Source organism: Escherichia sp. MOD1-EC6842, from assembly GCF_002965705.1.
GTDB classification, from domain to species: Bacteria; Pseudomonadota; Gammaproteobacteria; order Enterobacterales; family Enterobacteriaceae; genus Escherichia; species Escherichia ruysiae.
In genome coordinates this window covers 57,672-115,342 of the sequence record NZ_PTRF01000014.1, presented here as the reverse complement: position 1 = coordinate 115,342, position 57,671 = coordinate 57,672, and the positions used below count along the sequence as shown (strand labels likewise).

Annotated in this window: 58 protein-coding genes, 1 tRNA gene and 1 pseudogene (2 of these 60 cut by a window edge); 22 read left to right on the top strand and 38 right to left on the bottom strand. The window is 50.3% G+C overall.

The annotated features are described in order from the left end of the window. Positions 1-788: the 3' portion of a gluconate permease GntP gene (gntP, locus tag A7Z29_RS16985; RefSeq protein WP_105290506.1), read on the top strand. Its footprint begins 556 nt before the window's first position; the window shows 788 of its 1,344 coding nt (coding positions 557-1,344); its start codon lies beyond the left edge, outside the window; its stop codon occupies positions 786-788. 253 nt (positions 789-1,041) lie between these two features. On the opposite strand, the gene fimH is transcribed toward gntP, so the two are convergent. From fimH to fimB, 9 genes are all read right to left on the bottom strand, one after another. Beyond that, on the bottom strand, positions 1,042-1,944 hold the full coding sequence (gene fimH, locus A7Z29_RS16975) for a type 1 fimbria D-mannose specific adhesin FimH (RefSeq protein ID WP_105290505.1): 903 nt from the start codon (positions 1,942-1,944) through the stop codon (positions 1,042-1,044). A 19-nt stretch (positions 1,945-1,963) separates the two neighbouring features. Further along, the gene (gene fimG / locus A7Z29_RS16970) at positions 1,964-2,407 is read right to left on the bottom strand and encodes a type 1 fimbrial minor subunit FimG (protein ID WP_435625882.1); all 444 of its coding nucleotides are present in this window, start codon (positions 2,405-2,407) and stop codon (positions 1,964-1,966) included. A 72-nt stretch (positions 2,408-2,479) separates the two neighbouring features. Then, complete coding sequence (gene fimF / locus A7Z29_RS16965; protein WP_010346660.1) at positions 2,480-3,010, bottom strand: type 1 fimbrial adaptor subunit FimF; 531 nt, start codon at positions 3,008-3,010, stop codon at positions 2,480-2,482. Between the two features lie 9 nt (positions 3,011-3,019). Further along, positions 3,020-5,656, bottom strand: a complete 2,637-nt coding sequence (fimD, locus tag A7Z29_RS16960; protein WP_105290504.1) for a fimbrial usher FimD — start codon at positions 5,654-5,656, stop codon at positions 3,020-3,022. A gap of 65 nt (positions 5,657-5,721) precedes the next feature. Then, the gene (fimC, locus tag A7Z29_RS16955) at positions 5,722-6,447 is read right to left on the bottom strand and encodes a type 1 fimbria chaperone FimC (protein ID WP_000066542.1); all 726 of its coding nucleotides are present in this window, start codon (positions 6,445-6,447) and stop codon (positions 5,722-5,724) included. A 36-nt stretch (positions 6,448-6,483) separates the two neighbouring features. Beyond that, positions 6,484-7,023, bottom strand: coding sequence for a type 1 fimbrial minor subunit FimI (fimI, locus tag A7Z29_RS16950; RefSeq protein ID WP_105290511.1), 540 nt, complete (start codon positions 7,021-7,023; stop codon positions 6,484-6,486). A 65-nt stretch (positions 7,024-7,088) separates the two neighbouring features. Then, positions 7,089-7,637: a type 1 fimbrial major subunit FimA gene (gene fimA / locus A7Z29_RS16945; protein ID WP_000695568.1), complete on the bottom strand. Its 549-nt coding sequence runs from the start codon at positions 7,635-7,637 to the stop codon at positions 7,089-7,091. A gap of 479 nt (positions 7,638-8,116) precedes the next feature. Next, on the bottom strand, positions 8,117-8,713 hold the full coding sequence (fimE, locus tag A7Z29_RS16940; RefSeq protein WP_000044716.1) for a type 1 fimbria switch DNA invertase FimE: 597 nt from the start codon (positions 8,711-8,713) through the stop codon (positions 8,117-8,119). A gap of 477 nt (positions 8,714-9,190) precedes the next feature. Further along, on the bottom strand, positions 9,191-9,793 hold the full coding sequence (gene fimB, locus A7Z29_RS16935; RefSeq protein ID WP_000790591.1) for a type 1 fimbria switch DNA invertase FimB: 603 nt from the start codon (positions 9,791-9,793) through the stop codon (positions 9,191-9,193). Positions 9,794-11,276: 1,483 nt separating this feature from the next. Between fimB and nanC the strand changes: the two genes are divergently transcribed. From nanC to A7Z29_RS24085, 3 genes and pseudogenes are all read left to right on the top strand, one after another. After that, positions 11,277-11,993 carry an N-acetylneuraminic acid outer membrane channel NanC gene (nanC, locus tag A7Z29_RS16925; RefSeq protein ID WP_016159471.1) on the top strand — a complete coding sequence of 239 codons (717 nt, stop codon included), beginning with the start codon at positions 11,277-11,279 and terminating at the stop codon, positions 11,991-11,993. A gap of 19 nt (positions 11,994-12,012) precedes the next feature. Beyond that, positions 12,013-13,119 (top strand): N-acetylneuraminate epimerase, encoded by a 1,107-nt coding sequence (gene nanM, locus A7Z29_RS16920; RefSeq protein WP_024212370.1) that lies wholly within the window; start codon positions 12,013-12,015, stop codon positions 13,117-13,119. A 35-nt stretch (positions 13,120-13,154) separates the two neighbouring features. Next, positions 13,155-13,763, top strand: a pseudogene (locus A7Z29_RS24085) (sialate O-acetylesterase); the annotation flags it as partial. 335 nt (positions 13,764-14,098) lie between these two features. On the opposite strand, the gene A7Z29_RS24080 reads toward A7Z29_RS24085, so the two are convergent. The 7 genes from A7Z29_RS24080 to rlmE all read right to left on the bottom strand — a co-directional run bounded on the left by A7Z29_RS24080 (position 14,099) and on the right by rlmE (position 19,996). Continuing rightward, a complete protein-coding gene (locus A7Z29_RS24080; protein ID WP_432758338.1) occupies positions 14,099-14,197 on the bottom strand; it encodes a hypothetical protein in 99 nt (32 codons plus the stop codon). Positions 14,198-14,404: 207 nt separating this feature from the next. Next, positions 14,405-14,491: transfer RNA gene (locus tag A7Z29_RS16910), tRNA-Leu, on the bottom strand. Positions 14,492-14,504: 13 nt separating this feature from the next. Beyond that, positions 14,505-14,837 carry a preprotein translocase subunit SecG gene (gene secG, locus A7Z29_RS16905; protein ID WP_001517162.1) on the bottom strand — a complete coding sequence of 111 codons (333 nt, stop codon included), beginning with the start codon at positions 14,835-14,837 and terminating at the stop codon, positions 14,505-14,507. A 227-nt stretch (positions 14,838-15,064) separates the two neighbouring features. After that, on the bottom strand, positions 15,065-16,402 hold the full coding sequence (gene glmM / locus A7Z29_RS16900) for a phosphoglucosamine mutase (RefSeq protein WP_000071137.1): 1,338 nt from the start codon (positions 16,400-16,402) through the stop codon (positions 15,065-15,067). Beyond that, a complete protein-coding gene (gene folP, locus A7Z29_RS16895) occupies positions 16,395-17,243 on the bottom strand; it encodes a dihydropteroate synthase (RefSeq protein WP_000764735.1) in 849 nt (282 codons plus the stop codon). Before folP ends, glmM begins: the two co-directional genes overlap by 8 nt. An 89-nt stretch (positions 17,244-17,332) precedes the next feature. Next, positions 17,333-19,267, bottom strand: a complete 1,935-nt coding sequence (ftsH, locus tag A7Z29_RS16890) for an ATP-dependent zinc metalloprotease FtsH (RefSeq protein ID WP_001107477.1) — start codon at positions 19,265-19,267, stop codon at positions 17,333-17,335. 99 nt (positions 19,268-19,366) lie between these two features. Continuing rightward, complete coding sequence (gene rlmE / locus A7Z29_RS16885) at positions 19,367-19,996, bottom strand: 23S rRNA (uridine(2552)-2'-O)-methyltransferase RlmE (RefSeq protein WP_000145975.1); 630 nt, start codon at positions 19,994-19,996, stop codon at positions 19,367-19,369. 126 nt (positions 19,997-20,122) lie between these two features. Here rlmE and yhbY point away from each other — a divergent pair, with 126 nt between their 5' ends. Beyond that, positions 20,123-20,416: a ribosome assembly RNA-binding protein YhbY gene (gene yhbY, locus A7Z29_RS16880; protein WP_001054420.1), complete on the top strand. Its 294-nt coding sequence runs from the start codon at positions 20,123-20,125 to the stop codon at positions 20,414-20,416. Positions 20,417-20,571: 155 nt separating this feature from the next. On the opposite strand, the gene greA is transcribed toward yhbY, so the two are convergent. Continuing rightward, complete coding sequence (gene greA / locus A7Z29_RS16875) at positions 20,572-21,048, bottom strand: transcription elongation factor GreA (RefSeq protein ID WP_001148001.1); 477 nt, start codon at positions 21,046-21,048, stop codon at positions 20,572-20,574. Positions 21,049-21,294: 246 nt separating this feature from the next. Here greA and dacB point away from each other — a divergent pair, with 246 nt between their 5' ends. Further along, positions 21,295-22,728 (top strand): serine-type D-Ala-D-Ala carboxypeptidase, encoded by a 1,434-nt coding sequence (dacB, locus tag A7Z29_RS16870; RefSeq protein ID WP_001212643.1) that lies wholly within the window; start codon positions 21,295-21,297, stop codon positions 22,726-22,728. A 111-nt stretch (positions 22,729-22,839) separates the two neighbouring features. On the opposite strand, the gene cgtA is transcribed toward dacB, so the two are convergent. The 4 genes from cgtA to rplU form a co-directional block, all read right to left on the bottom strand. Further along, positions 22,840-24,012, bottom strand: coding sequence for an Obg family GTPase CgtA (gene cgtA, locus A7Z29_RS16865; protein ID WP_000673562.1), 1,173 nt, complete (start codon positions 24,010-24,012; stop codon positions 22,840-22,842). 15 nt (positions 24,013-24,027) lie between these two features. Beyond that, complete coding sequence (locus tag A7Z29_RS16860) at positions 24,028-24,993, bottom strand: DMT family transporter (RefSeq protein ID WP_000813014.1); 966 nt, start codon at positions 24,991-24,993, stop codon at positions 24,028-24,030. Positions 24,994-25,119: 126 nt separating this feature from the next. Further along, the gene (rpmA, locus tag A7Z29_RS16855; protein ID WP_000940596.1) at positions 25,120-25,377 is read right to left on the bottom strand and encodes a 50S ribosomal protein L27; all 258 of its coding nucleotides are present in this window, start codon (positions 25,375-25,377) and stop codon (positions 25,120-25,122) included. A gap of 20 nt (positions 25,378-25,397) precedes the next feature. Then, the gene (gene rplU / locus A7Z29_RS16850) at positions 25,398-25,709 is read right to left on the bottom strand and encodes a 50S ribosomal protein L21 (RefSeq protein WP_000271401.1); all 312 of its coding nucleotides are present in this window, start codon (positions 25,707-25,709) and stop codon (positions 25,398-25,400) included. A 258-nt stretch (positions 25,710-25,967) separates the two neighbouring features. On the opposite strand from rplU, the gene ispB reads away from it, so the two are divergent. Beyond that, positions 25,968-26,939, top strand: coding sequence for an octaprenyl diphosphate synthase (gene ispB, locus A7Z29_RS16845; RefSeq protein ID WP_010346507.1), 972 nt, complete (start codon positions 25,968-25,970; stop codon positions 26,937-26,939). Between the two features lie 226 nt (positions 26,940-27,165). Then, complete coding sequence (sfsB, locus tag A7Z29_RS16840; protein WP_000445413.1) at positions 27,166-27,444, top strand: DNA-binding transcriptional regulator SfsB; 279 nt, start codon at positions 27,166-27,168, stop codon at positions 27,442-27,444. Between the two features lie 47 nt (positions 27,445-27,491). Here the strand turns inward: sfsB and murA are convergent, their stop codons facing one another. The 7 genes from murA to mlaF form a co-directional block, all read right to left on the bottom strand. Beyond that, complete coding sequence (gene murA, locus A7Z29_RS16835) at positions 27,492-28,751, bottom strand: UDP-N-acetylglucosamine 1-carboxyvinyltransferase (RefSeq protein WP_000357262.1); 1,260 nt, start codon at positions 28,749-28,751, stop codon at positions 27,492-27,494. A 54-nt stretch (positions 28,752-28,805) separates the two neighbouring features. Beyond that, positions 28,806-29,060, bottom strand: coding sequence for a BolA family iron metabolism protein IbaG (gene ibaG / locus A7Z29_RS16830; protein ID WP_010346509.1), 255 nt, complete (start codon positions 29,058-29,060; stop codon positions 28,806-28,808). A gap of 159 nt (positions 29,061-29,219) precedes the next feature. Beyond that, positions 29,220-29,513: a lipid asymmetry maintenance protein MlaB gene (gene mlaB / locus A7Z29_RS16825; protein WP_105281058.1), complete on the bottom strand. Its 294-nt coding sequence runs from the start codon at positions 29,511-29,513 to the stop codon at positions 29,220-29,222. Then, complete coding sequence (mlaC, locus tag A7Z29_RS16820) at positions 29,513-30,148, bottom strand: phospholipid-binding protein MlaC (protein WP_000476484.1); 636 nt, start codon at positions 30,146-30,148, stop codon at positions 29,513-29,515. Before mlaC ends, mlaB begins: the two co-directional genes overlap by 1 nt. 18 nt (positions 30,149-30,166) lie before the next feature. Continuing rightward, positions 30,167-30,718, bottom strand: coding sequence for an outer membrane lipid asymmetry maintenance protein MlaD (gene mlaD / locus A7Z29_RS16815; protein ID WP_016159478.1), 552 nt, complete (start codon positions 30,716-30,718; stop codon positions 30,167-30,169). A gap of 4 nt (positions 30,719-30,722) precedes the next feature. Beyond that, complete coding sequence (gene mlaE / locus A7Z29_RS16810; protein ID WP_000925792.1) at positions 30,723-31,505, bottom strand: lipid asymmetry maintenance ABC transporter permease subunit MlaE; 783 nt, start codon at positions 31,503-31,505, stop codon at positions 30,723-30,725. 7 nt (positions 31,506-31,512) lie between these two features. Beyond that, positions 31,513-32,322: a phospholipid ABC transporter ATP-binding protein MlaF gene (mlaF, locus tag A7Z29_RS16805; RefSeq protein WP_000438245.1), complete on the bottom strand. Its 810-nt coding sequence runs from the start codon at positions 32,320-32,322 to the stop codon at positions 31,513-31,515. Positions 32,323-32,530: 208 nt separating this feature from the next. Between mlaF and A7Z29_RS16800 the strand changes: the two genes are divergently transcribed. From A7Z29_RS16800 to yrbL, 12 genes are all read left to right on the top strand, one after another. After that, complete coding sequence (locus A7Z29_RS16800; protein WP_000922894.1) at positions 32,531-33,508, top strand: calcium/sodium antiporter; 978 nt, start codon at positions 32,531-32,533, stop codon at positions 33,506-33,508. Between the two features lie 13 nt (positions 33,509-33,521). Further along, positions 33,522-34,508, top strand: a complete 987-nt coding sequence (gene kdsD / locus A7Z29_RS16795) for an arabinose-5-phosphate isomerase KdsD (RefSeq protein ID WP_010346512.1) — start codon at positions 33,522-33,524, stop codon at positions 34,506-34,508. Positions 34,509-34,528: 20 nt separating this feature from the next. Further along, positions 34,529-35,095, top strand: a complete 567-nt coding sequence (kdsC, locus tag A7Z29_RS16790) for a 3-deoxy-manno-octulosonate-8-phosphatase KdsC (RefSeq protein WP_001030165.1) — start codon at positions 34,529-34,531, stop codon at positions 35,093-35,095. Beyond that, positions 35,092-35,667 carry an LPS export ABC transporter periplasmic protein LptC gene (gene lptC, locus A7Z29_RS16785; protein WP_000030542.1) on the top strand — a complete coding sequence of 192 codons (576 nt, stop codon included), beginning with the start codon at positions 35,092-35,094 and terminating at the stop codon, positions 35,665-35,667. The genes kdsC and lptC overlap by 4 nt, the downstream gene beginning before the upstream one ends. Beyond that, positions 35,636-36,193, top strand: coding sequence for a lipopolysaccharide ABC transporter substrate-binding protein LptA (gene lptA, locus A7Z29_RS16780; RefSeq protein ID WP_000669785.1), 558 nt, complete (start codon positions 35,636-35,638; stop codon positions 36,191-36,193). The genes lptC and lptA overlap by 32 nt, the downstream gene beginning before the upstream one ends. Before the next feature lie 6 nt (positions 36,194-36,199). Then, on the top strand, positions 36,200-36,925 hold the full coding sequence (lptB, locus tag A7Z29_RS16775) for an LPS export ABC transporter ATP-binding protein (RefSeq protein WP_000224099.1): 726 nt from the start codon (positions 36,200-36,202) through the stop codon (positions 36,923-36,925). Between the two features lie 47 nt (positions 36,926-36,972). After that, positions 36,973-38,406: an RNA polymerase factor sigma-54 gene (gene rpoN / locus A7Z29_RS16770; RefSeq protein WP_000809026.1), complete on the top strand. Its 1,434-nt coding sequence runs from the start codon at positions 36,973-36,975 to the stop codon at positions 38,404-38,406. Positions 38,407-38,428: 22 nt separating this feature from the next. Then, positions 38,429-38,716, top strand: coding sequence for a ribosome hibernation promoting factor (gene hpf / locus A7Z29_RS16765; protein ID WP_001176602.1), 288 nt, complete (start codon positions 38,429-38,431; stop codon positions 38,714-38,716). Positions 38,717-38,833: 117 nt separating this feature from the next. Next, entirely contained in the window at positions 38,834-39,325 is a 492-nt protein-coding gene (gene ptsN, locus A7Z29_RS16760) for a PTS IIA-like nitrogen regulatory protein PtsN (RefSeq protein WP_000183676.1), read from the top strand. Positions 39,326-39,370: 45 nt separating this feature from the next. Beyond that, a complete protein-coding gene (gene rapZ, locus A7Z29_RS16755) occupies positions 39,371-40,225 on the top strand; it encodes an RNase adapter RapZ (RefSeq protein WP_000243741.1) in 855 nt (284 codons plus the stop codon). After that, positions 40,222-40,494 carry a PTS phosphocarrier protein NPr gene (gene npr, locus A7Z29_RS16750; protein WP_000216792.1) on the top strand — a complete coding sequence of 91 codons (273 nt, stop codon included), beginning with the start codon at positions 40,222-40,224 and terminating at the stop codon, positions 40,492-40,494. Before rapZ ends, npr begins: the two co-directional genes overlap by 4 nt. Positions 40,495-40,709: 215 nt before the next feature. Next, on the top strand, positions 40,710-41,342 hold the full coding sequence (yrbL, locus tag A7Z29_RS16745; RefSeq protein WP_000620414.1) for a PhoP regulatory network protein YrbL: 633 nt from the start codon (positions 40,710-40,712) through the stop codon (positions 41,340-41,342). Here yrbL and mtgA read toward each other — a convergent pair. The 4 genes from mtgA to A7Z29_RS16725 all read right to left on the bottom strand — a co-directional run bounded on the left by mtgA (position 41,339) and on the right by A7Z29_RS16725 (position 46,308). Continuing rightward, positions 41,339-42,067, bottom strand: coding sequence for a monofunctional biosynthetic peptidoglycan transglycosylase (gene mtgA, locus A7Z29_RS16740; RefSeq protein ID WP_105290502.1), 729 nt, complete (start codon positions 42,065-42,067; stop codon positions 41,339-41,341). The two genes, yrbL and mtgA, sit on opposite strands and share 4 nt — an antisense overlap. After that, positions 42,064-42,717, bottom strand: a complete 654-nt coding sequence (gene elbB, locus A7Z29_RS16735; protein ID WP_105290501.1) for an isoprenoid biosynthesis glyoxalase ElbB — start codon at positions 42,715-42,717, stop codon at positions 42,064-42,066. The genes mtgA and elbB overlap by 4 nt, the downstream gene beginning before the upstream one ends. A gap of 229 nt (positions 42,718-42,946) precedes the next feature. Beyond that, a complete protein-coding gene (gene arcB / locus A7Z29_RS16730) occupies positions 42,947-45,283 on the bottom strand; it encodes an aerobic respiration two-component sensor histidine kinase ArcB (RefSeq protein WP_000809801.1) in 2,337 nt (778 codons plus the stop codon). Positions 45,284-45,378: 95 nt separating this feature from the next. Next, a complete protein-coding gene (locus tag A7Z29_RS16725) occupies positions 45,379-46,308 on the bottom strand; it encodes a TIGR01212 family radical SAM protein (protein ID WP_024165162.1) in 930 nt (309 codons plus the stop codon). Between the two features lie 675 nt (positions 46,309-46,983). Between A7Z29_RS16725 and gltB the strand changes: the two genes are divergently transcribed. Beyond that, a complete protein-coding gene (gene gltB, locus A7Z29_RS16715) occupies positions 46,984-51,444 on the top strand; it encodes a glutamate synthase large subunit (RefSeq protein WP_032226595.1) in 4,461 nt (1,486 codons plus the stop codon). Between the two features lie 12 nt (positions 51,445-51,456). After that, positions 51,457-52,875, top strand: a complete 1,419-nt coding sequence (gene gltD / locus A7Z29_RS16710) for a glutamate synthase subunit GltD (protein ID WP_000081675.1) — start codon at positions 51,457-51,459, stop codon at positions 52,873-52,875. A 67-nt stretch (positions 52,876-52,942) separates the two neighbouring features. Here gltD and nanQ read toward each other — a convergent pair whose 3' ends face one another. The 6 genes from nanQ to nanR all read right to left on the bottom strand — a co-directional run. Further along, positions 52,943-53,407 (bottom strand): N-acetylneuraminate anomerase, encoded by a 465-nt coding sequence (gene nanQ, locus A7Z29_RS16705; RefSeq protein WP_105290500.1) that lies wholly within the window; start codon positions 53,405-53,407, stop codon positions 52,943-52,945. Continuing rightward, complete coding sequence (nanK, locus tag A7Z29_RS16700) at positions 53,404-54,279, bottom strand: N-acetylmannosamine kinase (RefSeq protein ID WP_105290499.1); 876 nt, start codon at positions 54,277-54,279, stop codon at positions 53,404-53,406. The genes nanQ and nanK overlap by 4 nt, the downstream gene beginning before the upstream one ends. Further along, positions 54,276-54,965, bottom strand: coding sequence for an N-acetylmannosamine-6-phosphate 2-epimerase (locus tag A7Z29_RS16695; protein WP_000054234.1), 690 nt, complete (start codon positions 54,963-54,965; stop codon positions 54,276-54,278). The genes nanK and A7Z29_RS16695 overlap by 4 nt, the downstream gene beginning before the upstream one ends. 47 nt (positions 54,966-55,012) lie before the next feature. Continuing rightward, positions 55,013-56,503, bottom strand: a complete 1,491-nt coding sequence (gene nanT, locus A7Z29_RS16690) for a sialic acid transporter NanT (RefSeq protein WP_105290498.1) — start codon at positions 56,501-56,503, stop codon at positions 55,013-55,015. A gap of 107 nt (positions 56,504-56,610) precedes the next feature. Further along, a complete protein-coding gene (gene nanA, locus A7Z29_RS16685; RefSeq protein ID WP_000224714.1) occupies positions 56,611-57,504 on the bottom strand; it encodes an N-acetylneuraminate lyase in 894 nt (297 codons plus the stop codon). Between the two features lie 123 nt (positions 57,505-57,627). After that, positions 57,628-57,671 carry the 3' portion of a transcriptional regulator NanR gene (gene nanR / locus A7Z29_RS16680; protein ID WP_000990910.1) on the bottom strand. Its footprint extends 739 nt past the window's final position, so the window shows 44 of its 783 coding nt (coding positions 740-783); its start codon lies off the right edge, out of view; it ends in the stop codon at positions 57,628-57,630.

Below are 57,671 nucleotides of genomic sequence, written 5' to 3'. Positions count from 1 at the left end.
TCCCAAGCGTAATCTGCGCTGGCCTGATCCTGCCAAAGTTCCTCGGTAATCTTGAGCGACCGACACCGTCATTCCTGAAAGCAGATCAACCGGTAGATATGAACAATCTGCCTTCTTTCGGCGTTTCGATTCTGGTGCCGCTGATCCCGGCGATCATTATGATCTCCACCACCATCGCCAATATCTGGCTGGTAAAAGATACCCCTGCCTGGGAAGTGGTTAACTTTATTGGTTCCTCGCCGATTGCGATGTTTATTGCGATGGTTGTTGCGTTCGTACTCTTTGGCACCGCGCGCGGGCACGATATGCAGTGGGTGATGAACGCTTTTGAAAGCGCGGTGAAGAGTATTGCAATGGTGATTCTGATCATCGGTGCTGGCGGCGTACTGAAGCAGACCATCATCGACACCGGCATTGGTGACACCATCGGCATGTTGATGTCGCATGGTAATATTTCACCGTACATCATGGCGTGGCTGATCACCGTACTGATTCGTCTGGCGACCGGTCAGGGTGTGGTTTCGGCGATGACCGCCGCCGGGATTATCAGTGCTGCAATCCTTGATCCGGCAACCGGTCAACTGGTTGGCGTGAATCCGGCGCTGCTGGTGCTGGCGACGGCTGCGGGTTCCAACACCCTCACCCACATTAACGATGCATCTTTCTGGTTGTTTAAGGGTTATTTTGACCTGTCGGTAAAAGACACGTTAAAAACCTGGGGTCTGCTGGAACTGGTCAACTCCGTGGTTGGGCTGATTATTGTGTTGATTATCAGCATGGTAGCGTAAAGGAACACCAGAGCCTGCCAATGGCAGGCTCTGACTGATGACAAAGTCTAAAAATGTGCCCAGACAGTCCCCTCGCCCCTCCGGGGAGAGGGTTAGGGTGAGGGGAACAGACCAGCAAAGTGCGCTTTGTGTATGCCTGATGCGACGCTGGCGCGTCTTATCTGGCCTACAAAGGGCTAACATGCAGGTTTTGCAGGTAGCCTGGCGCATCACGTAATATTACGTACCAGCATTAGCAAGCCCTGTGATTTCTTTATTGATAAACAAAAGTCACGCCAATAATCGATTGCACATTACCTGCAGTCACCTGCCCTCCAGTACGTGCGTAATTTGCCGTTAATCCCAGACTTACCGCCGAAGTCCCTACTGCCCCTAATGACACAGTGCTATTCGCTGGAATAATCGTTCCGTTGCGCGTCAACTGTACGCCGACTCCCTGTGCTGGCGAAAACGACGCGGTATTGGTGAAAATCGAGTTGCCCGCATCTGCGGTTGTGCCTGAAAGGTAATACCCCAGGTATTGGCTTTTCGCACAATAAACGGTAAGAGGAATCGGCACCGAACCGGGATAGTCCGGCAGTGTAACGGTGACATCACGAGCGGAAACATCACAGCCGCCAGTGGGCACCACCACATCATTATTGGCGTAAATATTCCAGACGAACTGGAAATCATCGCTGTTATAGTTGTTGGTCTGTCGCAAAATAAGCACGGCAATTAATGAGCCTGCCTTAATCGCAACGCCACCCGCACTGCTGACAGGCGTCAGATAAAGCGCCACCGGCCAGGGCTTATCCGTTCTCGAATTATAAACAATGCGCGGCGTTTCGCTGGTGGTCGGGAAAGGATAGCTACTGCCATTATATTTTACGGTTCCGGAAAAATTAGATAACACACCGCCATAAGCTGAACCTCGTTGCAGTGTGACATAGTCTGTAATGGTTTCCGGGTAATCGTTATGGCAAAAGATCTGCGTCGAAAGATCCACGACCAGGTTTTGCCCCACATTCACGGCGGGCGCAAGGCTGACATAGACATTGGCGCTGCCACCGCCAATTGGGATAGCTGTGCCATTGGCGGTTTTACAGGCGAATGACCAGGCATTTACCGACCAGCCCATCAGCAGTACAGCAAACAAGGTAATAACTCGTTTCATTACAATCATCTCTTCGGGTTCAGCTGTAGGTATAGGTGATGCTAATCACTGCCTGAATGGTTCCCTGAGTGGCACCGCCATTTACCGTCAATGCTCTGACTTGTAACGGGAAGTGCGCTGATTGTGAGGAATCATCCACATGAACAGTTTTGGTTGCGCCGGTGTTCAATGTGTTGCCGCTGTCATCCTGTAGCTCTAACTGGATATTTTGCGCGGTTCCCTGGTTTTTATAATATCCGGTGCTGTCGGCTGCCCCGCTGAAGCTGGCGGTGACCCTGGACGTTCCCACCGGACAATTAGTCAACTCAAGCGCAACATCATGCCAGGCCGATGCCGCTCCGGCAGATATCAGGCTAAAAGAATAAAGATCGCCGAGATCTACCGTGGCATTGGTGGTGGAAACTGTGCACGGTTTGGCGACGACCTTACCGTTCACCGTGATGGTGACATCGGCTGCCTGTATCGTCGCACTTGCGAGCGCCAACATTGCCGCCAATAAATACCCACGTTTGCGCCATTTCATGAGCATCTCCAGTTACTGATATTCAAGAGTAAAGGTTGCCGTGGCATTGATATGCCCCGCAGTGACAGGCACCTGTGTCGCCATTAGCCGGGCGTAAAAATTCAGCGTATTTGGTTTACCCGGCGTCAGGGTCGTCCACGAAATCGCGGACGATGGGGCATTAAGGGGTATCTGATTTTGTTGCTCATTCAGAAGCTGTATTCCCAGCCCTGCGGCCGCTGACACCGTATTTTCAAGTGCAAGCAGGTTGGCATTGTGGCTATCTGAAACACCGGTAAACCCAACCTTTACGGCGGAAACGGCATTACCACAGGGTGACAGCAAAATACGAAAAGGAACGGCTGGAGTCGTCGCCCCAATGTTGCTAAATTGCTTCGCCGCGTTTTCCATCAGATCAACGGTAAAATTGGTTGATTCAGCTGCCACACTACAGCCGTTATCCCTGACATAGCCGCGAATAGTAATTGTGCTATCTGCGGCTCTGGCGTGACTGACAACCAGCGACAAAAAAACGCAGAGAAGATAAAAAGGTTTGCTTTTCATCACGCCCCCTTAACGACATTCAGCTGATAGCTGAGTTAATAACTGCTGCTGACTCTCTGGTGGCAGTTGATAATTGGCGACACAGTGAGCATTCTTCCCTTCTCCCCATTTCACCTGAACTTTTCCCGCTAAAGGCATTCCGCTGAGATAAACCTGGCCATTATCCGCAACAATGCCGCTACTCTGGCTGCTCTCTGATGTGACCATCGCCCCAAACGGCAGCGGCTTATTATTGTGGGTTAGCGTCATGAGCAGTTTTATTCCAACGCGCGCTTTAAACTCTGCTCGCACAATTGCCCCACGGGTGGGAACAACGTTAGCGACCGCGTTATCTAAATCGACGTTATCAGCCAGGGTATTGGTATCCAGCGCCACTCTATTTTCGCGATATTCAGTGGCATAAGGCAGCACGGCATAACCGCGCCAGTCGGTACGCACCCCCGTCTGGTTTTCGACTTTTGCATCTTTTGCGCCAGGCGCTTTAACAAGCACCACCGTATCGTTTAACGGCTGCCCCAGCGTTATGCCATTGGCATGAGCCAATACCCCACCGCTGACTCCGTAATAGAACTGCTTAATATCATCGTTATGGCTGTAACCGATGTTGGCATTGCCGTAGCCACCGCGATAATTCAGCGTGGCGTAGCCTGTACTTCCGCTATTACCATCGCCTCCCCCGGCATAGCCGGTTTGCACGCTATAGCTGAGGTTGTTGTCTTCCAGCAACGTACCGTATACACCAGCCAGATTGGTCATCCGACCGTTGAGATCGTGCGACATGCTGTAGCTGGCACTGGCATATCGCCACTGAGATTTACTGTCAGAACGCAGCCAGTGGCTGAAAGGAATGTTGACGTTAAGAGCTAACATCTGATCCCGTCCTTTTTGCCAGGCGTTTTTCGTCAGGCTATAGCTGAGCGTCCAGTTAATATCTTCGAACGCAGTATTTAATCCAGCCTGGAATTGCTCATCGACATTACTTGTTCCCCAATAAGTTTGATGGCTACCACTCAAATACAGTGTTGATGTGCGCCCGAGTTGCTGAGTAACAGTGAGCTGTAATTTCCCGCGTTTGTTATAAGCGAGGTTGTAATAGTCGGTGAATTTCGGCTTAACCTGAATAACACCATCCTGCGTTTCAATGTTGTAGCCATTCATTCGGCTGTATGTTGTATCAGCGAAATTAAAATATCCGCTGGTCGAATAGCGGTAACCCACTAACTGAATATTCGTGCCTGACTCATTGAGCGATTTGTTATAGAGAAAACGCACCGATTGTCCGTCATGCTGACTTTCATCGGGAAGTGTGGCATTAGCCTGCGTCATATCCACCGACAGAGCGCCCAGTGCCCCCATGTTTTTCCCGATACCGAAATTAAAAGCACGATAACGATCCGCCAGTTGCGTTCCACCATATATTGTCCAGCCAGCCGGAAGGCCGTGGAGTAATGTACTCTGGAAAAAGCGGGGTTTTTCCTGTTGCGCATTTCCACTACGGTATTCTCCTGCCGTAATGGAATAACGTGTATGCCCTTCACGTTGCAAAAGCGGGACTGACGAATAGGGTACGGTAAAGATCTGCGTGCTACCGTCAGCCTCTTTAATCGTTACCTGCAAGTCACCACTATTACCTGCGGCATAGATATCGTTGATGGTAAAAGGCCCCGGTGGCACCGTACTATTATAAATGTCATACCCATTTTGTTTAATAGTGACCTGTGCAGTACCACGCGCAATACCGTGGATCACCGGGGCAAATCCTCTTTGGCTATCGGGTAACATATTGTCATCTGAGGCCAATTGTGCGCCGCGAAAGTTAATACCATCGAAAATATCGCCCTGGGTATAACCATCGCCCAGCGTCAGTCGGGAACGTAACGGAATGATGTCTCGCTCAAGCCAGGTATTGATATGCTGCCATTTATTTTTGCTACCTGATGAACTGTCGCTACTGTTATAACTCCAGGTGGTATTGTCGCGTAAACGCCATGCACCAATATTTACCCCACTCTGTAGGTTTAAATATGCATAATGGCTGTTACCCCCAATCCGATTCTGCACACTATTTCCGCTGAAATTATAATTGAGCAATCCGGCATTAATACCGGGATCCCATAACTCAGGAGGAATATAACCACGCGCGCGATTACTCATAAATGCCTGAGGGATCGTCAGGTTGAGTCGCTGCTGACCAACATCTAAATGCGCAGTAGCGTCATGGATCATTGTGGTTAATGGCACGCAGGCATCATCCGCCAGCAGGTTCATACCGGAGACAGAAGCTGTATTCAGCCCCATACTGGCGAGTTGAGCGCGAGTCAGGCAAGGGACAATCCCTTGTTCACTGTCACCCGTATTAAACGTGACGTCACGCGTCGCCATATAACCATTATTCAAATAGATATCGACGCGATACGTCCCCGGCGGTAATTCTTGCCCATTTTCAAAACGCGATAAATCAGCCACAGCCTGGGGATCATCCGCTAAAAAACGCGGATTAAAATAGAGTTCGGCAGATGACAAAGGTGCCTGTGCGACAAAAGCACAGGCAACAGAGAGTCGGACAAAAAAACCAGCCAGACGAGGCTTACGAATATGTAAGCATTGTGTGTTCCGCTGGTAAAGTCTTAAATTCAGATATGACATTATTCCTCCGGTTAAAATTACCCGGCAGTCAATTCTTTTTATTCAGGCGAAAAATTCCCCCTGCGTTACTCCATTACGCCCGTCATTTTTGGGGTAAGTGCGCCATAATCATTTATTGTTCGGTAAGTAATATTGCTTCCTGCATCAGGAGGCAATTTAACCGTGCTTTCGCCCATTGGAGGCACCAAGGCATTTTCAAGAATCCGTGTTCCGGCATTTAACTCTGTTACCGTCAGGTAATAGGGTGTCGGGTTAATCAACGTCAGAGAATTTGCGCCGCGACGGAATCTTAATTTTTCTGCGGCCTGATCGGGTGGCAATGCTAATTTAACCGGGCGATAGTACAGTTTAATGCGGCTGATAATCGCGAGCTGTAGCGTATTCTCGGTCAATTTTGATTTATCCATTGACGGAATCGCTTTGACATTCATCCAGAACAAACTTTCCCGATCCTGCGGCAATTGGTTATTTGTGGCATCAAGAATACGCAAGGTATTCTCTTTTTTTCCCTTCATCGCAAACAGAGGTGGCGTCACGATAAAACGACCATCCTTTACACCATCGGCATTTTCTACCCATGATTGAATTAAATAGGTGCTATTCTCATCATTATTTGTCACGGCAAGTTGCACTTGTTTTTGCCCTGCAGGATAAATTACGCGTGTCGCACCTAAGGCCACTCCCGCTTCAGCACGTCCGGCAACCATCATTGCCATGATCAACAGGATACCTGCCAGTAAGCAGAATGTTATTTCCTGCGATTTCCTTACATTGACGTTTTTATTACTCACTGTCCTGTTCCTGTTATCACATTGTCTGCTGAACAATTACTGATAGGTTAAAGAGAACCAGGCCTGGGCATTGGCGATGCCGCCAGTAACCCGACGCCCGGTAGCACGATATTTGGCGATGAAATGTAGCGAAGTAGAGCCAGAGTAAAGCCGTTTCCAGTTCACAGGAGGACGATTAATCGGTACGAGGTTTCCTTCATCATCAAACAACGCTACACCAATATTGGTTGCTATCCCTGGCCCCTCTCCCACAGAAAGCACATCCGGATTTTTACCATCCGCGACACCGTGAAACGCCACACCCACACGTTCACTCACCACCGTGCTACATTCCCGTAAATGAATAACAAAAGGCACCGGTGCGCTATCTTCCCCTACCGCATGAAACCGGTTACTGCTGATTTGCCCCATATTGACCGTCATTTGTTTATCACCAGCTTCAACTCGGCAAGTTTCCGCAATAATGACGCCCTGAAATTGCATATTTCCGCCGGGCAACGTGGTATTCCATTTATTTCCGGCCAGAGCAAACATCGGCAGCAACAACGCTACTAGAAATAATCTCGTCCTTTTCATCATTATTCTTATCGCACAAGGAGTGGGCATCCTTGCCCATAATGACGTCCCTAAACCTGAGTAGGTTATTGATACTGAACCTTGAAGGTCGCATCCGCATTAGCAGCACCAGGGGTTGCAGCACCGGTTGCAAAATAACGTGCCTGGAACGGAATGATGTTGGTTCCGTTGTTCAGGGTTGTTTGTGCGCTAAATGTCGCACCGTCCAGCGCCAGCGCAGTACCCGTTCTGTCCAGGATCTGCACACCAACATTTGTTGCGCTGCCCGCAGCTGAACTCTGCAGAGCCAGTACGTTGGTATGATTTCCATCAATTGCTGTGCCAAGGAAGGCAATGGCTGCTTTGTCTGCAACAGTGGTATCGCAATCATTCAGCTGAATGTTAAAACCGACAGCAGAACTGGTTGCACCTTCTTGTGCCAACGAAGCGGTACGCACTTGACCTAACTGAACAGTTTGATCAACAGAGCCTGCATCAACCGCACAAGCGGCGTTAACAACTTCCCCTTTAAAGTGAACTGTCCCACCATTTACCGTCGTAGCAGCGGCCAAAGCCGCTGTGGAACTGAGGGACAGAGCCGACAGAACAACGATTGCCAGAGTTTTAATTTTCATGCTGCTTTCCTTTTTAAATCTACGTATAAATCAATATGGGCAGTCGTTCTGTACACTTTGTTTTGGAAACGAGTTTGACTGCCAACACTGCACAGTTCCCCCCCAAAAAATGAAACATTTGGGGCCATTTTGACTCATAGAGGAAAGCATCGCGCACGAACTTTTTCAGTTTATTTGTTGGCTTTATATTCTGGTATTAGTTTTATTTATAGATTTTTATATTGAATGAGGTGGTTTTTGGAGAGAAGAATGAGGAAGTTGCTTCGAGACACAGAAACGTTATCTTTACGTAAAGCGGAGGTGATGTGAAATTAATTTACAAGATAAATGGTTTACATATCAAACAGTTAGTTTGTTTTTGTCGTTTTTTGATATTTTTATGCTTGAGAAAAAACACGAAACTTTTTTATGATATGGACAGTTTGGCCCCAATTGTCTTGTATTTCTTTATTTTTTCATTTTATTATCAACAAGTTATATTAAACCTCTTCTCTTTTTAATTTTTCGTTTATAAGATTATTTCTTTCCCATAATCCGGCAAAACGTGCAGCATTACTGGCGGTATAACGCACAGTATGGCGAATATTTCGATGCCCCAGATAATCCTGAATTAAACGGGTATCTGCACCACGCTCCGCCAGTTCATAACCGCAAGCATGTCTTAACATATGAGGGTGAGTCTGCGTCACGGTTCCAGCTTCAATACCGGCATCACGAATGATGCGATAGGCCTGCTGACGAGAAAGTCGACTTCCACGACGGGAAATAAATATGGCGTCGGTCTGCTCAGCGCCTTTCCAGTTAGCACGTTCCTGGGTCCAGCGTTCTACAGCTTCACGCTCATCAAAACGTAATGGGTGAACTGTAGAAAATCCGTTCTTCAGTCGGCGAATATTTATTCGACCTTCATTAAGGTCAAGATCTTGATAATGCAAATCAAGCAGCTCACTAATACGCATCCCATGCCGATATGCCAATAGAATAAGACAATAATCTCTGGCTCCCGTTGCCCCATAGCAAACCGCTTGCATCATTGCCTGAACTTCTTTACCGGTAAGATAACGACGTTTACTCACAATAGTAGTACTCCTGACTGAGATATATTTGAATGAATACCTATAGGAAACCTCAAACGGTCAAAATTAGCCCAATAGATAAAAAGATAATCACACATAAAGTTATGTGGTTATCAGTCAATTACATTAAACATCATACAAAAATAAAATATCACTGATGTGACAACATCTATTTTCATTGATTTAATTCAATATAACAATAGATAGCACCTGATTAACTCCCAGTTGCTTAAAAAATAAAGAAAAAAGTGCAGAAAGAGAAGGATCTAAGTGATATGTAAATTTATGAATGCTTTTGTTTGTTTATTTCGAATAAAATAAACCATTGTATTTTGTATGGGTATGGTTAAGCTAATGTTTATTATGATAATTAAGAATTACACCAACAATAACATCAATTAATAAATGGTTAATTATTATTGATATATCGTAAGAATAATGTAGGTTTTAACACCATCCCTGGTATCTCATCCATCTTTATAAAACAGCGTGACGCTGTCGACCTCTGGGTCTGTCCCAGATGCCGTAAAAACGCCCTGCATTGCTGGCGGTATACCAGACGGTATGACGAATATTACGATGCCCAAGATAATCCTGGATAAGTCGTGTATCTATTCCCATATTCGCCAAAGCAAAACCACACGAATGGCGTAACATGTGCGGATGAATCTCCAGTGATAGCCCGGCATTACCACCTGAAGTCGAGATAATATGGTAAAACTGTTGACGAGAAAGCGGATTCCCTTTGCGTGATAAAAATACCCACTCACTCTCAGCATGTGGATAAGAAGTACGCGTACTCAACCAGTTTTTTAAAGCCTGAACTTCTTTGTTCAATAGCGGGTGCGTCGTTGAAAAGCCTTTTTTTAATCGATGGATATATATGCACTTTGCCTTCAGATCAATATCCGAAATTCTCAATCGGCAAATTTCACTCGCCCGAAAGCCATGAATAAAACAAAGCAAAGTCAGACAATAATTGCGTGCAGCATGAGGCCCGGTATTTGCTGCTTTAAGGAGTGACTCGATTTCACTGTGGGTCAGGAAGTTCCTTTTTTTGTTATCAGCCTTATTCTTCATCGTTTTCCCTTATTATTACAGACGCGCACTAGCTGTGCTGGGTTAGCAATAATCCAACATTGTAATCCTGATTATGTTTATAAAAGCGAATGTTTGCTTAATGACTAACGCAAGTGGACCAGCTCTTTTGAATGAACTTAAATAGAATGGCGATAGCTACTTATAATAACTTTGCCATACAACGCTATGCTCTTGCATGCTATGTTCTTTTATATATTTTCAATCTGAGACGAATCTAATAATAACCCTCATCATCAATGTAACTAATCTTATCTATATATCACGTGATATGTTCTGTAACAAGTAAAATCAACATAAAAAAAATTCAGCAAAATTTAATTTTTTGTTCAACGCGCTATCTCACATATAACATTATTAGTCAACTCCATTTTCCTCAAAATTGCTATTTCATGAGATTCCTTAATTTTTAAGTGGCTATTATCATGCTAATGCTTAGTTCCCTAGCCATTATTACCCTTTGGTTTGTAAATTCATGCAGTGAGATTGTTATATTCCTTTCCAGACCGTGTATTGTCCAAAGATATGGGGGGAAGTCTGCACGCACCTTTTTTCATCTACATTCGTGTTAAATATGGTGTGGTTACTTCAACTTAATCTTTTCTTACTCACTACTATTTACTGGCGATACGGCAAATAACCGATTCCCCCCCATCCTGAAGTGTGCTGAACATCAACGAGCCAGCCCTGGACAGGATCAGAAACTCCTCTACTACATACCAGGTTGCCCTTAGTCTCAGAACGTTAAAACATATTTTATGATGAGAATTATTGTCAATCTGATAGCGGATAAACACTCATTTTCACCATACCTGAGGAGTTAGCTTGTAAACCCGGCACTGCCGAAAATCATTAAAAATACATTATAAACAATTAGTTAATAACAAAACTTCAGTTTCATGAAGGCAGTCGAGAATGACCATCTGGCCTTACATAACATCTTTACCTTCGAAAAATATCGACATATTTTGTGACGCGAATTGCAAATCTGGTTTTGTTGTATGGATTGTGTGATTTTTGATCTGGTATAACAGGTATAAAGGTACACACAAGAGATAAATAAGACGACTCATATCGCAATCTAATACAAACATCCCTGGCGTCCTCTCTTATCGGGTGATGAAAGAGCACTTCAGTCTGAAAGGAGTATGAAAATGAGATCAACAAACAATCCATTTTATGACACTGGCTAAAAATGGATTTAGTAAGTGAAATAGCTTACGAACACTAAAATCAAATAAACATCAGAATAGATTTAATACTCAGGTATTTAATCCAGATCTCGGTTTATCTTAAATTATGTGGAAAGCAATTTCTCACAGGAGGCATTATACAAAAAAAATAAAACATAATTATCCGTGGCCAATGACGCTATAATCCTGGCAAAAAAGAGCACATAACATAAATGCTATTTGTTTATTCGGACTTCGTATTACTTTCTGTATTCTACAAATGAGTGAAATTTATGAAAAAGGCTAAAATACTTTCTGGCGTATTATTACTCTGCTTTTCTTCACCATTAATTTCTCAGGCTGCAACACTGGATGTGCGTGGTGGATATCGTAGTGGAAGCCATGCCTATGAAACTCGACTCAAAGTCAGTGAGGGGTGGAAAAATGGATGGTGGGCAAGTATGGAAAGTAATACCTGGAATACCATTCATGATAATAAAAAGGAAAATGCCGCATTAAATGATGTTCAGGTTGAAGTTAATTACGCGATTAAACTTGATGATCAATGGACCGTGCGCCCAGGAATGTTAACCCATTTTAGCAGCAATGGCACACGCTATGGACCTTACGTAAAACTGTCATGGGATGCGACAAAAGATCTCAATTTTGGCATTCGCTATCGTTACGACTGGAAAGCTTACCGACAACAAGACTTATCTGGTGATATGTCTCGTGATAACGTTCATCGTTGGGATGGATATGTCACTTACAATATTAATAGTGATTTCACCTTCGCATGGCAAACGACGCTGTACAGCAAACAAAACGATTATCGCTATGCAAACCATAAGAAATGGGCGACGGAAAATGCATTTGTTCTACAATACCATATGACGCCCGATATTACGCCATACATAGAATATGACTACCTTGACCGTCAGGGTGTTTACAACGGTAGAGATAATTTATCGGAAAACAGTTATCGCATTGGTGTGTCATTTAAACTGTAGTAGACAGGAGACAGTCACAATGAATAAAACAATAACGGCACTTGCTATCATGATGGCTTCATGTGCCGCAAACGCGTCGGTATTACCAGAAACTCCTGTGCCATTTAAAAGTGGTACTGGTGTAATTGATAACGACACTGTCTACATTGGTTTAGGTAGCGCAGGTACGGCGTGGTACAAGCTGGATACGCAAGCCAAAGATAAAAAATGGATAGCTCTGGCGGAATTCCCCGCTGGCCCGAGAGATCAAGCAACCTCTGCCTTTATTGATGGTAATTTGTATGTATTTGGCGGTGTTGGTAAAAACAGTGAGGGGTTAACTCAGGTATTCAACGACGTACACAAATATAATCCCAAAACCAATACTTGGGTTAAATTAATGTCGCACGCACCGATGGGCATGGCAGGTCATGTGACCTTTGTACACAACGGCAAAGCCTATATTACTGGCGGCGTTAACCAAAATATCTTTAATGGCTATTTTGAAGATCTCAAGGAGGCAGGAAAAGATTCAGCGGCTATAGATAAAATCAACACCCACTATTTTGACAAAAAAGCAGAAGATTATTTCTTCAATAAGTTCCTGTTGTCTTTTGATCCCTCTACACAGCAATGGAGTTACACTGGCGAATCCCCCTGGTATGGTACGGCTGGTGCAGCGGTAGTAAATAAAGGTGATAAAACCTGGCTTATTAATGGCGAAGCCAAACCAGGACTGCGAACTGATGCTGTATTTGAGCTTGATTTCACCGGCAATGGCATAAAATGGAATAAACTTTCTCCCGTCTCCTCCCCAGATGGCGTAGCTGGCGGTTTTGCAGGTATTAGCAATGACTCTCTTATATTTGCCGGGGGAGCCGGATTCAAAGGTTCACGAGAAAATTACCAGAACGGTAAAAACTATGCGCATGAAGGTCTGAAAAAATCGTATAGCGCCGATATTCATCTTTGGCATAACGGGAAATGGGAGAAATCTGGCGAACTGTCGCAAGGTCGGGCCTACGGAGTATCATTGCCCTGGAATAATAATTTATTGATTATTGGCGGTGAAACTACGGGCGGCAAAGCTGTGGCGGATTCAGTGTTGCTCTCTGTGAAAGATAATAAAGTTACTGTACAAAACTAACTTTTCAGGGCTCCAGCAAAGGAGCCCTGCGATCAATGGCTCATCACCTGTTGTCATTTCAATTACGCATATATATGAACACGATAATATCGCCCGATTATTACTATGTTCTTACCGTTGCCGGACAATCTAATGCCATGGCATATGGCGAAGGACTTCCCTTACCAGACAGTGAAGATGCGCCTCACCCCAGAATAAAACAACTGGCAAGATTTACACAGACGCATCCCGGTGGCTCGTCATGTCAATTTAATGACATTATTCCACTGACTCACTGCCCACACGATGTTCAGGATATGCGGGATTATCACCATCCTCTGGCAACGGATCATCAAACACAATACGGTACAGTTGGACAGGCACTACATATTGCGCGGAAATTACTCCCCTTCATTCCTGATAATGCTGGCGTTCTCATCGTTCCTTGTTGTCGTGGCGGATCGGCTTTTACCGCAGGCTGCGAAGGAACATATTCAGAACAGCACGGAGCCAGCCATGATGCATGTCGTTGGGGAACGGATACTCCGCTGTATCAGGATTTAGTCAACAGAACGCGAGCTGCACTGGCGAAGAATCCGCAGAATAAATTCCTCGGCGTATGCTGGATGCAGGGCGAATTTGACTTAATGACGAGTGACTACGCGTTACACCCTCAATATTTTAATAATATGGTTGAGGCCTTTCGTAAGGATTTAAAGCAGTACAGTTCTCAGCTTCTGAATACTAACACTTCCGCTGCTCCGTGGTTCTGCGGCGATACCACCTGGTACTGGAAAGAAAATTATCCTCATGCGTACGAAACTATTTATGGCAATTACAAAAAGAATGCCTTAACCAATATTATTTTTGTCGGCTTCCAGCAACAAGACGAACGAGGGCTAACGAACGAGCCTGATGAAGATCCGGACGATTTAATCACGGGATATTACGGTTCAGCGTACCGAACGCCAGAAAACTGGACAACGGCGCTACGAAGCAGTCATTTTAGCTCGGCAGCCCGTCGGGGGATTATTTCCGACAAATTTGCTGACGTTATTTTGCGGTTTTGGCAGGAAAAGTGAGCACTCACAAATTTGATTTATGCGCATCCATCAATGCTCTGAACTCTGTTGGTAATCTTCAGCCTCTTCAAACGGTATCTACAACGATTATGTAATCACAACCTATGCAACATAGGGCGATTGCGCTTGTAGAAAATAATGATGCAGAAAACTTTGTTTAACGCTATTCAGACGGGCAACAGATACAAAAAAAGACGCTTTTCAGCGTCTTTCTTTTGGAATATTGGTACTGAGGATGGGACTCGAACCCACAAGCCCGTTAGGGCACTACCACCTCAAGGTAGCGTGTCTACCAATTCCACCACCTCAGCACAGATACTATTCTTAGTTCGGGATATCGCTGGTCGGCTTAGCCGGAGCAGCTGGCTGAGTTTGTTCGGTTTTCGCCGGAGCACTCAGATTTTCCCATTCGCTACCTTTATTGGTTTTGTTGCTGTTGATGTTACCCAGCACCAGACTGATGATGAAGAACAACGTTGCCAGCACAGCCGTCATACGGGTCATGAAGTTGCCAGAACCACTTGAACCAAACAGCGTAGCGGAAGCGCCTGCTCCGAAGGAGGCTCCCATATCAGCGCCTTTACCTTGCTGCAGCATGATCAGACCAACAAGGCCAATTGCTACAATAAGGAAAACTACTAAAAGAGCTTCGTACATAATCAACCTGTTCCTTGCGGAGTTGCCGCGTACCAATGCTTCAACCAATAAAGCGGGAGAATTTAATCTTTCCCACTGAAGCGGGTGTGAATACTAACCAAAGCGAATGACCTTCGCAAGGGCAATTTTATTGCATTGTATCAACTGCGGAAAAAAACAGCAAAATAGATGTGCATAAGAAAAACAAAGGCGACAATCGCCGCCTTTTTAGCCAGTTAGTTATCGCATTAAACCGCTTTTACCGCATCAGCGATACGGTGAGCAAACTCGGTGACCTGCGCTTCGTCTTCACCTTCAACCATCACGCGAATTAACGGCTCAGTGCCGGATTTACGCAACAGCACACGCCCACGGCTACCCAGCGCCGCTTCAACTTCGGCGGTCACGGCTTTAACAGACTCATGCTCCAGCGGATCGCCGCTACCTGCGGTATAACGCACGTTAACCAGAATCTGCGGGAACATTTTCATGCCACTGCAAAGGTCGTGCAGGCTCATATGGTTACGCGCCATCGCCGCCAGCACCTGCAAACCAGCAACGATGCCGTCACCGGTAGTAGTTTTATCCAGCAGGATCACATGACCGGAGTTCTCTGCACCGATACGCCAGCCTTTTTCCTGCATTTTTTCCAGTACGTAGCGGTCGCCCACTTTCGCACGTGCAAATGGAATGCCTAACTGTTTCAGCGCCAGTTCCAGCCCCATGTTGCTCATTAATGTACCCACCGCGCCACCACGCAGCTGCCCCTGACGAAGACCTTCACGCGCGATGATATACATGATCTGATCGCCATCGACTTTATTGCCTTCATGGTCAACCATAATCACGCGGTCGCCGTCGCCGTCAAAGGCAATGCCGAGATCTGCTTTTTCAGCCAATACGCGTGCCTGTAGCGCACGAACATCAGTTGCCCCCACTTCGGCATTGATGTTTACGCCGTTCGGCTCACAACCGATGGCGATAACGTTCGCTCCCAACTCGCGCAGCACGTTTGGCGCGATGTGATAAGTCGCGCCATTTGCGCAATCCACCACAATCTTCAGTTCACTGAGGCTAAGTTCGTTCGGGAACGTGGCTTTGCAAAATTCGATATAGCGACCCGCAGCATCAACGATACGGCTGGCTTTACCCAGTTCTGCCGAATCAACGCAGCTAATCTCTTTTTCCATTTCAGCTTCGATGGCCTCTTCTACCGCATCCGGCAGTTTGGTGCCGTCGATAGAGAAGAATTTAATGCCATTATCGTAGAACGGGTTATGCGATGCGGAAATCACAATCCCGGCCTCTGCGCGGAAGGTACGCGTCAGATAAGCCACTGCCGGTGTTGGCATCGGGCCGGTAAAAAGTGCGGAAAGTCCCGCTGCCGCCAAACCCGCTTCCAGCGCCGACTCCAGCATATAGCCAGAAATACGCGTGTCTTTACCAATAATGATCTTACGGGAACCATGACGCGCCAGCACTTTACCTGCTGCCCAGCCCAGCTTCAGCACAAAATCAGGGGTGATCGGCGCATCCCCAACACGACCACGGATCCCATCGGTCCCGAAATATTTACGATTACTCATAGCGTTTGTTTTCCTTTGCAGACAGAGTGGCTTCCACCACTCGCATCGCTTCTACGGTTTCTTTGACGTCATGAACACGAATGATGTGTGCGCCCTGCATCGCAGCAATAACTGCACAGGCCAGACTACCGCTCAGGCGTTCGGACGGCCCCACGTTCAGCAGTTGTCCAATCATCGATTTTCGTGACATACCCACCAACAGCGGCAGGTTGAAATGGTGAAATTCAGCCAGACGCGCCAATAATGAATAGTTATGGTGGAGATTTTTACCGAAACCGAATCCCGGGTCGAGCAACAATTTCTCTTTTGCGATACCCGCCCGTTCACAGCGTGCTATTTGCTCAATAAAGTAGCGATTCACTTCAGCATAAACATCGTCATACTTCGGCGCTTCCTGCATGGTCTTTGGATTTCCCTGCATATGCATCAGGCATACGGGTAAACCAGTTTCCGCAGCCGCTTCCAGAGCGCCAGGTTCGGAAAGGGAGCGGATATCGTTAATGATGTGAGCGCCCACTTTCGCCGACTCACGGATAACTTCCGGTTTGGAGGTATCCACAGAGATCCAGACTTCGAATCGTTGCGCAATTGCCTCAACCACCGGAATAACACGTTGCAACTCTTCTTCAACACTCACTTCCGCTGCACCTGGACGCGTAGACTCTCCACCAACGTCGATAATCGTCGCGCCAGCGTTGATCATCAGATTCGCATGTTTCACTGCATCAATCAGAGAGTTATGCGTACCACCATCAGAAAAAGAATCTGGCGTGACGTTGAGTATCCCCATCACGTGAGGATGGCTAAGATCCAGTGAAGTGCCCTGGGCAAAGAGTTTCATGGTGTTATCCCTGGTATAAATTGATAAGAAAAAACCCCGGAGCACGCCCCGGGGTTTTCGGTACAAATACAGTCATCTGATGCGGGAACTTACTTGTCGCCTAACTGCTCTGACATGGTGTTACCCGGATTTGGCGTACGTGGTTCATCAACCGGACGCGGCGCCTTTGGAGTGCCATTATTGTCAGAATTGTTAGATGCTCCCGACTCATCCCAACCTGCAGGCGGGCGTACATCGCGACGAGCCATCAAGTCATCAATCTGCGGTGCGTCGATGGTTTCATATTTCATGAGTGCATCTTTCATCGCATGAAGAATATCCAGGTTGTCGTTCAACAACTGACGCGCACGATTATAGTTACGTTCAATCAGTGACTTCACTTCCTGGTCGATGATACGCGCGGTTTCATCGGACATATGTTTTGCTTTCGCCACGCTACGACCGAGGAAAACTTCACCTTCTTCTTCCGCATACAGCAGCGGACCGAGTTTTTCAGAGAAGCCCCACTGGGTCACCATGTTACGCGCCAGGTTAGTCGCAACTTTAATATCGTTCGACGCACCGGTAGAAACATGTTCTGGTCCGTAGATGATCTCTTCTGCCAGACGACCGCCGTACAGGGTACTAATCTGACTTTCCAGTTTCTGTCGGCTGGCGCTGATTGCGTCGCCTTCAGGCAGGAAGAAGGTCACACCCAACGCGCGACCGCGCGGGATAATCGTTACTTTGTGCACCGGATCGTGTTCCGGCACCAGACGACCAATAATCGCGTGGCCAGCTTCGTGGTAAGCAGTCGATTCTTTCTGCGCTTCCGTCATCACCATGGAGCGACGTTCCGCACCCATCATGATTTTGTCTTTCGCTTTTTCGAATTCAACCATTGATACAACGCGTTTGTTGCCACGTGCCGCAAACAGTGCCGCTTCGTTCACCAGGTTCGCCAGGTCTGCACCGGAGAAGCCTGGTGTGCCTCGAGCAATAATTGCCGCATCAACATCTGGCGCCAACGGTACGCGACGCATATGCACTTTCAGGATCTGCTCACGCCCACGGACATCTGGCAGACCAACCACAACCTGACGGTCGAAACGACCAGGACGCAGCAGTGCCGGGTCGAGAACGTCCGGACGGTTAGTCGCCGCGATAACGATGATACCTTCGTTACCTTCGAAGCCATCCATCTCAACCAGCATCTGGTTCAGGGTCTGTTCACGCTCATCATGACCACCACCCAGACCAGCGCCACGCTGGCGACCTACGGCGTCGATTTCATCGATGAAGATGATGCACGGTGCCGCTTTCTTCGCCTGTTCGAACATGTCACGCACACGAGATGCACCCACACCGACGAACATTTCTACGAAGTCAGAACCGGAGATGGTAAAGAACGGAACTTTCGCTTCACCTGCAATGGCTTTCGCCAGCAGCGTTTTACCCGTACCCGGAGGACCGACCATCAGGACGCCTTTCGGGATCTTACCGCCCAGTTTCTGGAAGCGGCTCGGCTCACGCAGATACTCAACCAGTTCGGCAACTTCTTCTTTTGCTTCGTCGCAACCAGCAACATCAGCAAAGGTCGTTTTGATCTGATCTTCCGTCAACATGCGCGCTTTGCTCTTACCGAACGACATCGCGCCTTTACCGCCGCCGCCCTGCATTTGACGCATGAAGAAGATCCAGACACCAATCAGTAACAGCATCGGGAACCATGAGATGAAGATAGAAGCCAGCAGGCTTGGCTCTTCAGGCGGTTCACCGACAACCTTGACGTTCTTGGTCAGCAGGTTATCCAGTAGTTTCGGATCCTGAACCGGAATGTAAGTGGTATAACGGTTACTATCTTTCTTGGTAACGTTGATTTCACGTCCGTTGATACGCGCTTCACGAACCTGGTCGTTATTGACCTCTTGTAGGAAGGTAGAGTAATCCACCTTACGGCCATTAGACTCGCTGGGCCCAAAGCTCTGGAATACTGACATCAGCACAACGGCAATGACCAGCCAGAGTATTAGGTTTTTCGCCATGTCACTCAAGGGATTAACCTCTTATTACAACTGTGTTAAAAACAGCGTCAGGATACTCTATATCCAGCATCTTTCAAACTTTCGTCTGAAATCTCCCGGTTAGGGTTTACGCCCGGTCGCTACAATATACACTTCCCGCGAACGTGCACGAGAAGAGTCCGGCTTACGAACTTTGACCTTCGTAAACAGGGAGCGAATTTCCCTTAGATACTCATCGAAACCTTCGCCCTGGAACACCTTCACTACAAAACTGCCACCCGGCGCTAACACATCACGACACATTTCTAGCGCCAGTTCCACCAGATACATGGCACGGGGGATATCCACCGCCGGTGTTCCGCTCATGTTTGGTGCCATATCGGACATGACAACCTGGACTTTGCTGTCGCCTACGCGTTCCAGCAGTGCTTTCATCACCAGTTCATCACGAAAATCGCCCTGAAGAAAGTCCACACCAACGATAGGATCCATAGGTAAAAGATCGCAAGCGATGATGCGGCCTTTGCCGCCAATTTGGGTGACCACATATTGTGACCAACCACCCGGGGCAGCACCAAGGTCGACAACCGTCATTCCCGGTTTAAAGAGTTTGTCACTTTGCTGTATTTCATCAAGTTTAAACCAGGCACGGGAACGTAACCCCTTTTTCTGTGCCTGTTGAACATATTTATCGCTAAAGTGTTCCTGAAGCCAGCGGCTGGAGCTGGCAGAACGCTTCTTACCTGTCATTTAACTTTCCCATTGGGATAACTCATCGTAACCAATTGCGTAAATTTTTACGCGCCTATTTGGTGATATATGGGAGATGGCGGTAGAATGACCCGTTTTCAATCCCAACGTAAGCAAAAAAATACGATGAATCTGAGTACTAAACAAAAACAACACCTGAAAGGTCTGGCACATCCGCTCAAGCCAGTTGTTCTGCTTGGCAGTAATGGTTTGACCGAAGGGGTGCTGGCCGAGATTGAACAAGCGTTAGAGCACCATGAACTCATCAAGGTGAAAATCGCCACCGAAGATCGCGAAACTAAAACCTTGATCGTGGAAGCTATCGTGCGCGAAACCGGCGCCTGTAATGTACAGGTCATCGGTAAAACGCTGGTGCTTTATCGCCCAACTAAAGAACGTAAAATCTCGCTGCCACGCTAAGATTATCCTAAAGTTACACACATTTTCTGTGTAAAACGAGGGATTTTCCGCAGGCAGGAGAGCAAAATGCCACGCTCTGTTCGTTGATAAAAGGCCGCATAGCGGCCTTTTTCCTTTCTTTACAATACATCAACATCTTGAGTATTGGGTAATTCTTACAGGTATTCTACCTTAATTACTTCAAATTCTACTTCGCCGCCTGGCGTTTTGATGACCACAACATCATCTTCTTCTTTGCCGATCAGGCCACGAGCGATAGGTGAGTTTACAGAAATCAGGTTTTGTTTAAAGTCAGCTTCGTCATCGCCTACGATGCGATAAGTCTGTTCTTCATCAGAATCCAGATTCAACACCGTTACGGTAGCACCAAAAATAACGCGGCCATTGTTTGGCATTTTGGTGACATCAATCACCTGCGCGTTCGACAGCTTGGCTTCGATGTCTTTGATACGGCCTTCGCAGAAGCCCTGCTGTTCACGCGCAGCGTGATATTCAGCGTTCTCTTTCAGGTCGCCATGTTCACGCGCTTCCGCGATAGCAGCAATGATTTCAGGACGGCGCACAGATTTCAGAAAATCCAGCTCTTCGCGTAATTTTTCAGCGCCGCGTAAGGTCATCGGAATAGCTTGCATTTGTTATACCTCTTGAATATTCCTGATGGGGCGAGTCTCCACCCACCCCGGCTGTTCGGTCAGCCCGGCATAACTCCTCACCAGGCCAGAAGCAAAAAAATACCGACCCGGAAACAGGTTCCAGGTCAGCTACAATTCACATTTTGATGATCATTTTACCCTGAAGTTCCCGAAGGGTCATCGTTTACTTTATAGGGCGTTGCGCCGTAGTATGACGGCTCGATTCCAGGTTGTTAGCGCGAGATTATGCGATTTTCCAGATTTATCATCGGATTGACCAGCTGTATAGCGTTCAGTGTTCAGGCTGCGAATGTTGATGAGTACATTACTCAACTTCCCGCTGGTGCCAACCTTGCCCTGATGGTGCAAAAAGTCGGCGCGTCTGCCCCCACGATTGATTACCACAGTCAGCAGATGGCGCTGCCCGCCAGTACGCAAAAAGTAATCACTGCGCTGGCTGCGTTGATTCAACTCGGCCCCGATTTTCGTTTTACCACTACGCTTGAAACCAAAGGTAATGTGGAAAACGGAGTGCTTAAAGGCGATTTAGTGGCGCGATTTGGTGCCGATCCGACGTTAAAACGTCAGGATATTCGCAATATGGTCGCGACTCTGAAAAAATCTGGTGTCACACAAATCGATGGCAATGTACTCATAGATACCTCCATTTTTGCCAGCCATGATAAAGCTCCCGGCTGGCCATGGAATGACATGACACAATGCTTTAGCGCACCACCCGCCGCTGCCATCGTTGACCGCAATTGCTTCTCCGTCTCGCTCTACAGCGCCCAAAAACCCGGTGATATGGCTTTTATACGCGTGGCATCTTATTACCCCGTTACGATGTTCAGCCAGGTACGCACCCTACCCCGTGGTTCTGCCGAAGCGCAATACTGCGAGCTGGATGTCGTGCCAGGCGACCTGAACCGCTTTACGCTGACCGGATGCCTGCCACAACGTTCCGAACCTCTACCGTTAGCCTTTGCGGTGCAAGATGGTGCCAGCTATGCCGGGGCGATTCTGAAAGATGAGTTAAAACAAGCGGGTATCACCTGGAGCGGAACACTGCTGCGACAAACGCAGGTTAACGAACCGGGAACGGTGGTGGCCAGTAAACAATCGGCTCCTTTGCATGATCTGCTTAAGATTATGCTGAAAAAATCAGACAACATGATCGCCGATACGGTTTTCCGCATGATAGGCCATGCGCGCTTCAATGTGCCTGGAACATGGCGGGCCGGATCGGACGCCGTGCGCCAAATTCTGCGTCAGCAAGCCGGTGTCGATATTGGCAACACGATTATTGCCGACGGCTCGGGACTTTCACGCCATAACCTGATTGCGCCTGCCACCATGATGCAGGTGCTGCAATATATCGCCCAACATGACAATGAGCTTAACTTTATCTCTATGCTGCCGCTGGCGGGTTATGACGGCTCGTTACAGTACCGTGCGGGTCTGCATCAGGCGGGCGTGGATGGCAAAGTCTCAGCGAAAACCGGTTCGTTGCAGGGGGTATATAACCTGGCGGGATTCATTACCACAGCGAGCGGGCAACGAATGGCGTTTGTGCAATATCTTTCTGGCTATGCAGTAGAACCGGCGGATCAGCGTAATCGCCGTATTCCGTTAGTGCGCTTTGAAAGCCGCTTGTATAAAGATATTTATCAGAACAATTAGTCAAAAAGAAACCCCGGCGCATGGTCGGGGTTTCAGATTATTGACAAAGTGCGCTTTGTTTATGCCTGATAAGCGTAGCGCATCAGGCTATTTGGCGTTTGTCATCAGTAATTAACGCTTGTAAATGAACTCAACGCCTTCTTCGTCGTCTTCGTCCCAGTCGTCATCCCAGTCTTCATCATCCTCTTCAGCAATTTCTTCAAGCTGCTGACGGTGATAATCATCCCACATGAATTCGACTTTCTCTGGCTGTTTCGTTTCTTCGGCCTGCACGACCGGGTTTTCAATGATAAAGGTCATCACATCCCAGCAGAGATCTTTCACGCCCAGTCCGCTTGCCGCAGAGATCAGATAATATTTATCTTCCCAGCCCAGTGCCTCAGCGATCGCTTTCGCTTTCTCTTCGGCTTCCGCTTTATCCAGCAGATCGATCTTGTTGAAGACTAACCAACGCGGTTTCGCCGCCAGATCCTGACTGTATTTTTCCAGCTCGCTGATAATAATACGCGCGTTTTCAACCGGATCGGTGCCGTCAATCGGATCGATATCGATAAGGTGCAACAGGACGCGGCAACGTTCCAGGTGCTTCAGGAAGCGAATCCCCAGACCTGCGCCTTCCGCAGCGCCTTCAATCAGCCCTGGAATATCGGCAACAACGAAGCTCTTTTCGTTGTCCATTCGTACCACACCCAGACTTGGCACCAGAGTGGTAAATGGATAGTCCGCTACTTTCGGTTTAGCCGCCGAAACAGCGCGAATGAATGTCGATTTACCAGCATTTGGCATCCCCAGCATCCCGACGTCCGCCAGCAGCATCAGCTCCAGCAGCAGCTCGCGCTTATCGCCCGGCGTGCCGTTGGTTTTCTGCCGTGGTGTACGGTTAACGGACGATTTGAAACGAGTATTGCCCAGACCGTGCCAGCCGCCCTTAGCAACCAGCAGACGCTGACCGTGTTTGGTCATATCGCCCATGGTTTCACCGGTGCCCTGATCGATAACACGCGTACCTACTGGTACTTTAATCGTCACGTCTTTACCACGCTTACCGGTGCAGTCGCGGCTTGCGCCATTCTGACCACGCTCGGCGCGGAAAGATTTTTCAAAACGATAATCGATAAGCGTATTCAGGTTCTCGTCGGCTTCCATCCATACGTCACCGCCGTCACCACCGTCGCCGCCATCCGGGCCGCCTTTCGGAATATATTTTTCGCGGCGGAAGCTCACGCAACCATTACCGCCATCACCTGCAACGACCAGAATCGATGCTTCATCAACAAACTTCATTTTATTCTCCGTAAATCATTCGCCTGCGCGGGGTTGCGATACCACCGTTGTATGCTTACGTAATCCGCCCCAAATACGATGACCAATGGCGGAATACATCGCGCCCGCAACCACGACAAACGCACCGAGATAACCTAAAAGGTTTAACATCGGTCTGGCGAAGAAATCGGGCCAGGCCAGTGATAAAAGATCTGAAAAAAACAGCGTAAACAGTGGGGTGAGCGTGATTATCGCGCTCACCTGCGCTGCCTGCCAGCGAGCCATCGCTTCCGCCAGGGCGCCATATCCTACCAATGTATTCAGTCCGCAAAAAATTAAACATGCGAGCTGCCAGTGGCTAAGCTGCGCTATCACCCCAGGCTTTGCCAGAGGGAAGAGCGCAATTGTACATAAAGTGTACAGTAAAAACAGGATCTGCGGTGAGGCCAGCCGACGCAATAAAACCTTTTGCGCCACGCCATAACTCACCCAAACCGTCGCCGCACCGACCCCAAAGATAACTCCCCAGGTGTAATCGGTGAGCTTTGTAAATATCTCGACCAGACTGGTGTTAAAGAACATCACCAGGCCGCTCAGGAGCATCAATGCTCCCACAACCTGGGTGCTGCGCATTTTCTCTTTCAGGATAAATACGCTGGCAACCATCATGCCAACCGGCGAGAGTTGCCCAATCACCTGCGAGGCGGTCGGACTCAGGTATTGCAAGGATGAGCTGAACAGGATGAAGTTCCCAAACAGCCCGGCAGTCGCCACTGCCAACAAAATCAACCAGCGTGGCTTACGAAACACGCGTAATGGCGGCAGCTTCTTCTTCACCGCAAGAATGGCACCAAGGCCAATACTCGCCATCAAGAAACGGTAAAACACAATTGTCGGAGGTTCCATCACCTCCAGCACCTGCTTCATTGCGATTGGCAACGCCCCCCAGCAAATTGCTGTGGTGAGCGCCAAAAGAATGCCAATGCCTGCCTGCTGCTTCATACCGTATTCCCTGCAAAACGCATTTGCGGATTAACGCCGCACGATGCGCATTTTTACCGGCTATCGAATGTAAAAAGCCCCGCAACGTGTTGCGGGGCTTTCATCCGTTACCGGGACGCGAAAAACTTATTCAGCTTCGATGCTGATAAATTTACGGTTTTTCGGGCCTTTAACTTCGAATTTCACTTTACCGTCTGCTTTAGCAAACAGAGTGTGGTCACGACCGCAACCTACGTTAGTGCCAGCGTGGAACTTGGTGCCACGTTGACGAACGATGATGCTACCCGCCAGAACGGATTCGCCACCGAAACGCTTAACGCCCAGGCGTTTAGCTTCTGAATCGCGACCGTTACGTGTGGAGCCGCCAGCCTTTTTATGTGCCATTTGAAATCTCTCCTCAGGTCTTAGGCGCTGATGCCAGTAATTTTCACATCAGTGAACCACTGACGATGGCCCTGCTGCTTACGATAGTGTTTACGACGACGAAACTTAACGATTTTAACTTTCTCGCCACGACCGTGAGCAACAACTTCAGCTTTGATTACGCCGCCATCAACGAAAGGAACGCCGATTTTGACTTCTTCACCGTTTGCGATCATCAGCACTTCAGCGAACTCAACAGTTTCGCCAGTTGCGATGTCCAGCTTTTCCAGGCGAACGGTCTGACCTTCGCTTACTCGGTGTTGTTTACCACCACTTTGGAAAACCGCGTACATATAAAACTCCGCTTCCGCGCACACCTTTTCAATGATTCAGAGTGCGCTATAAATATTCACAATAGGGCGCGAATATTACGCAAAACGCACGCCTTTGACAAGTGCTACAGTCAATACACGAAGAAAAAAAACACAACTTGTACGGTAACGTTTATCTGTGCCATTTTTTCAGTACAATCACCCTATATTCCTAACCATAAACCCTAAGTTGCCTTTGTTCACAGTAAGGTAATCGGGGCGAAAAGCCCGGCTTTTGCGATGAATTTAGAAAAAATCAATGAGTTAACCGCGCAAGATATGGCGGGTGTTAATGCGGCAATCCTTGAGCAGCTTAATTCCGACGTCCAACTGATCAATCAGTTAGGCTATTACATCGTCAGCGGCGGCGGTAAACGTATTCGTCCGATGATTGCTGTACTGGCTGCACGAGCTGTTGGCTATGAGGGAAATGCGCATGTCACCATTGCCGCTCTGATCGAGTTTATCCACACAGCGACTCTGCTACACGACGACGTTGTGGATGAATCAGATATGCGCCGTGGTAAAGCTACCGCCAACGCCGCGTTTGGCAATGCCGCCAGCGTGCTGGTAGGCGATTTTATTTACACCCGCGCGTTCCAGATGATGACCAGCCTCGGCTCGCTCAAAGTGCTGGAAGTGATGTCTGAAGCCGTAAACGTCATTGCAGAAGGTGAAGTTCTGCAACTGATGAACGTTAACGACCCGGATATCACCGAAGAAAACTACATGCGCGTTATCTACAGCAAAACTGCACGTCTGTTTGAGGCTGCTGCGCAGTGTTCCGGGATTCTGGCAGGATGTACACCGGAAGAGGAAAAAGGCCTGCAGGATTATGGACGTTACCTCGGCACCGCTTTTCAGCTCATCGACGATTTGCTCGATTACAGCGCCGATGGTGAACAGTTAGGTAAAAACGTCGGGGACGATCTGAACGAAGGTAAACCGACGCTGCCGCTGCTACATGCGATGCATAATGGTACACCGGAGCAGGCGCAAATGATCCGTACTGCTATTGAGCAAGGCAACGGGCGTCATCTTCTGGAACCAGTTCTGGAAGCAATGAACGCGTGTGGATCTCTTGAATGGACGCGTCAGCGTGCCGAGGAAGAGGCAGACAAAGCCATCGAAGCGTTACAGATACTCCCGGATACCCCGTGGCGAGAGGCGTTAATCGGCCTTGCACATATCGCGGTTCAACGCGATCGTTAATTCCTTCCCTTTATCCCGCGCATTGCGCGGGATAACTCCAGTAAGTTCCATAAAAACACTTATTCAGTGCAATACCATCTGAATAATCAGCTGTTTGTCTTTATATATTCTGAATCTTCACACTATTTACATGAACTTTTTAGAGCAATGCGCCATCAGGAGTATAGTGATGCTCGATAGAACACATGTTCTGAATGAAAGCGACTAACTTAAGGAGTGAGGCAAGATGGAGAGTAATTTCATTGACTGGCATCCCGCTGACATCATTGCGGGTTTGCGCAAGAAGGGAACGTCAATGGCGGCGGAATCTCGCAGAAATGGTTTGAGTTCCTCGACGCTGGCAAATGCATTATCGCGTCCGTGGCCAAAGGGAGAGATGATTATTGCGAAAGCCCTGGGTACTGACCCCTGGGTTATATGGCCATCACGCTACCATGATCCGCAGACCCATGAGTTTATCGACAGAACGCAGTTGATGCGCAGCTACACTAAACCGAAAAAATGAGTGGTCTGGCGGTAGCCCCGCGAACGGGGCTGCCAGCTTTCAGACGATTACTCGCCTTTCACACGCTCGATATTCGCACCTAATGCACGCAATTTGTCTTCAATGCGTTCGTAGCCGCGATCGATGTGATAAATACGATCAACAACCGTAGTCCCTTCCGCAATACAGCCAGCCAGCACCAGACTTGCTGATGCACGCAGATCGGTCGCCATGACCTGTGCGCCGGAAAGTTTTTCGACACCGTGACAAATAACGGTATTGCTTTCAATCTCGGCTTGCGCGCCCATACGGCTCAGTTCTGGCACGTGCATAAAGCGGTTTTCAAAGACCGTTTCGGTGATGAATCCGGTGCCTTCAGCCACCAGGTTCAGCAGCGTGAACTGAGCCTGCATATCGGTCGGGAACGCCGGATGCGGCGCAGTGCGGACATTAACGGCCTTCGGACGTTTGCCATGCATATCCAGGCTAATCCAGTCCTCACCTACTTCAATGTCCGCTCCAGCGTCACGCAGTTTCGCCAGCACGGCGTCCAGAGTATCTGGCTGGGCGTTACGGCAGATAATTTTGCCGCGAGAGATTGCCGCTGCCACCAGGAACGTGCCGGTTTCGATGCGATCCGGCAGCACGCGATAGACACCGCCGCCTAGACGTTCCACACCTTCGATAACAATACGATCGGTGCCCTGACCGCTAATTTTCGCGCCCAGCGTAATCAGGAAGTTCGCAGTATCGACGATTTCCGGTTCACGCGCGGCGTTTTCAATAATCGTGGTGCCTTCCGCCAGGGTTGCAGCACACATGATGGTCACGGTTGCGCCGACGCTGACTTTATCCATCACGATATGCGCGCCTTTCAGACGCCCATCAACGGAAGCTTTTACGTAACCTTCTTCCAGTTTGATCGTCGCGCCTAATTGCTCAAGCCCGGAAATATGCAAATCAACCGGACGCGCACCAATCGTACAACCACCAGGTAGAGAAACCTGTCCCTGACCGAAACGTGCCACCAGCGGCCCCAGCGCCCAGATAGAGGCTCGCATGGTTTTGACTAAATCATAAGGTGCGCAGAATACATTAACGTCGCGGGCGTCAATATGCACAGAACCATTACGTTCTACTTTCGCACCCAGCTGGCTTAGCAGCTTCATTGACGTATCAACGTCTTTCAGTTTCGGTACGTTCTGGATCTCTACCGGTTCTTCCGCCAGTAGTGCGGCAAAAAGGATAGGCAGAGCAGCATTTTTAGCGCCGGAAATTGTGACTTCGCCCTGGAGCTTCGTTGGCCCCTGAACACGAAATTTATCCATTTAGTTTGTTCTCAGTTAACAATTCATATCCGCTACCGGCAAATCGCCCATAGCTCAAAAGCCGTTCAGTTTGCGATCTCGCGCCCACTCCGTAGGGGTATACGCTTTGATCGACACAGCATGAATGCGGTTATCCGCAATATATTCCATCAGCGGACCATAAACCGTCTGCTGTTTTTTAACCCGGCTCATGCCATCAAACATCTCACCCACGGCAATAACCTGAAAGTGGCTGCCATCGCCGGAAACGTGGACTTCCTGGAGGGAGAGAGCGTTCATCAGCACGCTCTGAATTTCATTATTTTCCATGGGATCTTCATTCATCAGTTAATAAACCAGCAAAACATCTTAGAGCAAAGTTGCGCTGGCATAAATAAGCAAAAAGCCTTGCTGATAAATCAAACAAGGCTCGACTTGCAGGCGGATTTGCCGGACAGGTGGTTAACGCCTTATCCAGCCTGAAAAAATTTAACGAGGCAGGACATCAGACGGCAAATTATACAACTTTGCCAGGGTATACACCTTATCGTTTACCCCCTGAAGCGTCACGCTGTTGCCCTGCTTTTTCGCCAGATCGATAAGGTGGAGCAGCAGCGCCAGTCCACCGGTATCGACGCGGGACACGCGGCTAAGATCGATACTGGTAATTCCCTTCACCGCTTCTTCACGCACTTCCCAAAGCGGTAGCAGTACGTCTTGATCCAACTCTCCGGTTAATACCAGAGTGTTGCCCGTCTGCACCCAGCTCAGTGACTCGCTCATTATTTTTTCTCTTCCAGAGTGATTTTCTGTTGAGAAATTGATTTCAGTTGCGCGGTCAGGCCGTCAATACCTTTGGTACGCAGCAGCGTTCCCCACTCGTTTTGTTTAGTGGTGATCATGCTGACGCCTTCGGCAATCATGTCGTAAGCCTGCCAGTTGCCAGTCTGGGAGTTTTTACGCCACTGGAAGTCCAGACGCACCGGCGGGCGACCATTCGGATCAATAATAGTAACGCGAATAGGCACAATAGTTTTGTCACCCAGCGGCTGTTCTGGCGCAATCTGGTAAGTCTGCCCGTGATACATCGCCAGCGCCTGACCATAAGCCTGCTTCAGGTACTCACGGAAAGCGGCAAAGTATGCATCACGTTGGGCTGGGGTCGCGCTCTTGTAATACTGACCCAGTACCAGTGCACCAGCGTATTTCACCTGCACATACGGCAGCAGTTCCTGATCGACGATAGTACGCAGGTAATCCGGGTTGGCCCGGATTTGCGGTTGCTCATTCTTCAGGCGATCGAACGTTTTCTGCGCCGCCTCGTCCATCAGCTTATACGGATTGGTTTGGTCTGCCGCAGTTGCCGCACTCAGCGGTGCAATCACCAGCAAAGCGACCATCATTAAACGTTTAAACATGCGTCGGTTCTCCTGAAATTATTTCGTTGTACCCACAGGTTCAGTGGTTTCATTATTACCTGGCGCAGCAGCTGGCGCATCGCCACTATTCTTATTGTCATCGCCTTTACTGCCGTAAAGGAACTGACCAATGAGATCTTCCAGCACCATCGCAGACTTGGTGTCCTGAATCGAATCGCCATCCTTCAGGATAGCAGTACCCAGTTCGGGGTCTTCAAAACCGACGTTTAACGCCAGATATTGCTCTCCAAGCAGGCCGGAAGTACGAATGCTCAGCGAACTGGTGTCAGGAATGTGGTTATAACGTTGTTCAATTTCCAGCGTCACGCGCGGCAAATAGGTTTTCGGATCCAGCGTAATATCTGCCACCCGACCGACGACAACGCCGCCAATGCTGACCGGAGAGCGCGCTTTCAGGCCGCCAATGTTATCGAACGTCGCATAAAGCGTGTAGGTCGGTTCAGTACGTATGGACGTCACGTTTGCCGCCTTCAGGCAGACAAACAGCGCCGCCAGCAGTGCTGCTAATAAAAAGATACCCACCCAAATTTCATTTTTTTTCGTTTGCATGAACTCAATTCCCAAACATCAATGCGGTCAGCACAAAATCCAGCCCCAGAACAGCCAGAGACGAGTGGACAACGGTGCGAGTGGTTGCCCGGCTAATCCCGGCAGAAGTCGGGATGGCGTCGTAGCCGTTAAACAACGAAATCCACGTCACCGTAATAGCGAACACCACGCTCTTAATCAGACAGTTGACCAGATCCATACGCCAGTCGACAGCATTTTGCATTGCCGACCAGAAGAATCCGCTATCAATACCTTTCCAGCTAACGCCGACCAGCGATCCACCCCAGATCCCCACGGCGACGAAAATAATCGTCAGCAACGGCAATGAAATAACCCCAGCCCAGAAACGCGGAGAAATAACCCGACGCAGCGGATCGACCGCCATCATCTCCATGCTGGAGAGCTGCTCTGTGGCGCGCATCAAGCCGATTTCTGCGGTTAACGCCGAGCCGGCTCGACCGGCAAACAGCAACGCAGCAACCACCGGCCCCAGTTCACGCAGTAGCGATAACGCCACCAGCATACCCAGACTGGTTTCCGCACTATAAGTGGTCAGCACCAGATAACCTTGCAGACCCAGCACCATTCCGATGAATACGCCAGAAACCACAATAATCAGCATTGACAGGACGCCGACATTATAGAGCTGACGCACCAGCAGCGGCGCATGTTTACGAAATTCCGGTTTGCCGACCAGCGCATTGAATAACATTAACCCGGCCCGTCCGAACGTTCTCAGGGTTTTAATCCCTTTATGTCCAAGCGAGGCCAGCGCATTTAACAGCATGAGTGGCTTAACTCCCTGGTAAAAGATCAGCGTGATAATCGCCGGCAGGATAGCGGAACGGAACAGGTCCGTCAGCTATCCCGTCCAGAAACTGACGTACGCGCGGATCAGGATTCGCCTGCAACGCCTGGGCGCTGCCGTGAGCGACAATTTTTTTATCCGCCAGAATCCAGGCGTGATCCGCAATACTTAAGACTTCCGGCACATCATGAGAAACTACCACGCAGGTCACGCCCAACGCGCTGTTCAGCTCAGAAATCAGCTTCACCAGTACGCCCATAGTGATCGGATCCTGCCCAACAAACGGTTCATCAAACATGATGAGATCCGGCTCCAGGGCAATCGCACGCGCCAGTGCAGCGCGACGAGCCATCCCGCCGGAAAGCTCAGAAGGCATCAGTTTAGCCGCTCCACGCAGCCCCACAGCTTCCAGCTTCATCATCACCGTGCTATGCAACAATGGCGCGGGGAGCTGGGTATGTTCGCGCAGTGGATAGGCAACGTTGTCAAATACGTTCATATCTGTGAACAACGCCCCGGACTGAAACAACATGCTCATCCGTTTGCGCACAGTGTACAGGCGCGAACGAGACATCGCCGGAATATTCTCGCCATCAAAAAGGATCTCACCGTGATCTGGTGCGATTTGCCCGCCAATCAGACGGAGTAGCGTCGTTTTACCGATGCCCGATGGCCCCATGATTGCCGTGATCTTCCCTCGCGGCACGGTCAGGGAAATATTATCGAAGATGCAGCGATTGCCACGCGTAAAACTGACATCGCGCATATCGACTAAATTCGCCACAGACTGCTCCATAATTCACCCTTCGTCTTGCGTTGATTTTCTAAGCATGGTGCTCAATTTAACCTTGAACCCAACATATTTACAGAATATTACCCGCCGTGGTTAGCTAAAGCTGGCATTTGTTTTACTTTTTAGCCGCATAAAGTCAAAATTAAGAATCCGTTACGGCTTTCTGAGAATCTTCAGCGACCGGCGAGTATACCTGAAGAAAGGACGTTAGATGCTTTTAGCTACGGCACTGTTAATTGTTGGTTTACTTTTGGTCGTATACAGTGCCGATCGTCTGGTATTTGCCGCTTCCATTCTTTGCCGCACTTTTGGCATCCCACCGCTGATCATTGGCATGACTGTGGTCAGTATTGGCACGTCGCTTCCTGAGATTATTGTTTCGCTTGCCGCGTCACTGCACGAACAACGCGATTTAGCCGTCGGTACGGCGCTTGGCTCAAACATTATCAATATTTTGCTGATCCTCGGTCTGACCGCACTGGTGCGCCCTTTTACCGTCCATTCCGATGTTCTGCGCCGCGAGTTACCATTAATGTTATTCGTCAGCGTGGTGGCCGGTTCCGTACTCTATGACGGACAACTTAGCCGCAGCGATGGTATCTTTCTCCTTTTTCTGGCTGTGCTATGGCTGCTGTTCATTGTTAAACTTGCACATCAGGCCGAACGTCAGGGAACCGATAGCCTGACCAGAGAGCAGCTTGCAGAGCTACCACGTGAAGGCGGTTTACCCGTCGCATTTTTATGGCTTGGCATTGCGCTGATCATCATGCCAGTGGCAACGCGGATGGTGATTGATAACGCCACCGTTCTGGCGAATTACTTTGCCATCAGCGAATTGACTATTGGTCTGACGGCAATCGCTATCGGCACGAGTCTGCCGGAACTGGCAACCGCGATAGCCGGTGTTCGCAAAGGTGAAAACGACATCGCCGTCGGTAATATCATTGGCGCGAATATTTTTAATATCGTCATCGTGCTGGGTCTGCCGGCGCTGATTACGCCAGGGGAGATTAACCCACTGGCGTACAGCCGTGACTACAGCGTGATGTTGTTGGTAAGCATTATTTTTGCGTTGCTGTGCTGGCGACGCTCCCCGCAACCGGGCCGTGGCGTAGGGGTATTATTAACAGGCGGATTTATCGTATGGCTGGCGATGTTGTACTGGTTATCGCCAATACTCGTTGAATAACTGGAAACGCATTATGTCGCACGTAGAGTTACAACCGGGTTTTGACTTTCAGCAAGCAGGTAAAGAAGTCCTGGCGATTGAACGTGAATGCCTGGCGGAGCTTGATCAATACATCAATCAGAATTTCGCGCTCGCTTGCGAAAAGATGTTTTGGTGTAAAGGTAAAGTCGTGGTTATGGGGATGGGCAAATCGGGACACATTGGACGCAAAATGGCCGCGACCTTTGCCAGCACCGGTACTCCGTCATTTTTCGTCCATCCTGGCGAAGCCGCGCATGGCGATTTAGGCATGGTCACCCCGCAGGATGTGGTAATAGCTATCTCTAACTCTGGTGAATCCAGCGAAATCAATGCCTTGATTCCGGTGCTTAAGCGTCTTCACGTGCCGTTAATCTGCATTACCGGTCGCCCGGAGAGCAGCATGGCTCGTGCCGCAGATGTGCATCTGTGTGTTAAAGTAGCAAAAGAAGCCTGCCCGTTGGGGCTGGCACCGACCAGCAGCACCACCGCCACGCTGGTTATGGGCGATGCGCTCGCCGTCGCTCTGTTAAAAGCGCGCGGCTTTACCGCCGAAGATTTTGCGCTCTCACATCCCGGCGGCGCACTGGGTCGTAAACTTCTGCTGCGCGTAAACGATATTATGCATACGGGTGATGAGATCCCGCATGTCAAAAAAACCGCCAGCCTGCGCGATGCATTACTGGAAGTTACCCGCAAAAATCTTGGTATGACCGTCATTTGCGATGACAATATGATGATTGAAGGCATCTTTACCGACGGTGATTTACGCCGTGTCTTCGATATGGGCGTGGATGTCCGTCAATTAAGTATTGCCGATGTGATGACGCCGGGGGGAATTCGCGTACGCCCTGGCATTCTGGCCGTTGAGGCACTGAACTTAATGCAGTCCCGCCATATCACCTCCGTAATGGTTGCCGATGGCGACCATTTACTCGGTGTGTTACATATGCATGATTTACTGCGTGCTGGCGTAGTGTAAAGATTCAAGGATAAACAACAATGAATAAAGCAGGTGCGTCACTTGAGACCTGTTACGGCCCTGTCAGTGCCGACGTTATGGCAAAAGCAGAAAATATTCGTCTGCTGATCCTTGACGTCGATGGCGTGCTGTCAGATGGCCTGATTTATATGGGCAACAACGGCGAAGAACTTAAAGCGTTCAATGTTCGTGATGGTTATGGCATTCGTTGTGCGCTCACCTCTGATATTGAAGTCGCCATCATTACCGGGCGAAAGGCTAAACTGGTAGAAGATCGCTGTGCCACATTGGGGATTACTCACTTGTATCAGGGGCAGTCGAATAAACTTATCGCCTTTAGCGATCTGCTGGAAAAACTGGCGATCGCCCCGGAAAACGTGGCTTACGTTGGGGATGATCTCATCGACTGGCCGGTAATGGAAAAAGTGGGCCTAAGCGTAGCCGTGGCCGATGCGCATCCGCTGTTGCTCCCGCGCGCCGATTACGTGACTCGCATTGCTGGCGGTCGCGGCGCAGTGCGTGAAGTTTGCGACTTATTACTCCTGGCGCAGGGCAAACTGGATGAAGCCAAAGGGCAATCGATATGAGTAAAGCCAGACGTTGGGTTATCATTGTGCTATCACTGGCGGTTCTGGTGATGATCGGTATTAACATGACCGAGAAAGACGATACCGCCCAGGTGGTCGTCAACAACAATGATCCCACCTACAAAAGCGAGCATACGGACACGCTCGTCTATAACCCAGAAGGGGCGCTAAGCTATCGATTGATTGCTCAACACGTTGAATATTATTCCGATCAGGCCGTTTCGTGGTTTACGCAACCGGTACTTACTACGTTTGATAAGGATAAAATCCCGACATGGTCCGTAAAAGCGGATAAAGCCAAGCTGACTAATGATCGGATGCTCTATTTATATGGACACGTTGAAGTCAACGCACTCGTGCCGGACTCTCAACTTCGCAGAATCACGACGGATAACGCGCAGATCAATCTGGTGACGCAGGATGTTACCTCTGAAGACCTCGTCACGTTATACGGAACAACATTTAACTCCAGCGGTCTGAAAATGCGCGGCAACTTACGCAGCAAGAACGCCGAGCTGATTGAAAAGGTTAGAACATCCTATGAAATTCAAAACAAACAAACTCAGCCTTAATCTTGTGCTTGCCAGCTCACTTCTGGCCGCCAGTATTCCGGCATTTGCCGTTACCGGAGACACTGACCAGCCGATTCACATTGAGTCGGATCAGCAATCTCTTGATATGCAAGGCAACGTAGTCACCTTCACGGGTAACGTCATCGTTACCCAGGGCACCATCAAAATTAATGCCGATAAAGTGGTCGTTACCCGTCCGGGCGGCGAGCAGGGCAAAGAAGTGATCGATGGCTACGGTAAGCCAGCGACGTTCTATCAAATGCAGGACAACGGTAAACCTGTCGAAGGTCACGCTTCCCAGATGCATTACGAACTGGCGAAAGATTTTGTCGTTCTGACCGGTAATGCTTATCTGCAGCAGGTCGATAGCAATATAAAGGGCGATAAAATCACTTATCTGGTGAAAGAGCAGAAAATGCAGGCTTTCAGCGATAAAGGTAAGCGCGTAACCACCGTTCTGGTGCCGTCGCAGTTGCAGGATAAAAACAACAAAGGCCAGACCCCGGCGCAGAAGAAAGGTAATTAATTCGTTATGGCAACATTAACAGCAAAGAACCTTGCAAAAGCCTACAAGGGTCGCCGCGTGGTAGAAGACGTCAGCCTGACCGTCAACTCCGGAGAAATTGTCGGTCTGCTGGGGCCAAACGGTGCCGGTAAGACCACCACTTTCTACATGGTTGTTGGCATTGTGCCGCGCGATGCAGGCAACATCATTATTGATGATGACGATATCAGCCTGCTGCCATTACACGCGCGCGCGCGTCGCGGTATCGGCTATCTGCCGCAGGAAGCCTCCATTTTCCGCCGCCTCAGCGTTTACGATAACCTGATGGCGGTACTGCAAATTCGTGACGATTTGTCTGCTGAACAACGTGAAGACCGTGCGAACGAGCTGATGGAAGAGTTTCACATTGAGCACCTGCGTGACAGCATGGGGCAATCGCTCTCCGGTGGTGAACGTCGCCGTGTAGAAATTGCCCGCGCACTGGCTGCGAATCCGAAATTTATTCTGCTTGATGAACCGTTTGCCGGGGTTGACCCGATCTCGGTTATCGACATCAAACGCATCATTGAGCACCTGCGCGACAGCGGCCTGGGTGTGCTGATCACCGACCATAACGTGCGTGAAACACTGGCAGTTTGTGAACGCGCTTATATCGTTAGTCAGGGGCATTTGATCGCCCACGGCACACCTACAGAAATCTTACAAGACGAACACGTTAAGCGTGTATACCTTGGGGAAGACTTCAGACTCTGATAGGGTAGAAGCTCGCGACGTTTTAGCAGGAGAGTACGATTCTGAACATGAAGCAAGGTTTGCAACTCAGGCTTAGTCAGCAACTGGCGATGACGCCTCAGCTACAACAGGCAATTCGTCTGTTGCAGCTGTCCACGCTGGAACTTCAACAGGAGCTGCAGCAGGCGCTGGAGAGTAATCCACTGCTTGAGCAAATCGACACTCATGATGAAATCGACACTCACGAAACGCCAGACAGCGAAACGCTGGACACCGCTGACGCGCTCGAACAAAAAGAGATGCCGGAAGAGCTGCCGCTCGACGCCAGTTGGGACACCATCTATACAGCCGGTACGCCGTCCGGCACCAGCGGTGACTACATTGACGACGAGCTACCGGTCTATCAAGGCGAAACGACGCAGACCTTGCAGGATTACCTGATGTGGCAGGTCGAGCTGACACCGTTTTCCGACACTGACCGCGCTATCGCCACCTCCATCGTTGATGCCGTTGATGATACCGGTTATCTCACCGTCCCACTGGAAGATATTCTCGAAAGCATGGGCGATGAAGAGATCGACATCGATGAAGTTGAAGCGGTCCTTAAGCGGATCCAACGGTTTGATCCGGTCGGTGTGGCGGCGAAAGATCTGCGTGACTGCCTGCTGATCCAACTCTCCCAATTCGATAAGACCACGCCGTGGCTGGAAGAGGCCAGGCTGATCATTAGCGATCATCTCGATCTGTTAGCCAATCACGACTTCCGCACTTTAATGCGCGTCACGCGTCTGAAAGAAGATGTGCTGAAAGAAGCCGTCAATCTGATCCAGTCGCTCGATCCACGCCCCGGCCAGTCGATCCAGACCGGTGAGCCGGAATATGTCATTCCAGATGTGTTGGTGCGTAAGCATAACGGCCACTGGACGGTGGAACTCAACAGCGACAGCATTCCGCGTCTGCAAATCAACCAGCACTACGCCTCGATGTGCAATAACACACGTAACGATGGCGACAGCCAGTTTATCCGCAGCAATCTGCAGGATGCCAAATGGTTGATTAAGAGTCTGGAAAGCCGTAACGATACGCTACTGCGCGTGAGTCGCTGTATTGTTGAACAGCAGCAAGCCTTCTTTGAGCAAGGCGAAGAATATATGAAACCGATGGTACTGGCCGACATCGCCCAGGCCGTCGAAATGCATGAATCGACGATATCTCGCGTGACCACGCAAAAGTACCTGCATAGTCCACGAGGCATTTTTGAACTGAAGTATTTTTTCTCCAGTCACGTCAATACCGAGGGCGGCGGCGAAGCCTCGTCCACGGCGATTCGTGCGCTGGTGAAGAAATTAATCGCGGCGGAAAACCCAGCGAAACCGTTGAGCGACAGCAAGTTAACCTCTTTGCTGTCGGAACAAGGTATCATGGTGGCACGCCGCACTGTTGCGAAATACCGAGAGTCTTTATCCATTCCGCCGTCAAACCAGCGTAAACAGCTCGTTTGACCCAACCGATAAGGAAGACACTATGCAGCTCAACATTACCGGAAATAACGTCGAGATCACCGAGGCCCTGCGCGAATTTGTCACATCAAAATTTGCCAAACTTGAGCAATATTTTGACCGAATCAACCAGGTCTATGTTGTTCTGAAAGTGGAGAAAGTCACCCATACCTCAGATGCAACACTGCATGTAAACGGTGGCGAAATTCATGCCAGCGCGGAAGGTCAGGACATGTATGCTGCCATTGATGGCTTAATTGATAAGCTGGCACGCCAGTTGACCAAGCATAAAGATAAATTGAAACAACACTAATTGTCCGGGCAATTAGCAAGTGCATGGCGGCCTGTTGTGCGACACAACGGGCCATTTGTACAGTTAATGCTCCGAACCTGTCCTACGATTTGAGTGGTCAGGTTCTTAGGTGAAATTATGACAAATAATGATACAACTCTACAGCTTAGCAGTGTTCTTAACAGGGAATGTACGCGAAGCCGCGTCCACTGTCAGAGCAAAAAACGGGCACTGGAAATTATCAGCGAACTGGCTGCGAAACAACTCAGCCTGCCGCCTCAGGTGGTTTTTGAAGCTATTCTGACGCGGGAAAAAATGGGCAGTACCGGTATCGGTAATGGCATTGCCATTCCACATGGCAAACTGGAAGAAGATACTCTGCGTGCCGTTGGTGTTTTCGTTCAGCTCGAAACGCCTATAGCTTTCGATGCCATCGACAACCAACCGGTGGATTTACTTTTTGCCCTGCTGGTGCCGGCTGACCAAACTAAAACGCACCTGCATACTCTTTCGCTGGTGGCGAAACGTCTGGCGGACAAAACCATCTGCCGCCGTTTACGTGCAGCCCAGAGTGATGAAGAGCTGTATCAAATCATTACGGATACCGAAGGTACTCCGGATGAAGCGTAGTTATTCTGTAATGTCTCTTTTAGACGTTGTGAGGAGAAACAGTACATGGTACTGATGATCGTCAGCGGACGTTCAGGCTCAGGTAAATCTGTCGCCCTGCGTGCGCTGGAAGATATGGGTTTTTACTGCGTGGATAACCTTCCCGTAGTGCTGTTACCCGATCTGGCTCGCACGCTCGCCGATCGCGAGATTTCTGCCGCCGTCAGCATTGATGTTCGTAATATGCCGGAGTCACCAGAAATATTCGAACAGGCGATGAGTAACCTGCCTGATGCTTTCTCACCGCAACTGCTGTTCCTGGATGCCGATCGTAACACCCTGATTCGTCGTTACAGCGATACGCGCCGTCTGCATCCGCTCTCCAGCAAGAACCTGTCGCTGGAAAGTGCTATTGACAAAGAAAGCGATCTGCTGGAGCCACTGCGTTCGCGGGCAGATTTGATTGTCGATACCTCAGAAATGTCCGTTCATGAACTGGCAGAAATGTTGCGTACCCGTCTGCTGGGTAAACGCGAGCGTGAACTGACGATGGTCTTTGAGTCCTTCGGCTTCAAACACGGTATCCCTATCGATGCCGATTACGTCTTTGACGTGCGCTTCTTGCCGAACCCGCACTGGGATCCGAAACTGCGTCCAATGACAGGTCTTGATAAACCTGTCGCCGCGTTCCTCGACCGCCACACAGAAGTACACAATTTTATCTACCAGACGCGAAGCTACCTTGAGCTATGGTTACCTATGCTGGAAACCAACAACCGTAGCTACCTGACGGTCGCCATTGGTTGTACCGGCGGGAAGCACCGTTCGGTGTATATTGCAGAACAGCTGGCAGACTACTTCCGCTCGCGCGGTAAAAACGTCCAGTCACGCCATCGTACGCTGGAAAAACGTAAACCATGACCGTCAAGCAAACTGTTGAAATCACAAACAAGCTGGGCATGCATGCCCGGCCTGCCATGAAACTCTTTGAATTAATGCAGGGTTTTGACGCTGAAGTGCTGTTACGTAATGACGAAGGCACCGAGGCTGAAGCGAACAGCGTTATTGCGCTGCTGATGCTGGACTCCGCCAAAGGACGGCAGATTGAAGTCGAAGCGACCGGTCCACAGGAAGTGGAAGCACTGGCCGCCGTTATCGCCCTCTTTAACTCTGGTTTCGATGAAGATTAATCTTCCTGACGTTTAATTCCCCCGGATACACATCTTCAGCCCTTAGGGGTGAAAAAAGTACAAGCGGAAAATGTCCTCATTTTTCGCGACTTGTACATTTTGTGCTCTTTTCTGTACGAACAAAACCTTAAGAAAACCTTAAAAGTCCTGTTTAGGTTTTGTTTAAGTTAAGTCCTCATACTGGAGATTGTCAGAAAATATTTCCAGGAGATGGCATGATTCGCTTATCTGAACAAAGTCCCCTGGGCACCGGAAGACATCGGAAATGTTATGCGCATCCGGAAGATGCCCAACGCTGTATCAAGATTGTCTACCACCGTGGCGACGGTGGTGATAAAGAGATCCGCCGTGAGTTAAAGTACTATGCGCACCTTGGTCGTCGTTTGAAAGACTGGAGCGGTATTCCACGCTATCACGGTACGGTTGAGACGGATTGTGGAACCGGTTATGTCTACGATGTCATTGCCGATTTTGATGGCAAGCCGTCTATTACATTGACCGAATTTGCTGGACAATGCCGTTACGAAGAAGATGTTGCTCAGTTGCGTCAGTTACTGAAGCAGCTGAAGCGTTATTTGCAGGATAACCGCATCGTGACGATGTCGCTGAAGCCGCAGAATATTCTTTGCCACCGCATCAGCGAGTCAGAAATCATTCCCGTCGTCTGTGACAACATTGGTGAAAGCACGTGGATTCCGCTGGCGACCTGGTCGAAGTGGTGTTGTCTACGTAAGCAAGAGCGTTTGTGGCAACGTTTTATCGCTCAACCCGCGTTATCGGTCGCCCTGAAGAAAGGCGCACAACTCAGTGAGAACAAGAAACTCACCCTCACCTCGCGCGAAGCTTAATACAGCTGATGTTGCCGCATAAAAGATTCACCGCCCAACTGATGCATCTGCCGTAAAATCCACGCCTGACGGCTACGCACGTAGCCTGAGGGTGCGGAAACTTTAAAGCGTAGTGGGTTCGGAAGTACCGCTGCCAGTGAGGCAGCCTCCGACTGAGTGAGTTTGCTCGCGGGTTTGTGGAAATAGCGTTGCGCTGCGGCTTCAACACCAAACACACCATCGCCAAATTCGGCGATATTCAGGTAAACCGTCAGGATACGTTTTTTGCTCCAGACCGTTTCTATCCCCAATGTCAGACCTGCTTCCAGCCCTTTACGTATCCAGCTACGCCCATCCCATAAAAAGAGATTTTTGGCTGTCTGCTGAGAAATCGTTGATGCGCCGCGAATACGATTTTCATTGCGCTCGTTGTGCGCCAGGGCTTTCTCAATGGAAGCGACATCAAAGCCCCAGTGCTCAGGGAATTTCTGATCTTCTGCGGCAATCACTGCCAACCCCATCCACGGCGAGATTTGATCCATACTGACCCAGTCAGAATGCGCCACGTAACGAAAATTGCCATGCAGCCAGGCACTGACCTGTCGCTCGACCATCACCGCTGAGAACGGGACAGGCGCTATGCTAAACAACGCGATGCCCCCGCCCCATAAAACGGCGAGGACAACCACTAACCGCAGAAGAAAACGACGAACGAAACCGAACGCCGTTAAGCGGCTTTTACTCATTCAGCCAGAACCAGCACGCGGGAAACCAGCTTATCAATGCCGTTCGCCGCTTCCGCAATGTTCTGTGCCAACATATAAGCCGGTGTAGTGACAATCTTATTGTCTTCATCAACCACGATATCATCGACCGGACACGGTACATGCTCTGCGCCCATCTCTTCCAGCACTTCTGCGGTATCGATATCAGTACCGATGGTCAAACGCAGTGGGAAATCGAAAATTTTCGGCAGCATCGCCGGGGCAATACACATAAAACCAAGCGGTTTACCGGCCTGATGCATCGCTTGCGCCAGCGCCTTTAATTCACGATCAACAGTGCATTCACTGCCAAGGCTGGCAAAATTGCTTAAATTCTTCGCCGCACCAAAGCCACCAGGCACAATCAACGCATCCAGTTCGCCGGCATCGGCCTGAGCCAGAGGACGGATCTCACCACGCGCAATACGCGCGGCTTCAATCAGCACATTGCGCGATTCCGTCATCGCCTCGCCGGTTAAATGGTTGATAACATCAACCAGCTGCTTATCCGGTGCAAAGCAGATCGCCTGCGCGCCGCTACGCGATATCGCCAGTAACGTCAACACAGCTTCATGAATTTCGGAACCGTCATAAACGCCGCACCCGCTCAGAACTACGCCAATTTTCTTCATTGTGATCATCCTTTCGCAACTGACTGAAACACATTAATCTTTTTAATAAAAATGCTACGCATCACACATTTAACTGATTCATGTAACAAATCATTTAAGATTTGCTATCTTAACTGCGTGCGGCCTGAAAAACAGTGCTGTGCCCTTGTAACTCATCATAATAATTTACGGCGCAGCCAAGATTTCCCTGGTGTTGGCGCAGTATTCGCGCACCCCGGTCTAGCCGGGGTCATTTTTTAGTGGCTTTTGCCACCCACGCTTTCAGCACATCTACGTCGTGACGCCACTCTTCTTTCATCTCTTCAATCCATTCACCTACGTTATCTTCCCACGCAGGAAGGTCGGGAGACTGAATTTGCTGACCCAGCTGTTGCAGATGGCGTAACCCCACTGAACCCGCCGCGCCTTTAATTTTATGCCCTTCCTCGACAATGCCTTTTTTATCCTGCGCCGTCAGATTCGACTCCAGCACGCTGACATAGCCCGGCATCATCTTCTCAAACACCGCTAACCCGTCGGTAATCAACTTCGGCCCTACAAGTTCGAGATACTGTTCCAGCATGGGAATATCGAGTAATGCTTCAGATTTGCTGTTCTCTTCTGTCGTCACCGTGCTCTCCTCATCATCCGGGGTATCCCAGAATTTCTTGATCATCGCGGTTAGCGCCGGTACGGAAAGCGGCTTACTCAGCACATCATCCATTCCAGCATTGAGGTACTCTTGTTTATCTTTCAGCACATTGGCGGTTAAAGCCACCAGCGGCGGTAAATCTTCGCGCGGATAACGCTTCGTCAGTTCACGAGAGATATCCAACCCGGTCATATCTGGCAACTGAATATCCAGCAATACCAGGTCGTATTCGCCCGGCTTAAACATCTCCAGCGCCGCCTTGCCGGTCATTGCTACATCAACGCTGTTACCTAATTTTTCCAGTACAGAACGCGCGACAATAACGTTCAGTTCAATGTCTTCCACCAGCAGCACATTTAGTGCCGGTAAAGGCATATCGTCTTCATCAAACGCATCATCGACCTCTTCTGCCACCGACGGTGCGTGGATCGTCAACCTAAAGGTTGAACCTTTGCCCTGTTCGCTGGTAACAGTAATATCGCCGCCCATATTTTTCGCCAGCCGACGAGAAACAGCCAGACCAATGCCGGTGCCGGTGGCAGGTTTACCGCCGTGACTGTCTTTCACCTGGTAATACATGGCAAAAATTTTATCCAGCTCATCCTGCGGAATACCGATGCCTGAGTCTTCCACTTCAAAATGCAGCATGTCGCCTTCATCGTAGCGCACGCGCACGGTAACCTGACCTTGCTGGGTAAATTTGACGGCGTTACTGATGAGATTCCACAGGATCTGCCGTAAACGCGTACCGTCGGTAATGACCTGATGCGGTAATGGTAGCGTCGGTTCCAGATTAAAGCGCAGCCCTTTTTGTTGCGCCTGCAATGCGGAAAGATTTTCCAGATCGGCAAGGAAGCTGGTGAAATCAACCGGCTGATTATCAAGCTGAACCTTGCGGCGCTCCATCTTATCCATGTCGATAATATCGTTAAAAATATTCCCCAAAGTGACGGCGGAAACATGGATGGTTTTGAGATATTTTTCCTGCTCAGCAGTGAGTTCCGTATCCAGCAGAATGCGGCTTAAGCCAACGATACCGTTCAGAGGTGTACGCAATTCGTGACTGATGGTGGAAATAAACGTCGTTTTGTCGCGGCTGGCGCGTTCGAGCGCATCCTGATACCGCTTACGCTCGGTAATGTCGCGACCAAAGCCCATCAAACCATGCCGTTTACCCACACGGTCGTAGTACGGCACTTTACGGATTTCAAAGCAGGCTTTGCGTCCGTCCGGATAATCCAGCCACTGTTCATAAGTCAGTGACACATTATGACGAAACACTTTCTCATCGGTTTCAATAACTTTCGCGGCGGCTTCCGGCGAGTAAACATCAGCAGGTTTCAGGTGAACCAGTTGTTTTTCGCTCTTCCCGGTTAGCAATTCCATTGCACGGTTACAGCCGGAAAACTCTTTATCTTCGTTACGGTAAAAAACCAGATCTGGAGAGGCGTCAAGGAAGGAACGTAAAAAAGAGGATTGCTGTTCGAGCTGAATTTGTGTCTCTTCACGCTCTTTGATTTCAATTTTCAGCTGACCGAAGGTTTCCTGCAATTCAGCTTCAGCTTTTTCACGAACGGCGATTTCCTGATTAAGCTGGGTAATATTGTCTTTTAACTGAACGTTGAGGCTCAGATCGCGCTCGCGCATCTCCTCCAGTTTTTGCACCAGCCGTGACAGACGTTGTCGTGACTCCTCCAGTTGCTCGACGACCACCGAAAGAAAGTAGACCGCCCACGGCGTAATCAGCAGACCAAAGAAGATAGAACGAATAACATCAATACTTTCGACCTGACCATGCAGCACCATGGTCACCGCCATTTGCACCACAATGGCGAGAACGACAAGGGCCAGCGCCAGCAACATTGAGAAGCGCACCAGACCTAACTTCATCATCAGGTCAACATAATACTGCGCCAGCAGACGAATTTGCTTCATTAGGGAATTCCTTCACGACAACCTGCCCCAATAATACCCAATTCTGACAGTTACGTTATAAATTGTGTGAGAAATGCGGAATTCCCCTCAATGGCCTACGCCGTTGGAGGTAGCCACGGACGTCCCAGCGCCGATCCCTGTACGCCATGTTCATTCAGATAACGATCCAGCTCGACCATACCCGTCCAGCGATTTTCACACCACAGCGGAGCAAGTAACGTCGGGCGACGGGCGCTGGCGGAAATGCGGTGGTAGATAACTTCCGGTGGCGTATGGCGAATCATCTCTCCCGCCGTCAGCGTGTAATCGTCCAGTTCAATACCGTTCAAACGTCCCGCTTCCCAGGCCTTCGCCATAATGCTGCCTTTCACGATATGCAGGGGATGAAGCTTGATGCCGTCCACGCCGGTTTCAACCACTCTCTCCAGTGTTTGCAAACATTCCGCTTGCCCTTCGCCAGGCAGGCCGACAATTAAGTGAGAACACACCTTAAGCCCACGCTGACGCGCCAGCTGGGTCGTGCGCTGATAGCAGGCAAAATCATGTCCGCGATTGATGCGATGCAGCGTTTTGTCGTGCGCGGTTTGCAGCCCCAGCTCCAGCCACACTTCGTAGCCCTGGTCTTTATATTCACAAAGCAGATCCAACACCGCATCCGGCACGCAGTCCGGGCGCGTACCAACACACAAACCGACAATATTGGCCTGGCTCACCGCCTGTTGATACATGGAACGCAGCACCTGAACTTCCGCAAAGGTGCTGGTATAAGCCTGAAAGTAGGCCAGATAGCGTTTCGCACGGTTAACCAGATTCGCCTGATGCGCCAGTTGTTCAGCAATGGAACGGTGTTGCTGCGCTTCGTCGGCAAACGAAGCAACATTACAGAATGTGCATCCGCCGCGTCCGATGGTTCCGTCACGATTCGGGCAGCTAAAACCGCCATGCAGCGTCAGTTTATGCACCTTTTGCCCGTAACGACGGGTAAGATCCCCACCAAACATATTGACTAATTTCTGTAACTGCATAATCTGATAGACCGCGCCTTGAAAAGAGGCCAAAGCCTGCCATTTTTAGCTCAATTCGGCGATGACCTGGATCAATCGTCCCGGCCTGCTTATATCAACTGCATATTAAATCACAATTACTGAAATTTAATGCAGTAGCACATAAATTACTTTTGCTTATCTTGCGTCGGATTTTTTTATCCGCTAATGGATTTTAAACAAAAACAGTAGCATGAAATGCCTTTTCCTCTTAAGACAGTATAAAACACTGCTTCAAACGTCAATTCAAGGCAGGATAAGGGTTAACACGCCGCTAAAGTAGTCAGGCACTCAACGTTTTCCTTTTTCTCTTTCCATTAATTAAGAATAACAAATTTAGTTTAAATTCAATAAATTAACAAAGAATTTTGCGCTAAAGCACATTTCCAGAGCAATAAGCTTGCCATTTGACCTGTATCAGCTTTCCCGATAAGTTGGAAATCCGCTGGAAGCTTTCTGGATGAGCAGCCTGCTCATCATATTTATGCAGTAATTGAGTTCCCCTCTTCACCGTATTAACTGATGCGAAAAGGACAAAAAAGGGGGCGAATGCGAGGTAAGCGTATGAAACGCAAACCCCGTCGCCATGCTCTTTCTGTGCCCGTGCGCAGCGGTTCGGTAGTGGGGTTCCCGCAGAGCCTGGGGGAGGTTCACGATATGTTGTACGATAAATCCCTTGAGAGGGATAACTGTGGTTTCGGCCTGATCGCCCACATAGAAGGCGAACCTAGCCACAAGGTAGTGCGTACTGCAATACACGCACTGGCTCGTATGCAGCACCGTGGCGCGATTCTCGCTGATGGTAAAACTGGTGACGGTTGCGGCCTGCTGTTACAAAAACCGGATCGCTTTTTTCGTATCGTTGCGCAGGAACGCGGCTGGCGTTTAGCGAAAAACTACGCCGTCGGGATGATCTTCCTGAATAAAGATCCTGAACTCGCCGCCGCCGCACGCCGCGTCGTTGAAGAAGAGCTACAACGCGAAACCTTGTCGATTGTCGGCTGGCGTGATGTCCCTACCAACGAAGGTGTACTGGGTGAAATCGCCCTCTCCTCGCTGCCGCGCATTGAGCAAATTTTTGTGAACGCCCCGGCAGGCTGGCGTCCGCGCGATATGGAGCGCCGTCTGTTTATCGCCCGTCGCCGCATCGAAAAACGTCTCGAAGCCGATAAAGACTTCTACGTCTGTAGCCTGTCGAATCTGGTCAACATCTATAAAGGTCTGTGTATGCCGGCGGATTTGCCGCGCTTTTACCTGGATCTTGCGGATCTGCGTCTGGAATCTGCTATCTGCCTGTTCCATCAACGCTTCTCCACCAACACCGTGCCACGCTGGCCGCTGGCGCAGCCGTTCCGCTATCTGGCGCACAACGGCGAAATCAACACTATCACCGGTAACCGTCAGTGGGCGCGCGCCCGTACTTATAAATTCCAGACGCCGCTGATCCCGGATTTGCACGACGCCGCACCCTTCGTCAACGAAACCGGCTCTGACTCCAGTTCAATGGATAACATGCTGGAACTGCTGCTGGCAGGCGGGATGGATATCATCCGCGCCATGCGTCTGTTAGTTCCACCAGCCTGGCAGAACAACCCGGATATGGATCCGGAACTGCGCGCGTTCTTCGATTTTAACTCCATGCATATGGAGCCGTGGGATGGCCCGGCGGGCATCGTGATGTCAGACGGTCGCTTCGCTGCCTGTAACCTCGACCGTAACGGTCTGCGTCCGGCGCGCTACGTCATCACCAAAGATAAGCTCATCACCTGCGCCTCTGAAGTCGGCATCTGGGATTATCAGCCTGACGAAGTGGTTGAAAAAGGCCGCGTGGGGCCGGGCGAACTGATGGTGATCGACACCCGCAGTGGGCGTATTCTGCACTCGGCAGAAACCGATGATGACCTGAAAAGCCGCCATCCATATAAAGAGTGGATGGAGAAAAACGTTCGCCGCCTGGTGCCGTTTGAAGACTTGCCCGATGAAGAAGTGGGTAGCCGTGAACTGGACGACGACACGCTTGCCAGCTACCAGAAACAGTTTAACTACAGCGCGGAAGAGCTGGACTCTGTGATCCGTGTGCTGGGCGAAAACGGTCAGGAAGCTGTCGGTTCGATGGGCGACGACACCCCATTCGCCGTGCTCTCCAGCCAGCCGCGCATTATTTACGACTACTTCCGCCAGCAGTTTGCTCAGGTCACTAATCCGCCAATCGACCCGCTGCGTGAAGCGCATGTTATGTCGCTCGCTACCAGCATCGGGCGCGAAATGAACGTCTTCTGTGAAGCCGAAGGCCAGGCACACCGTTTAAGCTTTAAATCGCCGATTCTGCTCTACTCCGATTTCAAACAGCTCACGACGATGAAAGAAGAGCACTACCGCGCAGATACCCTGGATATCACCTTTGACGCAACCAAAAACACGCTCGAAGCGACGGTCAAAGAGCTGTGCGATAAAGCCGAAAAAATGGTGCGTAGCGGCACCGTGCTGCTGGTGCTTTCCGACCGGAATATCGCTAAAGATCGCCTGCCGGTTCCAGCCCCGATGGCGGTTGGCGCGATCCAGACCCGTCTGGTCGATCAAAGCCTGCGTTGCGACGCCAACATCATCGTCGAAACCGCCAGCGCCCGCGATCCACACCACTTCGCCGTGTTGCTGGGCTTCGGCGCGACGGCTATTTATCCGTACCTTGCCTATGAAACACTGGGTCGCCTGGTTGACACCCACGCGATTGCCAAAAATTATCGTACTGTGATGCTCAACTACCGTAACGGCATCAACAAAGGCTTGTACAAAATCATGTCCAAGATGGGCATCTCCACCATCGCCTCTTACCGCTGCTCGAAACTGTTTGAGGCGGTCGGTCTGCACGATGATGTTGTGAGCCTGTGCTTCCAGGGCGCGGTCAGCCGCATTGGCGGGGCAGGCTTCGAAGACTTCCAGCAGGATCTGCTGAATCTGTCAAAACGAGCCTGGCTGGCGCGTAAGCCCATCAGCCAGGGCGGCCTGCTGAAATATGTGCATGGCGGCGAATACCACGCCTACAATCCAGACGTCGTGCGCACGCTGCAGCAGGCGGTACAGAGCGGCGAGTACAGCGACTATCAGGAATACGCGAAGCTGGTTAACGAGCGCCCGGCAACAACGCTGCGCGATCTGCTGGCAATTACGCCGGGTGAAAACGCGGTCAACATTGCTGATGTTGAACCGGCAAGCGAACTGTTTAAACGCTTCGATACCGCTGCGATGTCTATCGGCGCGTTAAGCCCGGAAGCCCACGAGGCACTGGCGGAAGCGATGAACAGCATCGGCGGCAACTCCAACTCCGGTGAAGGGGGTGAAGATCCGGCGCGCTACGGCACCAACAAAGTCTCGCGCATTAAACAGGTCGCTTCCGGTCGCTTCGGCGTCACTCCGGCGTATCTGGTCAATGCCGACGTGATTCAGATTAAAGTCGCTCAGGGCGCGAAGCCGGGCGAAGGCGGTCAGTTGCCGGGCGATAAAGTCACTCCTTACATCGCCAAACTGCGCTATTCCGTACCCGGCGTAACGTTGATCTCCCCGCCACCGCACCACGATATCTACTCTATCGAGGACTTAGCGCAGCTTATTTTCGACCTGAAACAGGTTAACCCGAAAGCGATGATCTCCGTGAAGCTGGTGTCTGAGCCGGGCGTTGGCACTATCGCCACCGGCGTGGCGAAAGCCTATGCGGACTTGATCACCATCGCAGGCTATGACGGCGGCACTGGAGCAAGTCCACTTTCGTCGGTGAAATACGCAGGCTGCCCGTGGGAGCTGGGGCTTGTTGAAACCCAACAGGCGCTGGTTGCCAACGGCTTGCGTCATAAGATCCGTTTGCAGGTTGATGGCGGTCTGAAAACCGGCGTCGATATCATCAAAGCAGCCATCCTCGGCGCGGAAAGTTTCGGTTTCGGCACTGGCCCAATGGTGGCGCTCGGCTGTAAATATCTGCGTATTTGCCATCTGAACAACTGCGCCACCGGCGTGGCAACTCAGGACGAAAAACTGCGTAAAAATCACTACCACGGCCTGCCGTTCAAGGTGACGAATTACTTTGAATTTATCGCCCGTGAAACCCGCGAGCTGATGGCACAGCTGGGCGTAACGCGTCTGGTGGATCTGATTGGTCGCACCGACCTGCTGAAAGAGCTGGACGGTTTCACCGCCAAACAGCAAAAACTGGCGCTATCGAAGCTGCTGGAGACTGCCGAGCCGCATCCTGGTAAGGCGCTCTACTGCACCGAAAACAACCCGCCGTTCGATAACGGTCTGCTGAACGCGCAGTTGCTGCAACAGGCGAAACCGTTTGTCGATGAGCGTCAGAGTAAAACCTTCTGGTTCGATATTCGTAACACCGACCGTTCCGTGGGCGCATCGCTTTCAGGTTATATCGCCCAGACGCACGGCGATCAGGGGCTGGCTGCCGATCCGATTAAAGCGTACTTCAACGGCACCGCAGGCCAGAGTTTCGGCGTGTGGAACGCGGGCGGCGTGGAGCTGTATCTGACGGGCGATGCCAACGACTATGTCGGTAAAGGCATGGCGGGCGGCTTAATCGCCATTCGTCCTCCGGTTGGCTCGGCCTTCCGCAGCCACGAGGCGAGCATTATCGGCAACACTTGCCTGTATGGCGCGACCGGCGGTCGTCTGTATGCCGCTGGCCGCGCGGGTGAACGTTTTGGCGTGCGTAACTCCGGTGCGATTACCGTGGTAGAAGGCATTGGCGACAACGGCTGTGAATACATGACGGGTGGTATCGTCTGTATTCTGGGTAAAACCGGTGTTAACTTCGGTGCGGGCATGACCGGCGGCTTCGCTTACGTTCTCGACGAAAGTGGTGATTTCCGCAAACGCGTTAACCCGGAACTGGTCGAGGTCTTAAACGTTGACTCTCTGGCGATCCATGAAGAGCATCTGCGTGGTCTTATCACTGAGCATGTGCAGCATACCGGTTCTCAGCGTGGCGAAGAGATTCTGGCGAACTGGTCAATCTTCGCCACTAAATTTGCGCTGGTTAAACCGAAGTCCAGTGATGTAAAAGCACTGCTGGGGCACCGTAGTCGTAGCGCAGCAGAGTTGCGCGTGCAGGCGCAGTAAGGGGTAGCAACAATGAGTCAGAATGTTTATCAATTTATCGACCTGCAGCGCGTTGATCCGCCAAAGAAACCGCTGAAGATCCGCAAAATTGAGTTTGTTGAAATTTACGAGCCGTTTTCCGAAGGCCAGGCCAAAGCGCAGGCTGACCGCTGCCTGTCGTGCGGCAACCCATACTGCGAGTGGAAATGCCCGGTACACAACTACATCCCGAACTGGCTGAAGCTCGCCAACGAGGGACGTATTTTTGAAGCGGCAGAACTGTCGCATCAAACCAATACCCTGCCGGAAGTGTGTGGACGCGTTTGCCCGCAGGATCGTCTGTGCGAAGGTTCCTGTACCCTGAACGATGAGTTTGGCGCAGTGACCATCGGCAATATTGAGCGTTATATCAATGATAAAGCGTTCGAAATGGGCTGGCGTCCGGATATGTCCGGCGTGAAGCAGACGGGTAAAAAAGTGGCGATTATCGGCGCAGGCCCGGCAGGTCTGGCGTGTGCGGATGTCCTGACACGCAACGGTGTCAAAGCTGTCGTCTTCGACCGTCACCCGGAAATCGGCGGCCTGCTGACCTTCGGTATTCCGGCTTTCAAGCTGGAAAAAGAGGTAATGACGCGCCGCCGTGAAATCTTCACCGGCATGGGTATTGAATTCAAACTCAATACCGAAGTGGGCCGCGACGTACAGCTTGACGATCTGCTGAGTGATTACGATGCCGTGTTCCTTGGCGTCGGCACTTATCAGTCCATGCGCGGCGGACTGGAAAACGAAGACGCCGATGGCGTGTACGCGGCGCTGCCGTTCCTCATCGCCAACACCAAACAGTTAATGGGCTTTGGCGAAACCCGCGACGAACCGTTCGTCAGCATGGAAGGCAAACGCGTGGTGGTACTTGGCGGTGGCGATACCGCGATGGACTGCGTGCGGACTTCCGTGCGCCAGGGTGCTAAGCACGTTACCTGTGCCTATCGTCGTGATGAAGAGAACATGCCGGGTTCCCGCCGCGAAGTGAAAAACGCGCGGGAAGAAGGCGTAGAGTTCAAATTCAACGTCCAGCCGCTGGGTATTGAAGTGAATGGCAACGGTAAAGTCAGCGGCGTGAAAATGGTGCGCACCGAAATGGGCGAACCGGACGCTAAAGGCCGTCGCCGCGCAGAGATCGTGGCAGGTTCCGAACATATCGTTCCGGCAGATGCGGTGATCATGGCGTTTGGTTTCCGCCCGCACAGCATGGAATGGCTGGCAGAACACAGCGTTGAGCTGGATTCACAGGGTCGCATTATCGCTCCGGAAGGTAACGAAAACGCTTTCCAAACCAGCAATCCGAAAATCTTTGCCGGTGGTGACATCGTGCGTGGTTCGGATCTGGTGGTGACCGCCATTGCCGAAGGTCGTAAGGCGGCAGACGGCATTATGAACTGGCTGGAAGTTTAAGCGAGGTAACAATAAATTCGCCAGACAGTGTCTGGCGAATTTATAAAACGAGCTATCCAACTAAATTTTAAGCCATTAACTCGGCCTTAACCTTCACTACCACCTTTTTAATCTCACCAGGTTCGCCGACAACGCATCCCGGTTTATGCGGTTCTCCTGGCATAAACACGGCGAACATTCCCGGTTTCAGGATGATGGCTTGCTCGTTCTCAATGGCGCTGCAAAGCTGGTAATCATCTTCATGGTGGAACTCTTCACACTGGCGCGCAGTACCTGCCATACCAAACAGAATCTGCTCCTCGCCGTTTAATAACAGCTGGATGTCAATGTACTGCTGGTGCAATTCGGCTTTTTTCTCAACGGGCGATTGAGTGTTAAACGTCATGACATTCATAAAGATATTGTCGCCCTGCAATTCGTAACGACCCGGCGCTTTTTCCTGCGGCCTGGCGGCTAATGCCAGCGTTAACGCGTCCAGTAGTGCTGGATGTAACCCGGCAGATGGTAACGACTGTACTTCACCCATCATCATAATTTTTCTCCCTGAGCCAACAACGCAGCCCCAAGTAAACCTGCATCATGGCGGTAGTGCGCCGCCAGTAACTCAACATGAAATGCCGCTGGCTCCTTAGCCAGATTCGTTTCCACCAGCGCCAGATACCCTTCCGCCAGCCCAACACTGCCGCCGAGCACCACACACTGGCAATCAGTCGTGGCTTTAACATCGGCAATCAGTCTTGCCAGCGCATGTGCGGAGCGATGAATCAGTTGCTGCGCCTGCTCGTCGCCCTGTCCGGCGCGCGTGAAAATGGTTTTCGCATCTGCGCCCATAAGTTCACCCTGCGCTGCCGCTGCAATGCCGCGACCAGAAGCAATCGCTTCCACGCAACCTGTGCGTCCACAGCCACAGACTGGCCCCTGCGGATCGGCAAGCGTATGCCCGATGTGCCCCGCCAGACCACCTGGGCCGGTAAGCAGTTTGCCGCCGCTCACTACGCCGCCGCCAACACCGGTGGAAACGGTGATAAACACCATATCGGTTATATCGCCTTCCAGCGCCTGATACTCCGCCCACGCTGCGGCCTGCGCATCGTTAATGGCAATGGTCGGCAAATCGGTAAGTTGTTCCAAAGTTTTGACTAACGGAAAATGTAGCAATCCACCGAGATTATGCGGATTCAGCGCCAGCAAGCTGCCATCGCGGATGATCCCGGTTGAAGCGATGGCAACCTGCTGCGCATGAGCTTGCAACGGGAAGACTAACGCGGCCAAGGCTTCACGCAAGGCTTCTGGTGTCTGGCTGGCAGGCGTAGGAAGTTCTCGGCGATCGCGGATCTGCCCATCAGCGCCAATCAGCGCGGCGGCAAGTTTAGTACCGCCGATATCAATCGCCAGTGTGGTCATAGCACCGCCTTTTTCATCGCTGTGTTGTACCACTGACAAATGTGTTCAAGACGCGTAATGGCAGAACCCACCGTTACCGCCCATGCGCCGTGGCGCATCGCATCCGCCGCCTGCGCTGGCGAGTTGTAACGTCCTTCGGCAATTACCCGACATCCGGCGTCGCTCAACGTTTTCACCAGCGCCAGATCCGGCTCTTCTGGCGTTACAGGCGTGGTATAGCCAGAAAGCGTAGTGCCAATAATTTCGGCTCCCAGCTTTTGGCATGCCAGGCCGTCTTCCGGCGTTGAGCAGTCGGTCATCGCCAGTAAACCGTGATGGTGAATACGTGCCAGCAGCGTTTCAACAGGCACCGGACGCGGTCGGTCGGTGCCGTCAATCGCGATAATGTCCGCGCCCGCCTGCGCCAGTGCATCAACATCTTCAATATAGGCTGTGATACGTACCGGAGAATCCTCCAGATCGCGTTTCACAATCCCGATAATCGGCACGCTCACCACCGCACGCGTGGCTTTCAGGTTTGCCACACCTTCTATGCGAATAGCAACCGCACCTGCCTGCTCTGCCGCTAATGCCATGGCAGCAACGATTTCGGGTTTATCGAGCGGGCTGTCCGGAACCGGCTGGCAGGAGACAATCAGTCCACCGTTAGCGGCGATTTTTTGATCCAGTTGTGCAAGTAACGACATACATCTTCCCTTAGCGAAAGACCCGGTACAGAGACCGGGCTACAGAATTAACTTTTGGTTTTGACTAAATCGTTTTTGGCGCTGCCAAACGGCACGGCACCGCTAAATGGTTTGCCGTCGATAGCGTCATGAGTCCGCAACGCTTCCGGGCGCAGCCAACGCTGAACGCGGGATGGCATATCCAGACCAATCAGCAAGATCACCACGAACGTCAGACTGAACGAGAGCGATCCCAGCGCAGTGCCCAGATCCAGACGTTGAGCGATCAACGCGCCGAGGATTGGAGCCAGTGCGCCGCCAAGTGCGCCGACGTTGTAGGTAAAGCCCAGCCCCGCTGCACGTTGGTCGGTATCGAAATAACCGCCGATCAGTTTTGGTAAGATCCCGGAGATGCCCTGACCAAGCATTTGCTGGAAGAACAGTAACAGACCGAGTACCCAGACGTTTGCGCCGCCAATCGCAAACACCGGAATAATCAGCAATTGTGAAGCTAACAGGCTACAAACGTAGGCTTTGCGCGTTCCCAGCCAGTCACCGAGGAAGCCACCGACGCAGCAACCCACCGCCGCACCAAAACCACTAAAGAACAACACATTGGCGACCGTATGTGGGTTATAAGCCAGCTCAGTTTTCAGATACGTCGGCAGCAGCGCCTGAATCGGCCATGAGTAGAGGAAAGCAAACAACACAACCACCATCAGCATCACACCGGTTGGCCAGCGTTTGCCCGTACTCTGTACCATAAAGCTGATAAAAATTGCGGCGCATAACAGCCCAAGAACAGCGACGATTGCGGCATTTTGCAGGTTGCCGGCAAAGCAGAACCACAGCGCAGTAGCTGCCGCCAGCGTCATCACGATATTGGCGATGCGATGTTCACCACGGTAAAGAATATCCACCATTGTGCGTACCGGTGCTTTACCCCCGTATTTCTCTTTCCAGTCTTCCGCTTCCGGGATATTTTTACGCAGCCAGAGAGCAAAGATGATCGGTAAGATGCCGATAAAGAACAGCGCACGCCAGCCCCAGATCGGAACCACCAGGCTGTAAACCTGAGCGGCAACGACAGCACCCACAGAGAAGCCGGAAATCAGAAAACCACTGGCTTTGTTACGTAGGTGTTTTGGCCAGCTTTCAATGACATAGGTGGCGCTGGAACCGTATTCTCCTGCCATCCCCATGCCGATCACCAGACGAGCGATAAACATAGTGATGTAGCCTGGCGCAAAGCCACAAGCCAGCGTCCCGACCGAGAAGAGAACGATACTGGTGACCATTGCCAGACGACGCCCGTAACGATCCCCCATAGCCCCAAGCATCAAGCCGCCGAACCAGCGTGAGATAAAGGCTGCGGAGATCAGACTTGCCGCCTGCACCGTCGTCAGCCCAAATTCACCTTGTACTTCGGTGAGTACCAGGGCAATTAAAACGAAATCAAAACCATCAAGTAGATATCCCAACCAGGCAGCGGAAAATGCTCGCCATTGTGCGCGGTTGAGATGGCGATACCACGGGATATTCTGGGTTGTAGTACTCATTGTGAGTCTCCCGCGATGGGCGTTGCCCACACGCTTTGGTATGAAAGTTGTAGGGTACAGATGCGTTTATTTCCCCTCACCCGGTAGGGGCGAGTGAGGGGAAAAACTCACCCGCGCTCTTGCATCAACTGCTGAGCCAGCGCCTTCAGTTCTGGCAGATATTTTTCATCCACCGGACCAAACGGTTTGCGGCACAGCGGAACGGACACCACATCCATATAGTGAAGAACTGTTTTCAGGCCACGGAATACGCCTGTTTTAATCAGCAAATCAATGACTTTGTTGCACTCGGTTTGCAGTTTCTGCGCGGTTTGAATATCGCCCTCTTTCAACGCCTTAACGATGCCCTGATAACGCCAGCCCATGATGTTGTAGGTACTACCGATACCACCATCAGCGCCCGCCAGCAGGCCGGAAGCAAAGATTTCGTCGTAACCGTTGTAGAGCACCAGATCAGGATGTTCACGACGGATCTGCTCCATCTGATAGAGATCGCCAGAGGTCTGTTTCAGCGCCCCGACACCCGGCAACGTAACCAGAGTGTTGATCTGATCCAGGGTCAGTTTAACGCCGCTTAACGCCGGAATGTTGTACACCACCATCGGCAAACCATCCGCTGAATCAATGATTGCCCGATAGTGATCGCAGTGTTCTTCAAAGCTGAAAGGATAGTAGAACGGCGTAACGGCAGAGACGGCATCAAAGCCATAACGTTTAGCGGATGCCGCAAGTTGTTGGCTTTCAGCAGTGCTGACGCAACCTACGTGAGCGATTAATTTAATCTTGCCTTTCGCCTCTTCCGCGACGATTTCCAGTACCTGTTCACGCTCGGAAAGGCTCTGCACAAAGGCTTCGCCGGTTGAACCACCTACGTATAAGCCGTCGATGCCCTGCTGAATATTGAACTGAACCAGGCGGCGCAGACTCGCTTTATCCAGTGCTTGTTGTTGGTCAAAAGGAGTCAGGAGTGCGGCCATTACGCCACGTAAATTTGTTGCCATAAATACCTCTGAAGTGATGCTTGCCTGTTAAAAACGATATACCTTTATACCTGTTATACCAGATCAAATAAGCAACACATCATACAGAACGCTTATAATGCGATCTGCTTCACTAAAGTGGCATTATTTTTTTTTGTTAGTGGTTTGACCGAAGGCGTGCCAGGTGG

Bases quoted from the DNA above. Each gene is read 5' to 3' on its own strand.
- fimH (WP_105290505.1), bottom strand. From the start codon at position 1,944: ATGAAACGAGTTATTACCTTGTTTGCTGTACTGCTGATGGGCTGGTCG.
- fimF (WP_010346660.1), bottom strand. From the start codon at position 3,010: ATGAAAAGCAAACCTTTTTATCTTCTCTGCGTTTTTTTGTCGCTGGTT.
- fimD (WP_105290504.1), bottom strand. From the start codon at position 5,656: ATGTCATATCTGAATTTAAGACTTTACCAGCGGAACACACAATGCTTA.
- fimI (WP_105290511.1), bottom strand. From the start codon at position 7,023: ATGAAAAGGACGAGATTATTTCTAGTAGCGTTGTTGCTGCCGATGTTT.
- fimA (WP_000695568.1), bottom strand. From the start codon at position 7,637: ATGAAAATTAAAACTCTGGCAATCGTTGTTCTGTCGGCTCTGTCCCTC.
- fimB (WP_000790591.1), bottom strand. From the start codon at position 9,793: ATGAAGAATAAGGCTGATAACAAAAAAAGGAACTTCCTGACCCACAGT.
- nanC (WP_016159471.1), top strand. From the start codon at position 11,277: ATGAAAAAGGCTAAAATACTTTCTGGCGTATTATTACTCTGCTTTTCT.
- nanM (WP_024212370.1), top strand. From the start codon at position 12,013: ATGAATAAAACAATAACGGCACTTGCTATCATGATGGCTTCATGTGCC.
- secG (WP_001517162.1), bottom strand. From the start codon at position 14,837: ATGTACGAAGCTCTTTTAGTAGTTTTCCTTATTGTAGCAATTGGCCTT.
- glmM (WP_000071137.1), bottom strand. From the start codon at position 16,402: ATGAGTAATCGTAAATATTTCGGGACCGATGGGATCCGTGGTCGTGTT.
- folP (WP_000764735.1), bottom strand. From the start codon at position 17,243: ATGAAACTCTTTGCCCAGGGCACTTCACTGGATCTTAGCCATCCTCAC.
- ftsH (WP_001107477.1), bottom strand. From the start codon at position 19,267: ATGGCGAAAAACCTAATACTCTGGCTGGTCATTGCCGTTGTGCTGATG.
- rlmE (WP_000145975.1), bottom strand. From the start codon at position 19,996: ATGACAGGTAAGAAGCGTTCTGCCAGCTCCAGCCGCTGGCTTCAGGAA.
- yhbY (WP_001054420.1), top strand. From the start codon at position 20,123: ATGAATCTGAGTACTAAACAAAAACAACACCTGAAAGGTCTGGCACAT.
- greA (WP_001148001.1), bottom strand. From the start codon at position 21,048: ATGCAAGCTATTCCGATGACCTTACGCGGCGCTGAAAAATTACGCGAA.
- dacB (WP_001212643.1), top strand. From the start codon at position 21,295: ATGCGATTTTCCAGATTTATCATCGGATTGACCAGCTGTATAGCGTTC.
- cgtA (WP_000673562.1), bottom strand. From the start codon at position 24,012: ATGAAGTTTGTTGATGAAGCATCGATTCTGGTCGTTGCAGGTGATGGC.
- A7Z29_RS16860 (WP_000813014.1), bottom strand. From the start codon at position 24,993: ATGAAGCAGCAGGCAGGCATTGGCATTCTTTTGGCGCTCACCACAGCA.
- rpmA (WP_000940596.1), bottom strand. From the start codon at position 25,377: ATGGCACATAAAAAGGCTGGCGGCTCCACACGTAACGGTCGCGATTCA.
- rplU (WP_000271401.1), bottom strand. From the start codon at position 25,709: ATGTACGCGGTTTTCCAAAGTGGTGGTAAACAACACCGAGTAAGCGAA.
- ispB (WP_010346507.1), top strand. From the start codon at position 25,968: ATGAATTTAGAAAAAATCAATGAGTTAACCGCGCAAGATATGGCGGGT.
- sfsB (WP_000445413.1), top strand. From the start codon at position 27,166: ATGGAGAGTAATTTCATTGACTGGCATCCCGCTGACATCATTGCGGGT.
- murA (WP_000357262.1), bottom strand. From the start codon at position 28,751: ATGGATAAATTTCGTGTTCAGGGGCCAACGAAGCTCCAGGGCGAAGTC.
- ibaG (WP_010346509.1), bottom strand. From the start codon at position 29,060: ATGGAAAATAATGAAATTCAGAGCGTGCTGATGAACGCTCTCTCCCTC.
- mlaB (WP_105281058.1), bottom strand. From the start codon at position 29,513: ATGAGCGAGTCACTGAGCTGGGTGCAGACGGGCAACACTCTGGTATTA.
- mlaC (WP_000476484.1), bottom strand. From the start codon at position 30,148: ATGTTTAAACGTTTAATGATGGTCGCTTTGCTGGTGATTGCACCGCTG.
- mlaD (WP_016159478.1), bottom strand. From the start codon at position 30,718: ATGCAAACGAAAAAAAATGAAATTTGGGTGGGTATCTTTTTATTAGCA.
- mlaE (WP_000925792.1), bottom strand. From the start codon at position 31,505: ATGCTGTTAAATGCGCTGGCCTCGCTTGGACATAAAGGGATTAAAACC.
- mlaF (WP_000438245.1), bottom strand. From the start codon at position 32,322: ATGGAGCAGTCTGTGGCGAATTTAGTCGATATGCGCGATGTCAGTTTT.
- A7Z29_RS16800 (WP_000922894.1), top strand. From the start codon at position 32,531: ATGCTTTTAGCTACGGCACTGTTAATTGTTGGTTTACTTTTGGTCGTA.
- kdsD (WP_010346512.1), top strand. From the start codon at position 33,522: ATGTCGCACGTAGAGTTACAACCGGGTTTTGACTTTCAGCAAGCAGGT.
- kdsC (WP_001030165.1), top strand. From the start codon at position 34,529: ATGAATAAAGCAGGTGCGTCACTTGAGACCTGTTACGGCCCTGTCAGT.
- lptC (WP_000030542.1), top strand. From the start codon at position 35,092: ATGAGTAAAGCCAGACGTTGGGTTATCATTGTGCTATCACTGGCGGTT.
- lptA (WP_000669785.1), top strand. From the start codon at position 35,636: ATGAAATTCAAAACAAACAAACTCAGCCTTAATCTTGTGCTTGCCAGC.
- lptB (WP_000224099.1), top strand. From the start codon at position 36,200: ATGGCAACATTAACAGCAAAGAACCTTGCAAAAGCCTACAAGGGTCGC.
- rpoN (WP_000809026.1), top strand. From the start codon at position 36,973: ATGAAGCAAGGTTTGCAACTCAGGCTTAGTCAGCAACTGGCGATGACG.
- hpf (WP_001176602.1), top strand. From the start codon at position 38,429: ATGCAGCTCAACATTACCGGAAATAACGTCGAGATCACCGAGGCCCTG.
- ptsN (WP_000183676.1), top strand. From the start codon at position 38,834: ATGACAAATAATGATACAACTCTACAGCTTAGCAGTGTTCTTAACAGG.
- rapZ (WP_000243741.1), top strand. From the start codon at position 39,371: ATGGTACTGATGATCGTCAGCGGACGTTCAGGCTCAGGTAAATCTGTC.
- npr (WP_000216792.1), top strand. From the start codon at position 40,222: ATGACCGTCAAGCAAACTGTTGAAATCACAAACAAGCTGGGCATGCAT.
- yrbL (WP_000620414.1), top strand. From the start codon at position 40,710: ATGATTCGCTTATCTGAACAAAGTCCCCTGGGCACCGGAAGACATCGG.
- mtgA (WP_105290502.1), bottom strand. From the start codon at position 42,067: ATGAGTAAAAGCCGCTTAACGGCGTTCGGTTTCGTTCGTCGTTTTCTT.
- elbB (WP_105290501.1), bottom strand. From the start codon at position 42,717: ATGAAGAAAATTGGCGTAGTTCTGAGCGGGTGCGGCGTTTATGACGGT.
- arcB (WP_000809801.1), bottom strand. From the start codon at position 45,283: ATGAAGCAAATTCGTCTGCTGGCGCAGTATTATGTTGACCTGATGATG.
- A7Z29_RS16725 (WP_024165162.1), bottom strand. From the start codon at position 46,308: ATGCAGTTACAGAAATTAGTCAATATGTTTGGTGGGGATCTTACCCGT.
- gltB (WP_032226595.1), top strand. From the start codon at position 46,984: ATGTTGTACGATAAATCCCTTGAGAGGGATAACTGTGGTTTCGGCCTG.
- gltD (WP_000081675.1), top strand. From the start codon at position 51,457: ATGAGTCAGAATGTTTATCAATTTATCGACCTGCAGCGCGTTGATCCG.
- nanQ (WP_105290500.1), bottom strand. From the start codon at position 53,407: ATGATGATGGGTGAAGTACAGTCGTTACCATCTGCCGGGTTACATCCA.
- nanK (WP_105290499.1), bottom strand. From the start codon at position 54,279: ATGACCACACTGGCGATTGATATCGGCGGTACTAAACTTGCCGCCGCG.
- A7Z29_RS16695 (WP_000054234.1), bottom strand. From the start codon at position 54,965: ATGTCGTTACTTGCACAACTGGATCAAAAAATCGCCGCTAACGGTGGA.
- nanT (WP_105290498.1), bottom strand. From the start codon at position 56,503: ATGAGTACTACAACCCAGAATATCCCGTGGTATCGCCATCTCAACCGC.
- nanA (WP_000224714.1), bottom strand. From the start codon at position 57,504: ATGGCAACAAATTTACGTGGCGTAATGGCCGCACTCCTGACTCCTTTT.